The organism is Pseudomonas sp. Colony2 (genome assembly GCF_019382755.1).
Taxonomy (GTDB): domain Bacteria; phylum Pseudomonadota; class Gammaproteobacteria; order Pseudomonadales; family Pseudomonadaceae; genus Aquipseudomonas.
The window spans coordinates 7,070,016-7,123,020 of the sequence record NZ_CP080030.1; the positions used below are offsets into that span (position 1 = coordinate 7,070,016).

Sequence of the window (53,005 nt, forward strand, 5' to 3'; positions counted from 1 at the left end):
TCAGTGACTGACACTCCGCATTCGCGAGCAAGCCCGCTCCCACAATTGGTCCGCGTACAAACTATCAGTCGTCGAGGGCTTTTACGGACTTGGGTGACAACCGAAGGCTGCGCAAGCTGCGCTTCACGCTCTTGAGGTGGTTGACCAGGCTCGGGCCGCGCGCCATGGCCACGCCCATGGCCAGCACGTCGATCACCACCAGGTGGGCGATACGCGAGGTCAGCGGCGTGTAGATCTCGGTGTCCTCGTGCACATCGATCGCCAGGTTGACGGTCGACAGCTCTGCCAATGGCGTCTGGCTCGGGCACAGGGTAATCAGGGTCGCGCCGCTTTCACGCACCAGGTTGGCGGTGATCAGCAAATCCTTGGAGCGGCCGGACTGGGAAATGCAGATCGCCACGTCGCTGGGCTTCAACGTCACCGCCGACATCGCCTGCATGTGCGGGTCGCTGTAGGCCGCCGCCGTCAGCAGCAAACGGAAGAACTTGTGCTGGGCATCCGCCGCCACCGCGCCGGACGCGCCGAAACCATAGAACTCCACGCGCTGGGCCTGGGACATGGCGGTCACGGCTTTTTGCAGCTCCACCGGGTCGAGCTTTTCGCGCACTTCCATCAGGGTGTGCAGGGTGGTGTCGAAGATTTTCAGGCTGTAGTCGGCGACGGAATCGTCTTCGTGGATCGCGAACTGGCCAAAGCTCGCACCGGCCGCCAGGCTCTGGGCCAGCTTGAGCTTCAAGTCCTGGAAACCGGAGCAACCGATGGCGCGGCAGAAGCGCACGATGGTCGGCTCGCTGATGCCCACGCTGTGGGCCAGGTCGGCCATGGAACTGTGCATCACGGCCGCAGGGTCAAGCAGCACGTGATCGGCAACCTTGAGTTCCGATTTGCGTAACAGGTGGCGCGACTGGGCGATATGTTGCAACAGGTTCAAAGGGCTGGACTCTTGTTATTGGCAGACGCCAGGGATGTAGCAAGCTTGTAGTTATACTACAAGAATTAACGATTTGCCCGTTCGATGCATCACTTAATCACGCTGCTGCCCGCTGATTCAGCGGGCAGGCTCGATGTAGCCCCGCGTGCGGCTTGGGCTCAACTATGGAAAATCGGCATTTTTTCGTAACAAATCCGCCAAGCCATCCGCTTCCACCGGCCGACTGATCAAATAGCCCTGCACCTCGTCGCACTGCTCATCCCGCAAAAAGTCCAGCTGCTGCTGATCTTCCACACCCTCGGCCACCACCTTGAGCGACAGCCCGTGGGCCATGGCAATGATTGCGCGGGTGATCGAGGCATCTTCGCGTCCCTGGCCCAGGCCGCGAATGAACGTCTGGTCGATCTTCACGTAGTCCACGGGGATGCGCTTGAGGTAACTGAGGGATGAGTAACCGGTGCCAAAATCATCAATCGCCAGCTTCACCCCCAGGTCGCGCAGTTGCTGGAAGGTCGAGATGATGTGCTCGACGCTGTCGAGCAGCTGGCTTTCGGTCAGTTCCAGCTCCAGGTATTGCGGATCAAGCCCGGTTTCTTCCAGCACCTGGCGCACCAGGCTGATCAGCTTGCCCTGGCGCAGTTGGTGCACCGACAGGTTGACCGACACCCGAATCGGCGCCAGCCCCTGGCGTTGCCATTCACAAGCCTGCCAGCACGCCTGGCGCAACACGAACTCCCCCAGCGGCACGATCAGGCCGGTTTCTTCGGCCAGCCCGATAAAGTCGCCGGGCGGCACCATGCCCCACTGCGGATGTTCCCAACGAATCAATGCTTCGGCCGCATTCAGCTTGCCACTGGCCAGGCACAGTTTGGGTTGGTAGAACACCGTAAGCTGGCGCTCATCAATCGCCTTGCGCAGCTGGTTTTCCAGCTGCAAACGTTCCAGGGTGCTGGCCTGCAGGCTGTCGGTGTAGAACTGGAAGTTATTACCGCCCAGGTGCTTGGCGTGCTGCATGGCCATGTTCGACTGGCTGACCAGCGCGGATATTTCCCGCGCATTGTCGGGCAACAGGCTGACGCCCATTGAGGCACTGACCACCAGCTCGTGCCCTTCCACCGTCACCGGCACCCGCAACTTGGCCAGCAACCGCGTGGCCACCCGCGCCAGGCTCGACAGGTTGCCGTAGGCGTCGAACAGCACGGCGAATTCATCGCCAGAGAGCCGCGCTATGGTGTCGGCTTCGGGCAAGGCGTTGATCAAGCGGCGGGCCATTTTCTGCAACAACTGGTCGGCCACTTCATGCCCGAGGCTGTCGTTGAGCAGCTTGAAACGGTCCAGGTTGATATGCAGTAAAGCCAGGCTGCGGCCACCCTGGCGCACCCGCTGATGGGCTTCGCGCAACCGCTCGCGGAACAGCGAGCGGTTGGCCAGCCCGGTCAATTCGTCGTAGTGCGTGAGGTACCGCATGCGCTCCTCGGATTCGCGCCGCGCGGACAGATCAGCGAAGAAACCCACGATATGGCTGACATTTCCCCGAATATCCCGGACTACATTCAGTTGTAGCCATTGCGGGTAGAGTTCGCCGTTCTTGCGGGTTTCCACGAGCTCGCCCTGCCAGGTGCCGTGGCTGAGCAACGCCTGGCGGATCACCGGGAAGTGGCGCCGTGCGTCGCGGCTGCTGGGCAGCTCCACGACATTGCGCCCGATCATGTCGTCAATGTCGAAGCCGGTAACGCGGCTGAATGCCTGGTTGACGGCTATCAGCACGTAGTCCGGATCGAGGATCACAATGCCTTCGCTGGCCGCCTCAAACACCGTCGATGCCAGGCGCTGCTGTTCTTCCAGGACCTTGCCGGCGCTGATGTCGCGGCGGGTACCGAGCATCCGCGTGACGCGCCCGCCTGCCGAGCGCTCCACGGCGCGGCCACGGTCCTGGATCCATACCCAATGGCCATCGCCATGGCGCACCCGGTATTCCACCAGGTAGTCCTCGCTGCGGCCTTTAAGGTGCTCCACCAGCGCGCGCTTGAGCAGCGGCAAGTCGTCCGGATGCAGGCGTGGCTTGAGGTGGCTGAGCATCGCCGTGACGTATTCCGGCTCCAGGCCGAACAACTCCTTGAGCTGGGTATGGTGGACCTCATCGGTTTGCAGGTTCCAGTCCCACAGCCCCAGTTCGCTGGCCTGCAGCGCCATGGCCAGACGCGCCTCGCTTTTGCTCAGGGCCAGGCTGGCCGCGTCCAGTTCCTGACTGCGCTGATCGACGCGTTGCTGCAGGCCGATCTGTGCTTCGCGCAACTCTTGTTCGACCTGGCGCCGCTGCTCCACCTCACGCACCAGTTCCTGGTTCAGTTGCTCGCTGCGTTGCTGCGCTTGCTGCAGGTGCTCGATCAACGCCTGGTTCTGGAAGCGCCTGAGCAGCCCGCGCTGGATCAGGCGATTGACCTGCCATGCCACCAGGCTCAGGGATGCCAGCAGAATCAGGCCCAGGCAACCCCAGCCTTGCTGTTGCGGGTCGCCGCTCCAGAATAAATAGAGGATGGCCGGCACCAGGCAGGGCGCGGCAAACGACAGGAAAGCCGGCAGGCTGACGGCATAGGCCACACTGGCGGACAAGGTCGCCGCGCCGAGCAGGCCGAACACCCAGGCCTGCTGCGCAAAGCTGTCCACCGGTACCAGGGCGATGGCAGCACTGGCCAGCGTCAAGCCGCTGACGGCCGAGCCCAGCAGGAACATGCGTCGCCAGATCGGTTGCGCCTGGCGGCTGGGCATGGCGGAATCGAACGCCGCCACCTGAATTACCCGCAAGGCCACCAGCGCCAGCAGCCATACCAGCCAAATGCTGTCCAGCAGATAGCGCTGCGGGCTCCAGAGCAACCAGGCGCAGACCAGTCCATTCACCAGCATTAATAAAGTAGGCAGCAGGGAGCCTTGGTAAAGCAGGCGCGTGCGCTCCACCGCCATCTCCATGGCGTAGTGCTTGCGGATAACCTGCGCCGGCGCCACGGAGGGTCCCGCCAGGTCAATGCTAAGGGTCATAGGCAGTGTTCTTATAATGGTGAGCCCGAAACGTCGACGGAGCATACACAAGCAAACGCTCGGGCCAAACTGCCCCAAGTCATAAAAACAGCGCGACAATCAGGCGCAAACCTTGGAGCCAGACAGCTTGAGTGAGACAGGGCGCGGGCTGTGGGCGATGACCGACCGGTCATCACCGTGAATAGATTGTTGCCTTATCCCGTGTCGACGCAGAAGTTTTCCCGTGACCACCCGGCATTGGGATTTGCCCGACTCCCCCGGGCACCCTAGAATGCGCCGATGCGCGATGATCTCTCTCTTTTGCTGAACTCCCTCAACGATGCCCAACGCCAGGCCGTAGCGGCCCCCGTTGGCCGTCAGTTGGTCCTGGCCGGTGCTGGCTCCGGTAAAACCCGAGTGCTGGTGCACCGTATCGCCTGGTTGATCCAGGTCGAGAACGCCTCACCGCATTCCATCCTGTCGGTGACCTTCACCAACAAGGCCGCTGCCGAGATGCGTCATCGCATCGAGCAGTTGATGGGCATCAGCCCGGCCGGCATGTGGGTGGGCACCTTCCACGGCCTGGCGCACCGCCTGTTGCGGGCGCATTGGCAGGAAGCCGGCCTGAGCCAGACCTTCCAGATTCTCGACAGCGACGACCAGCAACGCCTGGTCAAGCGGGTGATCCGCGAGCTGGGCCTGGATGAACAACGCTGGCCGGTCCGTCAGACCCAGTGGTTCATCAATGGCCAGAAAGATGAAGGCCTGCGCCCGCAACATATCCAGGCCAGCGGCGACCTGTTCCTGGCCACCATGCGCAGCATTTATGAAGCCTATGAAGTGGCCTGCCAGCGCGCCGGCGTCATCGACTTCTCCGAACTGCTGCTGCGCGCCCTCGACTTGTGGCGCGACAACCCGGGCTTGCTGGCGCACTACCAGAAACGCTTCCGCCACATCCTGGTGGACGAGTTCCAGGATACCAACGCCGTGCAGTACGCCTGGTTGCGCCTGCTGGCCAAGGGCGGCGACAGCCTGATGGTGGTGGGCGACGACGACCAGTCGATCTACGGCTGGCGTGGCGCGAAAATCGAGAACATCTACCAGTACAGCGACGACTTCCCGGACGCCGAAACCATCCGCCTGGAACAGAACTACCGCTCCACCGCCGGGATCCTCAAGGCCGCCAACGCCTTGATCGCCAACAACACCGGGCGCCTGGGCAAAGAGCTGTGGACCGACGGCGGCGAAGGCGAAGCGATCAACCTGTACGCCGCCTTCAACGAACACGATGAAGCGCGCTACGTGGTGGAAACCATCGAAAGCGCCCTGAAAACCGGCCTGGCCCGCAGCGATATCGCGATTCTCTACCGCTCCAACGCCCAATCACGGGTATTGGAAGAGGCCCTGCTGCGCGAGCGCATTCCGTATCGCATCTATGGTGGCCAGCGCTTCTTCGAACGTGCCGAAATCAAGAACGCCATGGCCTACCTGCGCTTGCTGGAAGGTCGCGGCAACGATGCGGCGCTGGAACGGGTGATCAACATTCCGGCCCGTGGCATCGGCGAGAAGACCGTCGAGGCGATTCGCGACCACGCACGCCACAGCGATGTGTCGATGTGGGAAGCGATGCGCCTGCTGATCGCCAACAAGGGCCTGACCGGCCGTGCGGCCGGTGCCTTGAGCGTGTTTGTCGAGCTGATCGAGAACCTGGCCGCCAAGTGCATGGAAATGCCCCTGCACCTGATGACCCAGACCGTGATCGAGCAGTCCGGCCTGATCGCCTACCACGAAGCGGAAAAAGGCGAGAAAGGCCAGGCCCGGGTAGAAAACCTTGAGGAACTGGTCAGCGCCGCCCGCGCGTTCGAAAACACCGAAGAAGACGAAGACCTGACGCCACTGGCGGCATTCCTCGGCCACGCTTCCCTGGAAGCCGGCGACACCCAGGCTGATGAGCATGAAGACAGCATTCAGCTGATGACCTTGCACAGTGCCAAGGGCCTGGAATTCCCCTACGTGTTCCTGGTGGGCATGGAAGAAGGCCTGTTCCCCCACAAGATGAGCCTGGAAGAACCCGGCCGCCTTGAGGAGGAACGCCGCCTGGCCTACGTGGGCATCACCCGGGCGATGCAGAACCTGGTGATGACCTACGCCGAAACCCGACGCCTGTACGGCAGCGAGACCTACAACAAGGTGTCGCGCTTCGTACGCGAGGTGCCGAAAGGGCTGATTCAGGAAGTGCGCTTGTCCAACAGCGTCAGCCGACCGTTCGGCGGCGGCCAGCAGCAGAACTCCAGCAGCATGTTCGCTGGTTCGGAAATCCCCGAGACGCCGTTCAGCCTTGGCCAACAGGTCAAGCACGCGATCTTCGGCGAAGGCGTGATCCTCAACTTCGAAGGCGCTGGTGCCCAGGCCAGGGTGCAGGTGAACTTCGCCGAAGGCAGCAAGTGGCTGATGATGGGCTACGCCAAGCTCGAAGCAATCTGAAACAACTGTAGAACATGAAGGATGTTGCCCCACCCTTGTATTTGGCAGCGGTGGGGCCAATATCTGTAATAAGTCCTACAGACGATTCGGTATTGGCCCTACGCAAAAGCCCGAAACACTATGCCGCTAGCCACTGACATCACACCTGTGCAACATGGCGCGCGTGCAATCCACAAATGGGAATTCCCTTTATGAAACGTTTTCTTAGCATCGCCATGGCGTTGTGCATCGGCCTGACGATGAGCCTCGACGCCAACGCCAAGCGCTTCGGTGGCGGCAAATCCATGGGCTCGGCGCCGAGCCACCAGACCAGCCAAATGGCCCCATCCGGCGGCGGCATGGGCGGCGCAGCTGCGACCGCTGGCGCTGCCGGTGCCGCAGGCGCTGCTGCCAAGGCTGGCGGTGCTTCGCGCTGGCTGGGCCCTCTGGCCGGTATCGCGGCCGGCGGCCTGCTCGCCTCCATGTTCATGGGCGGCGGCTTCCAGGGCATGCAGATCTTCGACATCCTGATCATGGCGGTCATCGCCTTCCTGATCTTCCGTTTTATCGCCGCCCGTCGCCGCAAGCAACAGGAGCACATGGCTCCAGCCGGCGCGCCGATGCAGCGTGAAGTGTTCGAGCAAAAGCCTGCTGCCATGGGTTCGATCTTCGGCGGTTCGGCTGCTCCTGCTGCCGCTCGTCCGGTGATCAACGCACCCGCCTGGTTCAACGAAGAGCGCTTCGTCGAAGCGGCCCGCAGCCACTTCCAGTCCCTGCAGCAACACTGGGACGCCAACGAAATGGACAAGATCGCCGAGTTCGTGACCCCGCAACTCCTGGAGTTCCTCAAGCGCGAACGTGCCGATCTGGGCGACGGCTTCCAGTCGACCTACATCGACGACCTGAAAGTGCAGCTTGAAGGTGTAGATGACCGCGCCGACAAGACCATCGCCACCCTGACCTTCAGCGGTGTGTCGAAGACCTCGCGTTTCGACCAGGGCGAAGTGTTCAGCGAAAGCTGGAACATGGAGCGCCCAGAAGGCGAAAACCAGCCTTGGCTGGTCGCCGGTATCCGCCAGAACGGCTGATCCCTGCCCGCTTTGAGTACGCAGTAACAAAAACCCCGGACTTGTCCGGGGTTTTCTATTTCACGGTTGCACTTATAGCGAGCTACTGTATAAAACGCCCCTATAAACCGCGCCATCTAGCAAGAGGATCCCGGCCGTGGAAGAAGTTATCGAACAATTGCGTGAAGCCAACGAACCGGTACCGGTTCCTCTGGAGCTGCCTGACGAAGATCAACTGGTGGAAATCGAGGAACAACTGTTCATCGATATTCCGTTCGTCTTCCGTGAATTTCTGCTGACCGTCAGCGATGTGGTCTACGGCAGCCTGGAGCCGGTGACCGTCACCGACCCACAGTCCCACACCTACCTGCCGGACGTTGCCGCCAACGCCTGGGATGCCGGTGTTGACCGCAGCATGATCCCGATCTGCCAGGACGGCGACGACTACTACTGCGTCGAGGAAGACGGCACCGTGGTGCTGTGGTCCGGCGAAGAAGAACTCGTCACCGAAGAAACCTGGGAATCGGTGTGGCACTGGGCACGGGACGTCTGGCTGGAAAGCTGAGACCCCTGTGTGCCGAGGGCGCTTGTTGTGGCGAGCGAGCTTGCTCGCGCTGGGCTGCGAAGCAGCCCTCTGCGACCCACTCAGTGCTCCGGCGTATCCTTATGGTTATCCAGGGTCTCCAGCAAGGCGACCTGCATCCGCGTATGCACGCGGATGAACCAGCGCCACAGCACGGCGGCCACCGCGGCCGTCACCACGGCGATCAGCACCAGCAACTTGTTGGTCGGCAGGATACTGGCCGACAAGGCTGCCAATAGCAGGAAAATCACCAGCAGCGAAAGAATCGGGATCACTTCGGCGATCACCCGGCGCACGCGCTGAGTGTGGCGCCCGGCCATTTCCGGCTTCACGCTCATCTCCGCCAGCAGCATCGACAGCGCCTTGAGCTTGCGGTACGCCGCAATCAAAAACGGCAGCGACAGCAGCAACGCCCCACCCCAGATCAATGCCTTCTGCCAGCTCGGATCGCTGACCCAGCCTTCCAGGTAGCTGCCAATACGCGCCGCGAAAAAGCTGCCGGCAAAGAAGATTGCCACCACCAGCGCCAGGTTCACCCCCACCTGCAGAATGATCTTGCGGATCATCGACGCCAGCATCGCACCCTCGCCCTGGGGCTGAATGCTGCGCAGCCACTCGCCATACATCCCGAACACCCGGCTCATGCGCTTGGGCATCACTGCGGCAATCTTCAGCGACAGCGGGTCTGCGCCACGGATCAGATAGGGTGTGAGCAGTGTGGTAATCGCAGAAACAGCCACCGCCACCGGATACAGGAAGTCGCTGGTGACCTGCAATGTCATGCCCAGCGCGGCGATGATGAATGAAAATTCGCCGATCTGTGACAGCCCCATCCCCACTCGCAATGAAGTGCGGCCATCGTTACCCGCAATGAACGCCCCCAACCCACAGGACAACATCTTGCCCAGCACCACGGCCACGGTAATCACCGCAATCGGCCAGGCGTATTGCAGGAGGATCTGCGGGTCGATCATCAAGCCAATGGCGACAAAGAAGATCGCGCTGAACATGTCGCGAACCGGTTCGATCAGGCGCTCAATCTTCAGCAATTGCCGGGATTCAGCCATGATCGCGCCGATCAGGAATGCCCCCAGCACCATGCTGTATTCCAGCTTGACCACCAGCAGACAGAAACCGAAACACAGGCCCAGCACGGTGATCAGCAGCATCTCGTTGCTTTCGAATTTGGCCACGTACTCCAGCAGGCGTGGCACCAGCAAAATCCCGATCACCAGCGCGACAATCATGAACAGCGAGAGCTTGCCGACGGTGGAGAACACCTCGCCGGAGCTGACCGTGCCGCTGACAGCAATGCTCGACAGCAAGGCGATGATGCCGATGCCGAGGATGTCTTCGACGATCAGCACGCCAAAAATCAGCTGGGCAAAGCGCTGGTTTTTCATCTTCAGGTCATTGAGCGCCTTGACGATGATGGTGGTCGAGGAAATCGCCAGGATCGCGCCCAGGAACAGCGAGTCCATGGTGTTCCAGTCGAACCAGCGGCCGATTTCGTAGCCGATCCAGATCATCAGGATGATTTCGAGGAACGCCGCGATAAATGCGGTGGCGCCAACCTTGAACAGCTTGCGCAGGCTGAACTCAAGGCCCAGGCAGAACATCAGGAAGATCACCCCAAGCTCGGCCAGGGTCTTGATCGTGTCTTCGTCGTGGATCAGGCCAAACGGTGGGGTGTGCGGGCCGATGATGAAGCCGGCGACGATATACCCCAACACCACCGGCTGCTTGAGCCGATGGAACAGGATCGTCACCACCCCGGCCACCAGCATGATCACGGCCAGGTCCTGGATAAAGCTGATGGCGTGCATGGCGAGGGGCTCCTTGAGGGGTACTGGCGCTTTTCCCATTTCCACGCATGCACCCCGAAAGGTCGCAATGAACGGAAAGAAAAGTCTGCCTTGATCGTAAGAATTGCCTTTGAGACGGGCTTTTGAAGGGTAACACCGCGACTTGCGGCAGAAAGCCGGTGCAATATATGGAAACAGATCGCCCCGGGCGTGACGGCAAGCCGGGGGCCAGCGTCCCGTTATGAATGGCTCTGCAAAGATTCCAGCACCCGCAGAGGTGCCTCCCCACCCAATGCCTACAACCCGTGAGTGTGCTATGGAACCCGGAAACGCCCAGCTGTCGATGACAGTATTGATGACCCCTGACATGGCCAACTTCTCTGGCAATGTGCACGGCGGCACGCTGCTCAAGTACCTCGACGAAGTGGCCTACGCCTGCGCCAGCCGTTATGCCGGGCGCTATGTGGTGACGTTGTCGGTGGACCAGGTGATTTTTCGCGAGCCGATCCATGTCGGCGAGCTGGTGACCTTCCTGGCCTCGGTCAACTACACCGGCAACACGTCGATGGAAGTGGGGATCAAGGTGGTCACCGAGAACATCCGTGAGCGTTCGGTACGCCACACCAATAGCTGCTTCTTCACGATGGTCGCGGTGGATGACCAGCGCAAACCGGCCGCCGTGCCGCCGCTGCAACCGCAGAACAGCGAAGACAAGCGACGGTTTGTGCAGGCTCAACAGCGCCGGCAGATTCGCCAGGAGCTGGAAAAGCGCTATCAGGAAATCAAGGCAGACGGCCCGTAAGAGCCCGCCAGGTTTCTGGATGACCGCTTAGTAACGCGAGCACTTGTCAAAGTGCGCACACACATCAAAGCGCTGGTCCAACTGGGCCATGCGCTCCATATGGTGATTGACCACCTCCATCGTCACGCTCTTTCGGGTATTCACGTAGTACTGCACCATAAGCTTGTCGTTCTCCGCTACGCGCGATTTGATCGCACTGTCCGTAGGCTGCATCCATTGCTCCAGGACGGCATCCTCAGTTCCCCGCAGGCGCTGGCGGTACACCTCAGTGTAAAACCCCAGAGCCCGGGCCAGACGACCGGCAGACTCTTGATTCGACAGTTCGTAGTTCTGCCGAAACTGGTTCCAATAATCCGGCGGCAAGGTATACGAGCCCATCAACGCCTTGCGCTTGCTGATCAACTCATCAAGCTCTTGAGGCGAGGTTTGCATTCGGTCGACTTTATTCTCTGACACGATGGCCGTGATCGACTGCGCACGCTCGTCAAGAATGCGATCAATCAACACCATTCGCTGCGGAGTATCCGGTAACAACTTGCCGAATATCGGACCTTTGCCCTCGCAAGACGGCATGCCGGTCTCGAACAGCGGCTGCGGGATCCGCACGTCCTTGCCGTCCAATCGCGTAAGACGCTGGAGCAGCGTGCTGCATTGGCGGCCCTGCAATTCGAAGGTCACTTCATACTCTTCACCCGCCTTGGGCGTTAGATTGAACGCTTTGCCACAGACATAGGAGCTGCCGTTGGTGTTGATCATCAACATAGTGTCCTTTCCGGGCGCCAGCTTGATCTCCAGCAGCCCACGAGCCGTGGGCGGTGGCGGCACAAGCATGTCTACCCGCCGCTTGGTGTCCACCAGGAACATGTTGTTGAGAATGCCTGTGGTCTCACCCATGCAGTGCTGTGCGTCATAGACAAAAAGGGTGCTGTTGGTGGTGTTGGAGATGAACCGCAGCTTCGCCGCATCGGGCTCGGTTGCGTCAGGATAGGTACCGTGGACGCTGCAACCACTGAGCAGCGTAACCAGGGCCAATGCGATAAATGCCCGTGGCGAATGGAGCAGGGATAACGACATGATCTTCCTTGATGAACGCAGAGGGCAAAAAGACGGCCGATAGTAACGGACGCCCTTTGCGTCGCTCAATCAGGAATATTCCTACAGCCCGATTGGGGTTGCCTCGAAGCGAACTCGCGGATGGGCAATCCGGTCCTGGGCACGCACCAGTTCCAGCTCATAGCTGGCGCACGCCTGGGTTTCCAGCAGTACTTCATGCACCGCTGCAGCAGTGAACTCAAAGGCCGCCACCAGGCTATCGCCCAACAACACCCGCGCCAGGAACAGGCCCGACGTCAGGTCGCCCACGCCCACCGGCTGACGCGGGAATGCCAGCAGTGGCCGACGCAGATGCCAGCTGCCTTCAGCCGTCACCAACAGCATTTCGAAGCCGTCCGGCAGCTTGCCGGGATAATCCAGGTGCTTGACCAACACCGCTTTCGGCCCGCGGGCCAGTAACGCACGGGCCATCCCCAGGCAATCGAACAGCGACTGCGGCTTGCGCCCGGCAAAGCTGTCCAGCTCCAGCTGGTTGGGGCACAGAAAGTCGGCCATCGCCGCCGCTTCCTCCAGCAGGAAGTCGCTGACCTCCTGGGGGACGATGCAGCCTTTTTCCGGATGCCCCATCACCGGGTCACACAGGTAAAGAGCCTTGGGGTTGATCGCCTTGATCCGCGCCACGCCGGTGAGGATCGCCCGGCCCTGGGCCGCACTGCCCAGGTAGCCCGACAGCACTGCATCACAGTTGCCCAGCTCGCCAATCGCCGCGATGCCTTCCACCAGCGCAGGAATTTGCTGCGGCGCCAACACTTCTCCCGCCCACTGACCATACTGAGTGTGGTTGGAGAACTGCACCGTATTGAGCGGCCACACGTTCACCCCGACCCGTTGCATGGGGAACACGGCGGCGCTGTTTCCGGCGTGGCCGAAGACCACATGAGACTGGATCGCAAGCAGATGGGGCGTACGTTTCATGCAGGGGATTTCCGTAAAGCCGTTGATATTCTGGCTGCGCAGTATGCGACTAAACGCGGCCTGTACGACAGACCGGAGACGCAGTTAAGCTGGCCCTACTTTGTTGGAGTTCATCGAATGCTGACCCTCGGAAATATCTTCGTGCTGATGCTGCTGGCGACCGGTGCCGCCTGGCTGTGGCACAACCACGGCCTGCGCGAGCGGGCGCTGGAACGGGTCAAGCAGCACTGCGCCAAGCTCGACATCGAGCTGCTCGATGGCGCCGTGGCGTTGAAGCGCATCGGTTTTGTGAAAGATGCCAGCGGGCGGCGGCGCCTGGCACGGATCTACAACTTCGAATTCACCGTGACCGGCGAAACGCGGCACCCGGGGACCATCACCCAATTCGGCGCCCACAGCGCGCAAATCGAGTTGGCGCCCTACCCGTTCGAGATCAAGACGCCATTGCCCAGCGCCGAGATCATTGAGCTAAGCCAGTGGCGCCAGGAGCATGGCAACAGCAAGACCCGTCACTGACGGCAAGCGGTTAACCCACCCTGTAACTGCGCAACGTCCTGCACTTCGCTGAAGATCAATTCGATACGCGAATCCCGCCGCCATTCGCTGGGCTGCCACGCCAACGCGGCGTTATCCACAGCGTTGGCCGATACCCAGCCATCCAGGCTGTGGATAACCAGTTTTGCCCGTCGCCAGTCCAACGATTCCAGCCATAGCTGAATGCGCCGCGCGTCGAATCGCTGACTCGGATGCCAGCGCCAGCCAATGCTCCAGCCATCCTCCTGGCCCTGGCTGAGGCAGATCGGCGATGCCGGATCCGTCCAGATGGCCGGCATTTGCCCCAGGCCTTTGGGCAACTCGAAGTTATCCACAGCCGCTGCCGCTTGAGCATTCACACCCGGTAACCGGGCCAAGGGCAGTTGCGCCTGCTGCGTCCAATAGATCGGCCGGTCGGGCAGTTGTCCTTGAATCAACAGGCGCTGCGCATCACTTAAGGCTTCATTCTTGTTCAATACCAACAGCCCGGCGCTGGCTAATGCCTCCCGTTGGGCATTGGGTAAAGGTTTACCCGCCGCCAACGTCTGGGCGTCCAGTACGAGTACGCACGGCTGCACCGCCAGTACCTGCTGCCAGGGTGCTTCCCGCAGCTGCTTGAGCAATTGAGCCGGGTGCCCAAGCCCGGACGGCTCGATAAACAGCCGGTCGGGCCTGGCCTTACGCAACAAACGCCCCAGTCCTACCTGAAACGGCGCCCCGTTGACGCAACACAGGCAGCCACCCGCCACTTCACCGAGGGCAATCCCGTCGTCATCACGGGTGAGCAACGCGGCATCCAGGCCAATCTGCCCGAACTCATTGATCAACACCGCCCAACGCTCGTTGGCCGGGCGCTGGGCCAGCAGGTGCTTGATCAGGCTGGTCTTGCCGGCGCCCAGGGGCCCGGCAATCACGTGGGTGGGAATGTTCTGCAGCATGGTGGACATCATTCAGACCGTGTAGAGAGGTTCGATCCTACCCGGTTACGCCAACCAATCCAGCGTCAGAATCAACCGTCGTTGATCCGCTTGCAGCGGCGGCGAGCGGTGGATCAGGCCAAAGCCTTCGTTGCCGTGCCATTTTTCGCCCTTGAGCAACGCCACTTCGCCGCAGTGGATTTGCTCAATGCGTTCTTCCGGCTCAGCACTCGCCTGGCTCAGGTGTCGCCGCTCCATAACCCCCTCGCGCAACCACTGGCTGCCGATGCCGGCGTAGGTCGTGATCAGCCGCACCGGCACATGATCCACATGAAAACGCGGGCACATGGCCTTGTCCAATAGCCGCAAACGCACGCCGATACGCTTGGCTCCCAGCAAACAGGCAAAAGCGCTGACCAGCCACGACACATCGGCGATAAAGCCTTCGTAGCCTTCAAGATCACGGCAACCTGATGCAAATTCCTGCAGGTTTGGCTCGGCGTCTTCGCTGTTCAGTTCAACCACCAGCGACTCGGCCAATGGCTCATTGAGTGCCACCAGTAATGCGCCGAACTCGGCGATGTGCAGGGGCAACTGACGCTGCCACACCGCTAGGTTCACGCCGTCCTCAAGGATATCGGTGAGCACGGCCGGGGTTTCGCCGTGGGTCTGGCGTACCACCGGGCGCAGTTTCAGGGTCGGTGCCAGCATCAGGCAGCCTCTTCGAACCAAGGGCCAAAGGGATCGGCCAACAAGCGCCAGCCTTCGACACCCGTGGCCATTTCATCGTCGGTCAGCAAACAAGCGTCCAGCTCGGCGGTCATCTGGGCGAAGTCGATGTTCTGGCCGATAAACACCAGCTCCTGCCGGCAATCGCCGGTGCTCAGTTGCCAGTTTTTCATGATTGCGGCGATGCCTTCCTCGTCCTGGGGCCACTGGGTTTTCGGCACGAAACGCCACCAGCGCCCGGCAAACCCATGGCGCATCAGGCCGCCAGCCTGGGACCAGCTACCGGCGTCCTGGTGTTTGCTGGCCAGCCAGAAAAAGCCCTTGGAGCGCAGCAGTTTTCCATTCACCCAAGGCCGGTCGATAAAGTCGAAAAACCGCTGCGGGTGGAACGGGCGGCGGGCGCGATAGGCGGTGGAGGCGATGCCGTACTCTTCGGTTTCCGGCAGGTGTTCGCCACGCAGTTCCTGCAACCAGCCCGGCGCCTGGGAAGCACGCTCGAAGTCGAAACGGCCGGTGTTGAGGATCTTCGCCAACGGCACTTCGCCCATGACCATCGGGATGATTTCAGCCTGGGAGTTCAAGCGCTCCAGGATCGCCATCAACTCCTCGCGCTCACTGCTGCTGATCAGGTCGATCTTGCTGATGAGGATCACATCCGCAAATTCGATCTGCTCGATCAGCAGGTCGGTGATCGAGCGCTCGTCCTCTTCACCGAGGGTTTCGCCCCGGGACGCCAGGCTTTCGGCAGCCTGGTAGTCGAGCAGGAAGTTCATGCCGTCGACCACGGTAACCATGGTGTCGAGCCGGGCAATGTCCGCCAGGCTCTGGCCGTCTTCGTCGCGAAACGTGAAGGTTTCGGCCACCGGCAACGGCTCGGAGATCCCAGTGGACTCGATCAACAGGTAATCGAACCGACCTTCCTTGGCGAGCTTTCCGACTTCTTCCAGCAAGTCTTCGCGCAAGGTGCAGCAGATGCAGCCGTTGCTCATCTCCACCAGTTTTTCTTCGGAGCGATTGAGGGTGACGTCGCGCTGGACCTCACTGCCATCGATGTTGATTTCGCTCATGTCGTTGACGATCACCGCCACCCGCAGGTTTTCGCGGTTGCGCAGGACGTAGTTGAGCAGCGTGCTTTTGCCGGCGCCGAGGAATCCGGACAGCACAGTAACGGGGAGACGATTGGGCATCAGGTATTCCTCATCAGGGTTGGCCGGTCAAATCGCCCGTTGATGGCGTTCGCGCAGCTCTTCACGTTCTTTGGCTTCGATACACAGGGTGGCCGTGGGGCGCAGCAGCAGGCGCTTGAGGCCGATGGGTTCGCAGGTTTCACGGCACCAGCCGTATTCACCGCGGGCCAGGCGTTCCAGGGCTTCGTCGATCTTGTCCAACAGCTTTTTTTCGCGCTCCAGCAGGCGCAGTTGCCATTGGCGCTGTTCTTCGGCGCTGCCGACATCGGCGGGATCGCTGTTGGGCTCCTGTTCGCGCAGCACCATGAATTCAGCGTCGATACGCGCTTGCAGCTCGTTGCGCTGGGCCAGCAGCAGCTCGCGGAAGAAACCTTGCTGGGCTTCATTCATGTAGTCGGCGCAGGGTTGGGCGAGAAGGTCTTGTTCGGTCATCGGAGGTGGTTCACGGGTCAGGCTGTTTTTTAATGTTATAGTATAACAATGCAAATAAGCCAATCCCCCTTGCTCGTGACGACGAAGGGCGCAATGCTGGCAGCCGAATAACGCCCCGAGAGCCTCTATGAAATACCTGCTGTGTGCTGTGTTGCTGATGCTGGCGAGCCTGGCCAACGCCCAGGTGCCCAGCCTGCTGGCCAACTGCACCCGCAGCGCCAACCTGCTGGCGTGCGTCGACGCCCAGGGCAATGCCTACAGCGTCGCGACGGCAGGCAGCACTACGTATTTGCGGGGCTTTGAAGTGATCGGAAAACGCTATTGGGCACAAACCAGCAGCCGCTACGGGCAACTGACGTTCTTTACCGGGTTGGCTTCCGATGGTGAGGCGTGGGTGGGCTACACGCGGCGAGTGGGCTGGACCACCCTCAACCGGTTTTCCAGTTCCGGTGGTGCCAGCGCCAAGTTCACCTGTAGTCGAATCACCGGCTGTTAGACCTGGCCGGTTTTCTGTTCCTGAACCCAGGCCATGTAGCTGTTCATCGGCGGGTTCTTCTGGAAGTAGTTCTTCAACCCTTCAAATAAACCGTCTGCCACCGCCTGTTGATGGCGTGCGGTGACCAGTCGCTGGGCGTCCTGGGTGTTGGAGATAAACCCGGTTTCCACCAGGATCGACGGCACGTCCGGCGACTTGAGCACCGCAAAGCCGGCCTGTTCCACGCGTTTTTGATGCAGCGTGGTGATGCTTTGCAGGCTGCCCAGTACCGAGCTGCCCAGTTGCAGGCTGGAGGCGATGGTGGCGTTCATCGACATGTCGAGAATCACCCCGGCCAGCATCGGGTCCTTGTCCTTGAGATTGAGCAAGGTGGTGGCGCCCAAGAGGTCGGCGCCGTTTTCCCGCTGCGCCATGAACCGTGCGGTGGCGGAGGTGGCGCCGCCTTCAGACAGCGCATAGACAGAGGCGCCGGACGCCGTAAGCCGTGGCGCGGCATCGGCGTGTACCGAGATAAACATGTCGGCTTTGTGCTGACGGGCGATGTCCACACGTTTACGCAGCGGCACGAAGAAGTCGTCGTTGCGCACCAGCTTCACATCGAAGCCCTTCTCGCGCTTCAGACGCTTGGCCAGCAACTGGGCGATGGACAGCACCACGTCTTTTTCGCGCTGGCCCTTTGAGCCAATCGCGCCGGGATCCTTGCCGCCGTGCCCAGGGTCGACCACCACGATGATGTCGCGTTTTGGATGAGCCCTGTCCACCGGCGCCGGCACGGGTGCAGCCAACGCGGCCGGTGCCGCAGCGATTTGCATAGGCGCATGAGTGGCGCTTGTCAGGTCCAGCACGAGGCGGTGGCCCTGGCCATCCTGCGGCGGCAGGAGAAAGCTGTTGAGCTGCATCGGCGCCTTCAAATCCAGCACGATCCGCGTATCGCCCTGCCCGAAATGCCCCGAGCGAATCGAGGTAATGCCGCTGTTGGTCAGGGCCAGTTGGCTGAAATCACCGGTCAGCTTCGCGCCGCTCAAATCGATGATCAACCGCTCCGGCGCGGTCAGGGTGAAGGTCTTGTATTGCACCGGGCCGCTGAGGTCCAGCACCAGCCGCAGCTTGTTATCCGACCGCCACAGCCGTGCATTGCGGATCTGCGCGGCAGACACGCCCAAGGGCAAGGTGAACACCGCACTGGCCAGCAGCAGGTTGAGGAGTTGACGTCTGTGCATGACTTACACCGCAAATAAAGGAGCTTCCGTACTCGACATGACTGAATAAAAGACAGAACAGAAAAACTTTCGTCGTTTCAATTGTAATAATATAACATGTCTTTTTATTTCCAACGATGGACCTGCTCATGAACGCGCTGACTCTGCCCGATATCGCCGCGCAGGCTTCACGCCAAGCCTTGCCGCTCGATTGGGTGGGCATGTGCGGCATTGCCCTGCCCATTCTGATCGACGGCCAAAGCCTTAGCGCCACGGCTGATGCCGGCGTCAGCCTGGACGACGGCGAGGCCCGTGGCATTCATATGTCACGGCTTTACTTGGCGCTGGAAATGCTTGAACAGCAACCACTTACGCCAGCACTGCTGCGCAGTGTATTGCAACGTTTTCTCGACAGTCATGAAGGTTTATCCACAAATGCCTACCTGCGAATTCATGCAGGTCTGCTGCTGAAACGTCCGGCGCTGGTCAGCCCGTTGGCCGGCTGGAAAAGCTACCCGGTGAGCATCGAGGCGCGCCTGGAAAACCAGATGTTCCACGTGGAACTAAAAATTGACGTTACTTACTCTTCAACCTGCCCTTGCTCCGCTGCCCTCGCCAGGCAATTGATTCAGCAGCAATTTATCGAGGACTTTGCCGGCACACCGCTGCAGCACGAAGACGTACTGACCTGGCTCGGCAGCGCAAACGGCATCGTCGCCACGCCCCACAGCCAGCGCAGCAGCGCGCTGTTGCAGGTCCGGCTTCAGGACGATCAGCCAACACTGCCGCTGACCCAGTTGATCGACGAAACCGAAGCCGCCCTCGGCACTGCCGTGCAGACCGCCGTAAAGCGTGCAGACGAACAAGCCTTCGCCCTGGCCAACGGGCAGAACCTGATGTTCTGCGAAGACGCCGCCCGCCGCCTGAACCTCGCCTTGAAACGCTCGGATGCGGTCAATGCCTTCCACTTGAAAGTGATCCACGCCGAAAGCCTTCACGCGCACGATGCCGTGGCCGAAAGCCGCTGGACGAGACCTTCCGAATGATCACCTGCACCGCTTTGCGCTGGGGCGCCCCCGGCCAACCACTGACCCCCGCCGTGGATTTCACCCTGGAAAAAGGCAGCCTTACCGGCATCATCGGCGCCAACGGCACCGGCAAAAGCAGCCTGTTGAAAGTTATCGCCGGATTGCAGAAGCCACTGGCGGGGAAAGTGACGATCGATGTTCCACGCCGAGGTGGCCTGTCGTTTTTGCCCCAGCAACAGAACCTCGATCGCCAGTTTCCTATCAGCCTCGAAGAATTGGTGGCCGCCGGTTTTTGGGGCAGCAAGCAAACCCCGCAACAACGTACCGAACGCCTGAGCGCCGTGCTCGAAGACTGGTGCCTCAGTGGCCTGGAGCATCGGCCGTTGATGGCCTTGTCGGGCGGCGAACTGCAACGCGCCCTGCTCGCACGCATGAGTTTGGCCGAGTCGCCGATACTGCTCCTGGACGAACCCCACGCCGCCCTCGACGAAGACGGCCAGGCGCTGTGCTGGAAACACATCCACGCCTGGCACGACGCAGGCCGCACGGTGGTCGTGGTGTGCCATGACCTCGGCTCCGTACGCCAACACACCCAGCAAGTGGTGCAGATCAAAAGCAGTGGCTGCGTGTTCGGCTCCAGCAAAGAACTGATCCGCCCGCAGCCGCAAATGCAGGTGGCCTGATGCACTTCGCCGCCCACCTGTGGATGCCGTTTCTCGATTTCGTTTTCATGCGCCGCGCGCTCGTCGGCGGTCTGGTATTGGCATGCAGCACGGCGCCGCTCGGGGTGTTCCTGATCCTGCGCCGCATGAGCCTGATCGGTGACGCGGTGTCCCACGGCATCCTGCCCGGCGCCGCACTGGGCTTCTGGTTTGCCGGACTGAGTTTGCCCGCGCTGACCATCGGCGGCCTGGGCGCCGGCCTGAGCATGGCCGGCCTCGCCGCCTGGATTACCCGTCGCACCGGGCTGAAGGAAGACGCCAGCCTCGCCGCCATCTACCCGATCTCCCTGGCCAGCGGCGTGCTGATCCTTGGCCTCGCCGGCAAACGCCTGGACCTGCTGCACCTGCTGTTCGGCTCGGCCCTGGCGGTAGACGGCCCGACCCTCACCGGCATGCTCTGGGTCTCGGGCTTCAGCCTGATCGCCATGGTGGTGATCTACAAACCGCTGCTGCTGGACACCCTCGACCCGCTGTTCCTGCAAACCGTCAGCCGCCTCGGCCCGCTGGCCCACGGCCTGTTCCTGACCCTGGTGGTGCTGAACCTGGTGATCGGTTTCCAGGCCATCGGCGCGTTGATGGTCGTCGGCCTGATGATGTTGCCGGCGATTGCTTCACGTTTCTGGAGCCGGCGCCTGCCGGTGTTGATCGCCATATCAGCGGTGCTGGGATGCCTGTCGGTATGGCTTGGCTTGTTGCTGTCGTTCTACTACTCGCTGCCCAGCGGCCCGGCAATTGTGCTGGTGGCTGGCGGCTGGTACCTGCTGTCCGTGGTCTTCGGTCCGGTGCACGGCTTGCTGCGCCGCCCGCCTTTGCTTACATCCCAATGAGGTGTTTCCCGATGCGCGCTCTACTCGTGCTGTTCAGTGTGTTGCTGCCGCTGTCGTTCGCGACGGCCCAGGCTGCCGACAAGCTTCAGGTGGTTACCAGCTTCAGTATTCTTGACGACATGACCCACCAGGTCGGTGGCGATCATATCCAGATCAGCAACATGGTCGGCCCCGACGCCGACGCCCACACCTACGAACCAACACCGGACGATGCCAAGGCCCTGCTCAAGGCCAAGGTGATCATCAAGAACGGCCTGGGCTTCGAGCCGTGGCTGGATCGCCTGATCACCAGCACCGAGACCAAGGCCACTGTGGTCACTGCGAGCAAAGGCGTGCTCTCCCACACTATGGAAGAGGACGGCGAAACCATCCCCGACCCGCACGCCTGGCACAACCTGGCCAACACCGTTATCTACGTGAACAACATCACCAAGGCGCTGATCGCTGCCGACCCGGCCAACAAGGCCGACTACGAGCACAACAGCCAGGTGTACCTGAAAGAAATCTACCGACTGCTGGCTGAAGCCAAGGCCAAGTTTGGCGCGCTGCCACCGGGTAACCGTCGCATCGTCACCTCTCATGACGCCTTCGGCTACCTGGGCCAGGCCTACGGTATCGAGTTCCTGTCGCCTCAAGGCCTGTCCACCGAACGTGAACCGTCGGCCGCCGAAGTCGCCACGCTGATCACCCAGATCCGCAAGGACAAGGTCAAGGCCGTGTTCATGGAAAACATCAAGGACTCGCGTCTGCTCCAGCAGATCGCTGACGAGAGCGGCGCGCAGATCGGCGGCACGCTGTATTCGGACGCCCTGGCTGCAGAAGGTCCGGCCAGCACCTTTACCGGCCTGTTCGAATACAACCTCAACACCCTGTGCGCGGCCCTGAGCAAGCCATGAGCCTGAGCATGCTTGACCTGGAAGAGGCTGCCATCGGCAGCCGCTTTCCACTCGATAGCGTGCTCGACGCCCTGCCGTGGAACAGCGATGGCCTGATCGCCGCCATCGCCCAGCAACACGGCAGCGGCGAAGTGTTGATGCTGGCCTGGATGAACCGCCAGGCCCTCGACGAAACCCTGGCCACCGGGCACGTCTGCTACTGGTCCCGCTCGCGCCAGCAACTGTGGCGCAAGGGCGAAACCTCCGGCCACTGGCAACTGCTGGTGGAGGCCCGCCTGGATTGCGACGGCGACGCGGTATTGCTGATCGTCGACCAGCAAGGCCCGGCCTGCCACACCGGCCGGCCCACCTGTTTCTACAACGCCATCGACGGCCATCACGTCAACATCATCACCGCGCCTCTCAAGGAACCTGACCCATGATCCGCAAGAACCCTTCCGGCGATCTGCCCGTGATTGCCGAATCGGCCTACGTCGACAAAACCGCAATCATCTGCGGCAAGGTGGTCATCGGCGAAAACGTATTTGTCGGCCCTTACGCGGTGATCCGCGCCGACGAAGTCGACGCCAACGGTGACATGGACCCGATCACCATTGGGGCCAATTCGAATATCCAGGACGGCGTGGTGATCCACTCCAAATCCGGCGCCGCCGTAACCATCGGCGAGTTCACCTCCATCGCCCACCGCTCCATCGTCCACGGGCCCTGCACCGTTGGTGACCGGGTGTTCATCGGCTTCAACAGCGTGCTGTTCAATTGCGTCGTCGGCGATGGCTGCGTGGTGCGGCACAACTCTGTAGTCGACGGCCGCGATTTGCCCGACGCGTTCTACGTGCCCTCCACCACCCGCATCGGCCCCAACACCGACCTGTCCCAGTTCCCGCCGGTGAGTGTCAGCGCTTCGGAGTTTTCCGAAGACGTGGCGCGCACCAACGTCGACCTGGTACTGGGTTACAAAGCCCTGCAAAACGAGTTCTGACCATGAGCCGCCTGCTTATCCGCAACGCCCGCCTGGTGAACGAAGGCGAGGAATTCGAGGCTGACCTGCTGGTCGCCAATGGCCGTATCGAGAAGATCGCCGGCAGCATCGACAACGCCAACGCCACCGTGGAAATCGACGCCCAAGGCCAGTGGCTGCTGCCGGGAATGATCGACGACCAGGTGCATTTCCGAGAACCCGGCGCGCCGGACAAAGGCAGCTTCTACAGCGAGTCCCGCGCGGCGGTGGCGGGTGGAATCACCAGTTTCATGGACATGCCCAACACCAACCCGGCGACCCTGAACCTGGATGCCCTGGCCGACAAGAAGCGCCGCGCGGCGCTGCATTCGGTGGCCAACTATGGCTTTCACTTCGGAGTGAGCAACGACAACCTCGACACCGTCGCCGCGCTGGACCCGCGGGAAGTCGCCGGGGTCAAAGTGTTCATGGGTGCGTCTACCGGCAATATGCTGGTGGATGATCCGAAGATCCTCGAGCGTCTGTTCGCCGAGGTGCCGACCATTCTCCTGGCCCACTGCGAGCACACCCCCAGCATCCTGGCCCGCGAGCAAAGGATGCGCGAGCGTTTCGGTGAGCACATTCTTGCCGTGGCGCACCCGCTGATCCGCGATGCCGAGGCCTGCTATCGCTCCTCGTCCCTGGCGGTGGAACTGGCCAAGCGGCACGGCACGCGCCTGCATGTGCTGCACATCACCAGCGCACGGGAGTTGGTGCTGTTCGAAGACAAACCCCTGGCGCAAAAACACATCACGGCGGAAGTCTGCCTGCATCACCTCTTGTTCGATGACCGCGACTACGCCCGCCTCGGCCACCAGATCAAATGCAACCCGGCGATCAAGACACGCGCCGACCGCAACGCCTTGCGCCTGGCATTGTTGAGTGATCGTCTGGATGTAATTGGCAGTGACCATGCGCCGCACACCTGGGCGCAAAAACAACTGCCGTATCGCGAGGCGCCGTCAGGCTTGCCGCTGGTGCAACACGCCCTGCCGGCGCTGCTGGAGTTGGTCGCCGACGGACTGCTGCCGCTGACCACGCTGGTGGCGAAAACCAGCCATCGGGTCGCGGACCTGTTTGCGATCCCCGACCGTGGCTACCTGCGCGAAGGCTATTGGGCCGACCTGGTGCTGATCCAACCCGAGCCTCACGGCAAACCCGTCAGCAGCCAGCCGATCCTGGCCCGCTGCGGCTGGACGCCCTTTGCCGGGCGCAGCTTCCGGCACAGCGTCAGCACCACGCTTGTGTCCGGCCACCTGGCCTGGCACGACGGGCGCGTGCACGACAGTTGCCAGGGGCTGCCGCTGCATTTCCAGCGTTGAAGAGACTCTGTACCTGGCAATCCAATCAAATGTGGGAGCGGGCTTGCTCGCGAATGCGGTGGGTCAGCCAATACACCTGTGACTGATTCACCGCATTCGCGAGCAAGCCCGCTCCCACATTTTGATCGGGGTATGTCTTAGGTTAAGCGCGGGGTTTGACCGTGCCGCAGTTGCTGCCCAACCACTGCGCATGGGTGTCCAGGCTGCCCTTCTGCTGTACGCCGGTGGCGTTGAAGGTACCGTTAACCGTAGTGGTGAATTCCTGCTGGCTCTGGAACGTCGCCACGCCAGTGCCCTGGGCTTTCGGGCAACTGAAGCGGAATTTCCATTGGTTGCCGGTCTTGTCCGTCACTTCCTGCTTGCAGCCCGATTGCGGATCGGTCAGCGGGATGGAATCGGACGCCACCTGGGCCGGAGTCAGGCACACCTGCACGCCTTTGCCGGCCATGGTGATGCCTTGCTTCTCAAGCATCGCGCGTTGTTCCGGGGTCATCTGTTGCTTGAGCTGACCGAGGATCAGCGACAAGTCCGGCAGGTCCTGGTTATCGACCTTCATGTTGCTGGTGGTCAACTCCCACAAGCCCGGCGCCAACATCTGCGCTTGCGCCGCCACAGGCAGCGTCAAACCAACAACCATGGCCAAACCAAGCAGACGAGCATTCATCGGGTAACTCCTGGGCAATTGTCGGCGTTAGACGCCGCAAAAGCGCCAGTGTTGCACAGCAAATAAAATAGCGACATTCGTGGCCGAACATGGTCTGTTAGGCACTTGTTCGTCAGGAGTACCGTTGTCCATGGATTTCTTTGGCCCGCACCTGCTCGCCTATTTCATTGCCACCCTGCATTTTCTGGGCACCCTCGCCGCCATCCATGCGGTGCTGACCGTCAGGACCGCCCAAGGCTCGATTGCCTGGGCATTGTCGCTGATGTTCATCCCCTACCTGACGCTGATTCCCTACCTGATCTTTGGCCGGAGCACTTTCGACGCCTACATTCAGGCGCGGCGCCAGGCCAACCAGGAAATGCACAAGGCGATCACCGAGCTGAACTGGCGCCCATGGGTTGAAGAGGCATTGGCCGCGCGCAACTCCCAGGCCTACGCTTCGCTGCGGGCCATGCCCAAGCTGGGGCGCATGCCGTGCCTGGCGAATAATCAGGTGCGTTTGCTGATCAATGGCGAGGCTACGTTCAGCGCGATTTTCGAGGCGATTCGCTCGGCAAAGACCGCCGTGCTGTTCCAGTTCTTCATCATTCATGACGACGAACTTGGCCGCCAACTGCACACCTTGCTCAAGGAAAAAGCCGCCGAAGGCGTAGCCATTTTCGTGCTGTACGACCGTATCGGCAGCCATGCCCTGCCCCATCGTTATGTGCAGTCACTGCGGGACGCCGGAGTGCAGGTCAAGGCCTTCGCCACCCGCAGTGGCTGGCTCAACCGCTTCCAGGTCAACTTCCGCAACCACCGCAAGATCGTGGTGGTGGATGGCATTACCGGGTTCGTCGGTGGGCATAACGTCGGCGATGAGTACCTGGGCAAGAAACCGCCGCTGGCGCCATGGCGTGACACCCATGTGCAAGTCAGCGGCCCAGTGGTGGCGTGCTTGCAGGAGTCGTTTGCCGAGGACTGGTTCTGGGCCGCGCGGGAGTTGCCGCCGCTGCTGCTGCCGGATACCTACCCGGACGACGGCGTGCTCTGCCAGTTGCTGGCCAGCGGCCCGGCGGACCCTTATGAAACCTGCTCGCTGTTTTTCGTCGAGGCCATTCATGCGGCCACCGAGCGGGTATGGATCACCAGCCCGTATTTCATTCCCGATGAGGCGGTGTTTGCGGCTTTGAGGTTGGCGGTATTGCGCGGTGTCGACGTGCGCCTGCTGCTGCCGTCACGGCCGGATCACCGCATCGTCTACGCCGCTTCCAGCCTGTATGCGATCGAAGCCGTGCGCGCCGGGGTGCGGGTATTCCGCTATACGCCAGGATTCCTGCATCAGAAAGTGGTGTTGGTCGACCGTGAAATCAGCGCCATCGGCAGTGCGAACCTGGATAACCGCTCGTTCCGGCTGAATTTCGAAGTGATGTTGCTGACGGTAGATGACACCTTCGCCAGCCAGGTGGAGCACATGCTGCTGGAAGACTTCGCCCTGGCCCATGAAATCAGCCAGGAAGAAAACCGCCAGACCCACCGCCTGCAACAATTGGGCATGCGGATCGCGCGGCTGATTTCTCCAATCTTGTAAGGCTTGCACCGAACCCAATGTGGGAGCGGGCTTGCTCGCGAAAGCGGAGTGTCAGTCACTGAATGTGTTTCTGATCCAACGCCTTCGCGAGCAAGCCCGCTCCCACACAAGCCCGCTCCCACATTCAGATCACCGGTACCATTGCTTACTGGTACAGGTCATCCCGCGTCCAAGGCAGCTCATGGCTACCATCGGCATGGGGTTTCACCGCCAGAATCTGATGCAGGTTGATCCAGCCCCGGGCAAACGCATACGCACAGCCGGCCAGGTACAGGCGCCAGATGCGCAAGGCTTGCTCCGGCACCATCTTGCCCGCCGCTTCCAGGTTGTCTTCGAGGCGCTCGCTCCAGTGATCCAGCGTGCGCGCGTAATGCAGGCGCAAGCTTTCGACGTCGACGACTTCCAGGCCCACGTCGCTGATCTCGGCGGTCATCATCGACAGATGCGGCAACTCGCCGTTGGGGAACACATAACGCTCGATAAAATCCCCCGCGCCACGGCCCACGGGCCGGCCATCAATGTGCTTGGCGGTAATCCCGTGGTTCATCACCAGGCCGCCCTCACGCACCGCGCCGTAGAGAATCTTGCAGTACTCCGCCAGGTTGGCGTGGCCAACGTGTTCAAACATCCCCACGCTCACCACCTTGTCGAACCGGCCATCCTGAGGCAAGTCGCGGTAGTCGAGCAGCGTCAGCTCTACCTGGTCTTCCAGGCCTTCGGCCTTCACCCGCTCCTGGGCCAGCGCCAGCTGTTCCTTGCTCAGGGTGATACCGAACACCTTGACCCCGAATTCCCGCGCGGCATACCGCGCTAGCCCACCCCAACCGCAGCCCACGTCGAGCAAGTACTCCCCCGGCTGCAGCCGCAATTTGCGGCACAGGTGGCGGAATTTGTCTTGTTGGGCTTGATCAAGGGATTCGCTGCCGGTTTCGAAATACCCGCAGGAATAGGCCATGTCGCGGTCCAGCCACAGCTGGTAGAACTCGTTGGACAGGTCGTAATGGTAGGAAATAGCCGCTGCGTCGGTGGCCTTGTCGTGGATCGAGCGCACCGGACGACTCCCCTCGTCGTCATCAACCAGGGCATGACTCAACTCGTCAACGACCCTGATCACTTCGGAAATGGAGCCTTCCAGCTCCAGTTTGCCCTCGACGAAAGCTTCGCCCAGTGAGTCCAGCGTCGGATGGCTGAGCGTTGAAACCATCATGGGGTCCTTGACCACAATGGTGACGCTGGGATCCGGGCCCAGGTTGAATTCATGGCCGTCCCAGAGTCGAAGACGCAGCGGTAGCTTGAGATTCTGTAAGGCCGGTGGAAGTTGCGCGAGCATGAGTAGTCCCCCCTTGTTTCAGACGTCTGAAATGAGGGTAGACCATCCACGGAAAAATTAGCAGGCTATCGAAACAATAGCGCCTTTCTATGGTGCCCGCCGCTGGAGCAAACCCTCCTGGACCCACTGTTTCAGCCAGGTAACCGCTTGCAATGGCGCGCCCTCCTGGTAAGTGACTGCCAACTCGGCACACAGTTCGGAAAAACTCCAACCGTTGGCGACCATGCCTGTCAGCGCGCTGGCTTGCGCCGGTTCAACGCTGCGGTATTGGCAGACATTCTGATGGCGCCAGACCAGGCACACCTGCGCCAACGGCAGGGCTTCGCTGCCGGGAAAGTCCCACTCGCCCTTGCTCGCACGCCAGATGCCCAGGCTGTTGAAATCACACAGCACCTGCTGCACCGACGGCACCAACTGCACCTGCAGCCCTGGCCAGTCTTCGGGCGGCAGCGTTGCCATGTCTTGCAGGGTCAACGGCTCGCCCTGCGGTGCATCAAAGGCCAGGGTGAATGCCCATTCGAGCCGCGCCAGCTCGGCAGGCGCCAAACCTTGCTCGCCATAATGCTCAACGATAAACCCGGGGAACCGCTCGCCAAACCAGCGCAAGCTGTAATGGGCCGAGGGATAACGGCGGGTATAGGCCGAACCCAACGCTGCAAACTCCTCGTCCCCCAGCCAATACCAGACGGCGCTGAAGTCATCGCGCAGCACCTCCTGCAATCGGGCGTGATAAGCGTTGTGGTAAATCGCCAGGCCCGTCTCGACATCCAGGGTCGGACCGCCGATCAAGGTGGCGCTGAAGCTGTTGCTGGCAGTGGAAGACTCGGCCAGCAAATGCCGCTCAAAGGCCAATTGCCAATCGATCAGGCGCATAACGCTCTCCTGTCCAGCGCGCTCGCGCCCAGTTCGCGGGCCTTGTTCAACTCGTCGAGCAGCTCCTGGAAAGGCGGGAAATGGTCATCGCGTTCGAGCAAGGTCGAGACTGGCCCGAGGTGCTCCAGGGTCCGCTGATACAGCGCCCACACCGGATCGCATACCGGATGGTCATGGGTGTCGATCACGTAGTCGCCGTAATCCATATGCCCGGCCAGGTGCAGTTGGCGGATGCTTTCGGGCGGCAGGTTGCGGATAAATTCCCAGGCGTCGAACCCGTGATTGCGCGAGCTGACGTAGACGTTATTCACGTCCAGCAGCAACTGGCAGCCGGTGAGATGGGTCAGGGCGTTGAGAAATTCCCACTCGGTAAACTCATCCGCCTTGGAGCGCACGTAGCTGGAGACGTTTTCCAGCACGAACGGGCGCTGCAACACATCCTGCACCTGCCGCACGCGAGCGGCGACGTGGTACAGGCTTTCTTCGGTGTAGGGCAGCGGCAGCAAGTCATGCAACTGGTGCGCGTTGCCACGGCTCCAGCACAGGTGATCGGAAATCCACGCCGGCCGGATGCGCTCGGAGAGCTGCTTGAGTTGTTTCAGGTAATCGGTATCGAGGGCATGGGGCCCGCCGATTGAAAGGGACACACCGTGCATCACCAGGGGATAACGCTCGGCTATCGCATCCAGGTAGTACAAAGCCTTGCCGCCCTGCACCAGATAATTCTCGGAGATCACTTCGAACCAATCCACGGCCGGCGATTGTTCAAGGATCTGCTGGTAGTACTCGCTGCGTAAACCCAGGCCGTAACCCAGACTCGGAAGGGAAGCGGACATAAAAACACTCCTGGGGAAAGTGTCCGCAGCGGAGGGGGGCCCGCTGCGGTTGCACTCGGTTGTCGGTTATTCGCCGACTTTGCCGCCTTTCTGATCGCACATCGCCTTGCTCATCGACAGGAAGCCCTGGCCTTTGCAAGAACCCATGCCTTTGCAGGCGTGGTCTTTGGTTTTGCAGTCGTTCTGGCCTTTGCAGGCGTTGACGCCATAGCAATGGACCTGGGCGTCTGCTGCCTGTACCTGAGTGGCAACACCGGCAAACATGCCAGCAGCGGCGATAGCGAGGGCGGCACCAGCAGCAGCGGATTTGATGTTCATTGTGTATTCCTCATGATCGGTAGTGGAGCCGGTCTGAACGGATTGTTCAGTCTCGACATAGCACTAGAGTGAGGTACCCCCATGGCGTTACAGCACGACTGAAAAATTTATTCCTCGAGTTTCAATAACGGCTCCTGGAACCGCAACAAGCGCCCCGCATTCCCCAGCACCAGCAGCGTACTGAGGTTGTGCAGCACCGCCGCAATCATCGCGCCCGCCGCGCCCAGCCAGCCAAATGCGGCGAACACCACGATCGCCAGCGTCCAGCCCAGACCGATGATCACGTTGACCTGCAACGTGTGCCGGCACTGGCGACTCAAGCGCACACAGGTGCCCAGCCGCCGCAGGTCGCTGCCGATCAGCACCACGTCCGCCGATGCCAGCGCGATATCCGCCCCGCCCGCGCCCATCGCCACACCGACCACACCCGCCTTGAGCGCCAACGAATCGTTGATCCCGTCGCCCACCACCATCGGCCGGAAACCGCTGCCGATTTCCCCCAGCACGCGATTGAGTTTGTCCTCCGGCAAAGCCTGGGCTTCGACGTCGCTGATGCCCACTTCCAACGCCAGGCTGTCGGCCACGCTCTGGCGGTCGCCGGTCAGTAGCAGTTGGCGCCCCAGGCCCAATTCACGCAGCTCTTTCATCGCCTGGCGCGCTTCAGGTTTCACGCTGTCCGCCAGCAACAGCCAGGCAAGGAACTGCCCGTTCAACGCAAGCCCGGCAATCGGGCCGTCGTGATTGGGGACCGCCGTGGTCGTGATGCCCAGTTGCTCAAACAATTCCGGCCGGCCGAGGGCGGCTTCGCCCTGCCCGGTCTGCGCGACCACACCGAGGCCCTGGCGCTCGCGAATATCCGACAGCACCAGCATTTGTTCCTGAGTCGCCAGCCCCGCCAATGCCCGGCTGACCGGGTGGCTGCTGGCCGAGCCGAGGCTGGCCGCCAGGTTGAGCAGCACTTGCCGATCCGGCTCGCGGGTGTCGATGGACTGCAAACGCAGGGTGCCAAACGTCAGGGTGCCGGTCTTGTCGACCACCAGGGACGTCAGGTCCGCCAGCTCTTCGAGAAACGCCGAGCTGCGAATCAGAATGCCGTGACGCGCCGCCACCGCAATGCCCGCAATCGCCGTGGCCGGCGCCGACAACACCAAAGCACACGGGCACGCCGCCACCAGCACCGCGAGCATCGCCTGGGCGTCATTGGTGACAAACCAGGTGACCGCCGCCAGCAACAGCACCAGCACCATGTAGCTGCCGGCGTAGCGCTCCAGCAATCGGGTGATCGGCGGCTTCGAACGTTCGGCGCTCTGCATCAGGGCGATGACTTTGCCCAGCGTCGACTCATTGCCGGTGCGGGTCACTTCCAGGCGCAGCAAACCGTCGAGGTTGATCGCGCCACCAAACACCTGCACGCCGATACTCGCTTCCAGCGGCACCGATTCACCGGTAATCGGCGCGGTGTCCAGGCTGGCCTGGCCCGACAGCACCACGCCGTCGGCGGGCACGCGGTCACCGGCACGCACTTCGACGATATCGCCGGTCTTCAGGATGCCGTTGTCCACTTCCAGGATCGTCCCGTCCGCCTGCACCAACCGTGCGTGGCTACGGGTCAGCTTGCCCAGGGCATGAATCGCTTCCTGGGAGCCGATGACGCTGCGCTCTTCCAGCACATGGCCGAAGATCATGATGATCGGCAGCAGCGCGGCGGTCAGCAGGTCACCGGTAGCCCAGGCGCCGAGCATCGCCAGCGCAATGAGTTGGTCGGTGATGCCATGCAAACTTGGATACCGCAGGCTGTACCAGGCCGAGCGCATCACGGGCACGGCCACCAGCAATGAGGCGACGCCCAACAGCAGTTGGCTCACGCCGGTCTGGTCCGGCGCCAGCCAGCGCCATACCAGGCCCAGGCTGAGCAGGCCCAGGGCGAGCATCGCCAGGGTCAGTTGCCGGGCGGCGCTGCGTTGTTCGGCCGACGAGAGCATCGGGGCGGCGTGGGCGGTCATTGTTCGGCTCCCTGAATGATCAGGCGGGAATCGTCTTTAGGGTCAACCGTGGTCACGGAGCCGGCCTGCCCGAGAATCTTCGGCAGGCGTTCGCGGTACAGGCGCAGCAACAGGCCTGGGTCTTGGACCTGGGCCAGGCTGGCGACGGTAGCGGTTTGCGCCTGGGCGTTGGACAGCCGTTCGCTGGCCTGGGCGTGAGCCACTTGCACGGCGCGGTCGGCGTCCTGGTTGGCGGTCTGGGTAAGTTTTTCGGCGTCGGTGCGCGCATTGGCCACCGCCTTGTCGGCTTGCTGGCTGGCGGTCAGCACTGCGTTGAAGGCATTGACCGCCGGGCCCGGCAAGCTCGATTGCACGTCGACCCGGGTGACTTCGATGCCCAGGCCAAGGCCGGTGGACGCCAGGTCAGCCAGGCGTTGATTGATGCCGCGCACCAGGTCGCCACGCAGCCGTTCGCGGCGTTCGGCGGCCTGGTTGTCGGCGCCGATCAACTCGGGGCGCGCCACCAGAATCGTGTCCAGATCCCGCGCCGCAGTCAGCACCACAGCGCTGCGAGTGACCAGTCGATCCAGCGCCGGCAGCACGTGATCGCCCTGCAAAACAAACGCATAGGGTTCGGTGACCTTGTAGAAGACCCGCACATCCAGTTGCACCACGCCGGCATCGCCGGTCAGCAGGTAGCCGGAGCCGGCCAGGGCATCGCTCAGCGGCGTGGCAAAACTGGCCACGCGATCGGCTTGGGTGGCCGCATCGGAACGCAGCAGGTTTTCCACCCGGCGCTCGATCACCCGGTCCGCGGCGGGCAACAGCACCACTTGTTCAAACGGACGCGGCCAGGCCAGCAGCAGCCCGGCATTCTGGATCCGGTCCAGCGCGCCGAAGTGCAACACCACGGCACGGTTCTGCGGGTCGATCTGGCGCACGTTGGAAAACGCCCACGCCAGCGCGGCCAATACCGTCACCGCATACAGCGCCAGGAACGTCAGCCGTCCAGCCTGGATCCACGGGCTGTCGAGGCTTTCCCGCTCACTCATGGCTGGACATCCTTCGGCCCATCCACCAGCGCGCGGAAAGGCGCGGCGTCGGTGCGCAGGATGATCTTGGTGCCCGGCGTGACCACTGTGCCAAGGGTGTCAAGGGAACGCAGCAGGTTATACAGCTGCGGATTGCCGGCGTAGGCACGGCCATAAATCTGCGCGGCTTCGACCCGGGATTGCGCTTCGATGTCGGCGGCTTTCACCGTGGCGTCGGCCTGGACGATCCGCGCATCACGCTCGGCGGCCGAACGAATCTGCGCCGCTTCACGCTTGCCCACGGCGGTGCGTTCCGTGGCGATGGTCTCGCGCTCGGCGCGCATGCGGTCGACGGTGGCGGCCAGGGTCACCGACGGCAAGGTCAGCCGTTCAACGCCCACCTGCACCACACGCACGCCATAGGTGGTGAGCAATTGTTGATCAATCTGCTGGCGCAGCTGCGCTTCAAAATCGGCAATGCGCACCTGGCTGGCATCGGTGTTCACCAGGTTGGCCAGGTCGAAACTGGCGGCAGTGGTTTCCAGCGCCGAGCCGACAAAGGTGCGAATCTGCCGCGCCGCTTCATCCGGCTGGTTCTGCACCGCGCGCATAAAGCGCTGCACATTGTCGGGGTCGCCCTGCACCTGCCAGGCCACGTAGGCCTGCACGATGATCCGCAGGCCATCGCGGGTGCCCACATCCTGCAAACCGCTGGAGGTGGTGCGCAGGCGCAGGTCCACCGGAATCGCCGCCTCGAACGGCGCCGGCCAGCGCCATCCCAGGCCCGGCTCCAGCAATACCCGCGACGGGTTGCCGAAGCGAGTAATCACCGTGGCTTCACCGGAACGCACCTGCACCAGGCTCGCCGCGGCGACCGCGAACAGCACCAGCAACACCGCCCAGCCCATACGCCGCCAGGGGAACGGGCCGGCTTCGTGCTCATCGCCATGATGGTGATGATGGTGGCCGTGGTGGTGACCATGGCCTGCGTGATCGTGAGAATGAGCGCTCAACAGATGAACTCCTTATTGAACGGCTTTACGCGGCACCGCAGGGTCGGCCGGTAAGGTAAAGGAACGCAGATCGATGGTCGGTGCGCCACTGGCGCCCAGGCGATGATCAAGAATGAGTAACTTGGCGTGAGCCAGGCCCTGGCTCAGTTGGCTCAGGTACTGCTCCAGCACGAACGCCTGGCCGGCTTGTTGATAGGCCTTTTGTTCGGCGCTGAAGCGCAGGTCCGCCGCTTGGGCGCCGGCGCTGACTTCATGGGCCGTGGCCTGGGCCTGGTCACGGGCGGTACTGGCTTGCAGCAACGCCTGGTTGGTCTGCTCACTGGCAGCGCCGCGCTCTCGGGAAATCAGCGCCTGGGCGCCGATCTGCGCAGCTTGCACCGCGTGGTAGGCATTCGCCGCACCGGAGGGCGGGTGAATGGCTTCCACCACGGTGGCGAGAATTTCCACGCCGCTGTCGAGTTTCTTCAGGTCCGCTTGCACCGCCTGGCCAATTTCATCGGCGAGGCTGTTGCGTTCCTCACCCAGCAATTCATCAAGGGTTCGCGAGGCAAACTCGTGGACGAGGATGCGGCTGGCGGTGCTGCGGATCAGCGTGGGCACATCGGCGCTGTTATAGGTGGCGGCGAGTGCGGCCTGGTCGGTCAAGCCGATGCGGTACACAAAGCGCACGTCCATATTGACGATCTGGAAGCTCTGCTTGTCGCCGCTGCTGCTGGCGATCACCTGGGATTTGTCATTCACATGGCTGGCGTCCCACAGGCGGTTGGCGATCAGCGGCGCCGGGCCCTCGGCCGGAGCGACGTCGGTGTTTGCCGCTTCGCCAACGCTGGTGGCCAGCTCATGGACCACGCCGTTCTCCACGTTCAGCACGCGGCCCAGCGGCCACGGCAAACCGGCATGCAGGCCAGGCCCGAAGACCTCCACCGGCTTGCCAAAGCGTTCATAAATCCCACGGCTTTGCAGGGCGACTTCATGCACGCCGGTCAGCAACCAGCCTACGGCCAGCACCACCACCAGCACTGGCAGGAATGCCCGGCGCATGTAGGTGAAGGCCCAGATCTGCCGCAGGTCGATGCCGAAACGGTTGTGCAGTTCGTGCTGCAAGGCGAGCAACGGTTGCGGCGGCCAGCGCAGCATCCCGGCGATAAAACTTTGCGCCATCAGGCGCGGTTCAAGCCGCCCCTGGCGCGGGCTGAACAGCGACAGCAGGCCTCTTAGTAGAAACTCCAGCGCCACCAGGGCCGGCAACAGGCCGATCAACACGGCCAGGCGCAGAGGCCACACGGACTCTTCACCGGCAAACAGCAGACAAATCGCACTGATCACCAGGCAGATAATCGCCACCCGGCTCAGTTGCGCCAGTTGCACCGCTTCCGGCCATTGGGCGGTGCTTTCCTGGGCCATGCGCCGTTCAAACACCAGCAAGCCGAACGCCAGTGCCAAGGCAATGGCGGCGCCCACACTGGCAGCCTGGCCCAGCGCCGCGGCGGGCAAGGTCAAGCTCCAGAATTCCAGAACGCTGAAGAATGCCAGCAACGACCAGCCGCACAGCCAGAACACCGGTGCGCCAATCTGCACCAGCAAGCCGTTACCGACGCGACCGAACTGCCGGTTTAGCCAGCCAGGTTCTTCTTGTGGCAGCGGCGGTTCGATCAGCCGTGCAGCCGGCTCCTCCAGCGCCATGGCTCGCCAATCCGCGACCCACCACGCCGATTGCAAGCCAGCCACCAGCACCAGCAACGCCGAGGCGCAGTTGATCAGCACCACCGGCCAGATCGACAGCGGGGCGAACAGCGCCACAAACAGCGCCAGCATCCAACCGCCGACCGCCAGCACCGTCAGGCCAATGCCGGCCTGCCTTAACCGGCGGGCATGAAACAACCCCTGCTGAAAACGCGGCAGCCCTTCAATGGCCACGTCATCAGCATCTAGATCCACTCGCATCCCCAAACGCCCACCCAGAAACAATTGGTTACCCTATAACGCGGGGCGTGAAATTTTTGTTTGGTTTCACACAGATAGTGACGAAAGCCCCAGAAACACGAGCCATCACTGGTTTCAGCGGTGATAAATCGGCACACTCCCCAGAGTTTTTCGCGGGCTTACGGACAAGGAAGCGTCACTCCCCATGATTTCGATCTATCAGCTTAAACCGCGTTTTCAGAACCTGCTGCGCCCGCTGGTGCAGCGCCTCTACGACAACGGCACCACCGCCAACCAGATCACCGTGCTGGCCGGGGTGGTTTCCCTGCTGGTGGGATTGCTGATTGCCGGCTTCGCACAACATGTGTGGCTGTTTGCGCTGATCCCGCTGTGGATGATCCTGCGCATGGCCCTCAATGCCATCGACGGCATGCTCGCCCGGGAGTTCGGCCAGCAATCGCGACTCGGCGCCTACCTCAATGAACTGTGCGACGTGATCGCCGACAGCGCACTGATCCTGCCGTTTGCGCTGATCCCCGAGGTCAGCCTGGCGCCGGTATTGCTGGTGACGCTGCTGGCGGTGTTCAGCGAATACGCCGGCGTGCTCGGGCCGATGGTCGGGGCTTCCCGGCGTTACGACGGCCCGATGGGCAAGAGCGATCGGGCATTTGTGCTCGGGGTGCTGGCCACCGGCGTAGCGCTGGGCTGGCTGGGTGCCGGTTGGGTCGAAGCGGTGATGTGGCTGGTCGCGGCGTTGCTGGCCTACACCCTGGTCAACCGCGTGCGCCAAGGCTTGAAAGAAGAAACGAACACCTCCCCTTCTGCATAAGGATTTTGCGATGCGTGAACAGCAAGAGCACACCTTCAGCACCCATGACGGGGTGGAGCTTTTCTACCGTCATTGGCCCGCCACCGCACCCGCGGGCTTTGCGCCGCGCAAGGCGATCTTGCTGTTCCATCGCGGCCACGAGCATTCCGGTCGTATCGCCCACCTGGTGGACGAGCTGAACCTGCCGGAGTTCGACTTCTTCGCCTGGGACGCCCGTGGCCACGGCCAATCCCCCGGCGCGCGCGGCGACAGCCCGAGCTTCGCCACCAGTGCGCGGGACGTGCAGACTTTCGTTGACCATATCCGCAGCGCCTACAACATCGAGGAAGAACACCTCGCAGTGATCGCCCAAAGTGTCGGCGCGGTGATCGCGGCCACCTGGGTGCACGACTACGCGCCGAAGATTCGCTCGCTGGTACTCGCCTCCCCCGCATTCAAGGTCAAACTTTACGTGCCCTTCGCCCGGCCGGGCCTGGCGTTGATGCGCAAGTTTCGCGGCAACTTTTTCGTCAACAGCTACGTCAAGGCCAAGTTCCTGAGCCATGACCCGGAGCGCGTGGCGTCCTACGACAGTGATCCGCTGATCACCAAAGCCATTTCCGTGAATGTGCTGCTGGGCCTGTACGAAGCGGCCGACCGGGTTGTAGCCGATGCCCAGGCAATTCAGGTACCGACCCAACTGCTGATCTCCGGCTCGGACTTTGTGGTGCACCGCAAACCCCAGCAGCAGTTTTTCGACCGCCTCGGCAGCTTGAAGAAAGAGCTGCACATCCTCCCCGGCTTCTTCCACGACACCCTCGGTGAACGTGATCGTGCCGTGGCCTTGAGCAGCGCCCGGCGCTTTATCCTGCAGAACTTCGAACACCCGCTGGACCGCGCCTCCTTGCTGGATGCCGACAGGATTGGCCTGACCTGCGCCGAATCCGAGTCCCTCGCCGCGCCGTTGCCACGCAACTCCCTGCGCGACCTGTACTGGCGCATGACCCGCGCCAGCATGGGCCTGGGCAGCAAACTGTCGGATGGCGTGAAGCTCGGTTTCGACACCGGCTTCGACTCCGGCAGCACCCTGGACTACGTATACCGCAACAAACCCACCGGCAAAGGCGGGCTGGGGCGGATGATCGACACCAACTACCTGAACTCCATCGGCTGGCGCGGTATTCGTCAGCGCAAGTTGAACGTGGAAGAACTGCTGCGCCTGGCGATGGCCAAGCTGCGGGACGAGCAGCGGGAAGTGCGCATCGTCGACATCGCCGCCGGGCATGGTCGGTACATTCTGGAAGCCTTGCAGGGCGTTTCGCCGTTGCCGGAATCGATCCTGCTGCGGGACTACAGCGATATCAACGTGCGCGACGGTGGCGCGCTGATTCGTGAAAAAGGGCTGGGGGATATCGCCCAGTTCGTCAAAGGCGATGCGTTTGACCGGGCGGACCTTGCGGCGCTGGAACCCAAGCCGACGCTGGCGGTGGTGTCCGGGCTATATGAACTGTTCGCGGATAACGCGATGGTCGGTGGCTCGCTCGCCGGCTTGGCCGAAGCCGTGGAGCCAGGTGGTTATCTGGTGTACACCGGCCAACCGTGGCACCCGCAACTGGAACTGATCGCCCGCGCCCTCACCAGCCACCGCCAGGGCCAGGCCTGGGTAATGCGCCGGCGCAGCCAGGCGGAAATGGATCAACTGGTGGCAGCCGCCGGTTTCCGCAAGATCACCCAGCGTGTGGATGAGTGGGGGATTTTCAGCGTGTCCCTGGCACAGCGAGCCTGACCCATGCGTGAACCGGGCCTGTTGAAACCGGCGGTGCTGTGGCTGCTGCTGTTGGCGCCGCTGTTTTTCAGCACCTACGGCTTTGCCACGTGGGTCACCAGCCAGCGCAGCGACGTGGGCACGATGGTGTTCGGCTGGGAAACCCATATCCCGTTCTGGGCCTGGACCATCGTGCCCTACTGGTCGATCGACCTGCTCTACGGTTTCTCCCTGTTACTGCCAAGCACCCGCCATGAACTGAAACAACATGCCTTGCGCCTGCTGACGGCCCAAGTGATTGCCGTCACCTGCTTCCTGATCTGGCCCTTGCGTTTCACCTTCGAAAGACCGGAGCTGGACGGCGTGTTTGGCTGGCTGTTTGCGGTACTCGCCGGGTTCGACAAGCCGTTCAACCAGGCGCCGTCATTGCACATCGCGCTGCTGGTGGTGCTGTGGATAATGTATCAGCGGCATAGCCAGGGCCTGTGGCGCTGGCTGGTGCATGGCTGGTTCGCGTTGATCGGCCTTTCGGTGCTGACCACTTATCAACATCACTTTATTGACTTACCCACAGGCGCCCTTGCCGGCTGGATGTGCGTGTGGCTGTGGCCGCTGGAACATCCGAGCCCGCTGCTGAATGCCCAGCTGACCAGGGACCGCCAGCGTTGGCGGCTGGGGTTGCGCTATGGCTTCGGGTCGCTGGTGTGTTTGATCCTGGCGTTTTCCCTTGGCGGCGGCTGGTTGTGGCTGCTTTGGCCGGCGGTATCCCTTGGCTTGATGAAGGCGAATTACCTGGTACTGGGCGTTGCGGGATTTCAGAAACGCGCCGACGGACGACTCACTCCGGCGGCGCGCTGGTTGTTGGCGCCTTATCTGGTGGCCGCCTGGATCAATTCCCGCCTGTGGACACGTAGACATCCACAGCCCGATCAGGTTGTGGATAACGTTTGGCTGGGGCGAATTCCCACCAGCGGTGAGCTGGGATCATTCAAGGCGGTGGTCGATCTGTGCGCCGAATTGCCGATTAATCCACAGGGTCGCGCCTACTACAGCCTGCCAGTGCTCGACCTGACGGCGCCCACTGCAGCGCAATGCGTGGAAGCCGCCCAAGCGATAGAGCGGCTACGCTCAGCCGGACCCTTGCTGGTGTGCTGCGCCCTCAGTTACTCACGCAGCGCCACCGCCGTGGCTGCATGGCTGCTACATACCGGGCGCGCAGGCAATGTCGACGAGGCGGTGGCTATTATTCGTACAGCACGCCCACGTGTGGTCCTGCATTCCGCGCACCGTGAAGCCCTGGAGGGTTTAGCCCATGCCCGCTGATATGGAATTACAGGTCGTCGCCAGCCTGCTGCGGCGGGGCCGTTCCCTGGATCAGTTATCCACAGGCCTGACCTTGCTCGGCGTACTGTTCGGCCTCGCTCAACTGCTGATGGCCAGCATCACGCCGGTCTGCCTGATCCTCAGCCTGTGGATGATTGTGCTCGGGCTGCTGGAAAAATATTGGGCGCTGCGGGTGGCCTTCGACGCCGACCTGTTCGCCCTGCTCGCCCGCGACACCGACCGCACGCCCGACTTCGACCAGGCCATGCAAACCCTTGGCCTGCAATCCGCCAAACGCGCAGGCCGCCCCTGGACCGAGCGCCGTCGCGGCGCCCTGAAACTGTTGCGCAAGCAAGCCTACCTGCTGGCGGCGCAAGTGCTGCTGACCGTGGCCGTCATCCTGGCCAGCCCCTGGCTGCCCTTCGCCGGATAAGGAATCCTCATGTTCGAACCCGTGGTCGCCACCCTGATTACCTCCATGGCCCGCACCGTCACCGGCGCCCGCAGCCTGTGGCTTGGCTGCGCGCCGGTGCCGGTGCAACGCATCTACTACGCCAACCACAGCAGCCACGGCGATTTCGTGCTGCTGTGGGCCTCGTTGCCGCAGAACCTGCGTAAATTCACCCGCCCGGTGGCCGGCAGCGACTACTGGAACACCAGCGCCCTGCGCCGCTACATCATCAACCGGGTGTTCAACGGCGTGCTGATCGACCGCGAGCGCAAGGACCCTGTGGATAACCCTCTGGCGCCGATGCTTCAGGCCTTGGAAAACGGCGACTCGCTGATCATCTTTCCCGAGGGCACGCGCAACCTGGAAGACGGCCTGTTGCCGTTCAAAAGCGGGCTGTATCACCTGGCCAAGAGTTATCCACAAGCCGAATTGATCCCGGTGTGGATCGCCAACCTCAACCGGGTCATGCCCAAGGGCCGTGTGCTGCCGCTGCCCTTACTGTGCACCACCAGCTTCGGCGCACCGCTGCAACTGGAGGACGGCGAAGACAAGGCGCTGTTCCTCGCCCGCACCCGCGACGCCTTGCTCGCCCTTGCCCCGGAGCATTCCTGAGATGGATAGCCAAACCCTGATGTTGTTCGGCGGGATCGGCGCGATCCTCGTGCTCGCCTCGCTGATCGGCCTGATCCTCAAACTGCGCACCCGTGGCACACCCAACGCGGTGATCGACAACCTCAACGCCCGCATCAATGCGTGGTGGGTGATGGTGGTGGTGATTGGCATTGCGTTCTGGCTCGGCACCGGCGCGGTGATCCTGCTGTTTTACGCCGTGTCGTTCTATGCGCTGCGGGAATTCCTCACGCTCACACCCACCCGGCGAAGCGATTACCCGGCGCTGGTGGCGGCCTTCTACCTGGCGCTGCCACTGCAATACCTGCTGATCTACTTCGACTGGTACGGGCTGTTCTCGATCTTCATCCCGGTGTACGTGTTCCTGCTGTTGCCGATCCTCGCGTCATTGGGCGGCGACAGCACGCACTTCCTGGAACGGGCATCGAAAGTGCAATGGGGGCTGATGATCGCGGTGTTCTGTGTGTCCTTCGTGCCGGCGCTGCTGACCCTGGATATCGTGGGCTACGAAGGCCGCAACCTGCTGCTGATTGCCTACCTGGTGATCGTGGTGCAACTGTCGGACGTGTTGCAGTACGTGTGCGGGAAGCTGTTCGGCAAACACAAGATCGCGCCCAACTTGTCGCCATCGAAAACCGTGGAAGGGTTTGTCGGCGGGATCCTGCTGTCATCCCTGATCGGCGCGGCGCTGTGGTGGACCACGCCGTTCAATCCCTGGCAGTCGTTCCTGATTGCGCTGTTGATCAACCTGCTGGGGTTTGCGGGCGGGATTGTGATGTCGGCGATCAAGCGCGACCGGGGCGTGAAGGATTGGGGGCACATGATCGAAGGGCACGGCGGGATGCTGGATCGGCTGGATTCGGTGTGTTTTGCCGCGCCGATCTTCTTTCATCTCGTGCGCTACTGGTGGACCTGACGACCACCTCCCTCCCCAAATCCACACAACCCCAGTGGCGAGGGAGCTTGCTCCCGCTGGAGTGCGCAGCGCTCCCAGGATTTTGGGGCCGCTACGCAGCCCAGCGGGAGCAAGCTCCCGCGCCACAACAAGCGTCMTTATCTGATCGTTCCCACGCTCTGCGTGGCAATGCATCCGGTGACGCTCCGCGTCACGACTTTAGAGCGGACGCGGAGCGTCCAGGGCGGCATTCCCACGCGGAGCATAGGAACGATCTAGCCGGGAAGGTGACTCAGCGGCAATGCCCCGGGCGTCTTCACCGTCTGAATCGCGAAGTTGCTGCGGATATCACTCACCCCCGGCAACTTCAACAAGCTCCCGGTCAGGAACCGTTCATACCCGCGCAAGTCCGGCACCACCACTTGCAGCAGAAAATCCGACTCCCCCGACACCAGAAACGCCGAAATCACCTGGGGCAGCGCCGTCACCGCCAACCGAAACGCCTCCGCCTGTTCGTCGTTATGCCGCTCCACTTTCACCCCGACAAACACCGTCAGCCCCAACCCGACTTCATCCCGGTCCAGGCTTGCCTGATAACCACGAATCACCCCGGCCTCTTCCAGCAGCCGCACACGCCGCAAGCAGGGCGAGGCCGACAGGCCAATCTCGTCCGCCAGTTGCACGTTGCTCAGCCGGCCATCCCGTTGCAGGGCTTCAAGAATCTTGCGGTCAAATGCGTCCAGCTTCAGATTTGGCATAAGTGAAATGTTTCGCCCGAAAAAAGTGGCAGATTGTGCCAAGACTAGACGCTTTTCCATCTGACTACGCAAGCACCTGCCCCGGCCTTCGCCCCTAAAATTGCCCTACGAATCACCTACCGCAAGGGGCAGGCACATGGCAGAACTCTGGTTGTTTTTAGTCGCGTTGGCAGTGGTGTACCTGCTGCCCGGCCCGGACATGATCCTGCTGCTGCAAACCGGCGCCCGCCAGGGCAAGGCGATGGCACTGGCAACCGCAGGCGGCTTGGGCCTGGCGCGAGCCTGCCACGTGGCGCTGGCGGGGATGGGCCTGGCGACCCTGTTCAAGGTCGCACCCTGGACCTTCGATGTGGTGCGCCTGGGCGGTGCGGCGTATCTGCTGTGGATCGGCGTGCAGTGCCTGCGCTCAAACCTGCTGCCCAACCTGAACGCCGAGCACAGCACGGCGCCGGCGCATGCCTGGCGCGAAGCCTTCCAGCGGGGTTTGCTGACCAACCTGCTCAACCCCAAGGCGCTGCTGTTCTGCTCCGTGCTGCTGCCGCAATTCATTGATCCACATGGCGCATCGGTGACTGCGCAGTTTGCGCTGTTGGGGGCGATTCTGGTGGCGGTCGGCCTGGGATTCGACAGTTGCTATGGATTGGCCGGCGCAAGAATCGGCCGCTGGCTGGAACGCAGCCCGTCCGCCCAGCGCCTTCAGCAATGGCTGTTTGGCAGTCTTTTGATCGGTTTTGCGATACGCCTCACCTTCGTACAGCAAGCCTGAGCTTTGCGGCGCATTTGCCGTCATCTTTTGTATCAAAGAGACGTGTAAGATACGCGACACATTGCCAGGGATGCTCACCATGTTTGATTCGTTAAAAGCGACCAGCCGCCGTTTTTTCGGGGCCTTGATCTCAGTGGTGAGTGTTCTGTTCAGCGCCGTTCGATGGCTGGCGCGCAGCCTGTTCGGCCAGTGGCAGCCGCCGCGCTGGCTGCAAGCCACAGGCAACGGCCTGGTCAACGTCGGCCACAAGGCCCGGGCTTATCCGCGCCAGGCTGCGGGCGGCGCGCTGGCCCTGGTACTCGTGCTGGCCGCGGGCTTTTACGGCTGGCACTGGTATTCCCACCTGCCACAGCCCCACACCGTGGGTTATTCGCTGCACAAGCCCAACCTGACGGATTACACCCAGCCGCAACCGGTTGTGGATAACTTGCAGGTACGCTTCGCCGAATCCGTGGCCCCGCTGGCGGCCATCGGCAAGCCGGTCACCGAAGGCATCACCCTCAAGCCTGCCATCGCCGGCGCCTGGCGCTGGGCGGATGACCGCAGCCTGGTGTTCACCCCGGAAAAAGACTGGCCCGTCGACGCCCACTACACCATCGACCTGGCCAAGAAAACCCTGTTGGCCGACGGCGTACTGCTCAGCCAATACACCAGCCAATTCTCCACCCAGCCGTTCCGCGCCACCTTGACGCAAAACGAGCTGTACCAGGACCCGAGCAACCCGACGCAAAAACAGCTGGTAGCGACCTTCCACTTTTCCCACCCGGTAGACGAAGACAGCGTACGCAAACGTGCCTCGGTCGCCCTCGGCAAAGGCTTGGCCTACCGCGATGCGCAACTGCCCAATCGCCCGGAAATCACCTTCGACGAACACAAGCTCAACGCCTTTGTGCGCTCTGCCGCCCTGGCCACCCCACTGGAAAGCACCCCGGTCAGCGCCAAGCTCGATGAAGGCCTCAAGGCCCGTGATGGCGGCAATCCCAGCTCGGCGCCGCTGGTGGCCGAAGTCACCGTGCCCGGCCGCTATCGCCTGACCTTTACCGGCGCCGAAGTCAGCTTTGTCGACAACGAGCGCGGCGAACCCGAGCCGGTGTTGATGTTCAGCAGTTCCAGCGCCGTGGCCGACGAGACCATCGCCAACAAGGTGCAGGCCTGGATGCTGCCGGAAAAAGCCGAGGACGATACCCGCCCCTGGAACCTGCAAGACATCGACGACAAACTGCTGGCCAGCAGCACCAAGGTCAAGCTGACCCACGTGCCGAGCGTCGAACCGCTGAATACCCTGCACGCCTTCAAGTTCAAGGCCCCGCCGGGCCGCGCCCTGTATGTGCGGGTGCCGGCCAACCTGGAAGCCATCGGCGGCTACCTGGCGAAAAATCCGACAGCCTCTCTCGTGAGCATGCCGGCTTATCCACGCACGCTGCAGTTCCTGTCCGACGGCGCCCTGCTCAGCCTCACCGGCGAAAAACGCCTGGGCTTCATGGCCCGTGGCGTACCCGGCGCCCATGTGGAAATCGCGCGCCTGCTGCCCAACCAGTTGCAACACCTGGTGGACCAGAGCAGCGGCAGCTTTGCCCGACCGAATTTTGCCAATGACTACTTCGACCGGATGGTGGAGCGTCAGAGCCTGGACATTCCGCTGTCGGCTGGCGACCCGTCGAAAACCGTCTACGACAATGTCGACCTGAGCAGCTACCTGACGGCCAACGGCGGCCGCCGGGGGATTTTTGTGCTCAAGCTGAGCCCGCAGGACGACCCGGCTGATCGCACCTTCGACTACTCGCGCAACACCACCAGCGACCTGCGTTTCATCGTGGTCACCGACTTGGGCATCATCGCCAAGCGCTCCAGTGATGGCAGCCACGATGTGTACGTGCAGTCCATCGGCAACGGCTCGCCGGTGTCCGACGCCCAGGTCGATATCATCGGCCGCAACGGTTTGCCGGTCGCCAGCGGCCATACCGACGCCGAAGGTCACGCGCACTTCGCCAAGCTGGATGAATTGCGCCGTGAGAAAACGCCGTTGATGTATGTGGTCAGTCGCGGCAATGACCAATCCTTCCTGCCGATTGCCCGTCAGTCGCAACAGCTGGATTTGTCACGCTTTGATGTAGGCGGCCTGGAAGAGGACGGTGCGATCAATCGCCTCAGCGCCTACCTGTTTACCGATCGCGGCCTGTACCGGCCCGGCGAGACCGCGCACCTGGGCATGATCGTGCGCAGCGGCGACTGGAAAGGCGCCCTGCAAGGCCTGCCGGTTGAGTTGCAGATCACCGACCCCCGTGGCCTTGAGGTGATTCGCCAGCCGTTGAAACTGTCGGCCAGCGGTTTTGAAACCTTCGATTTCCCAAGCAGCGAAGTAGCGCCATCCGGCGATTACACCGCGACCCTGCAACTGATCGGTGAGAAGCAGCGTCGTACCGATCTGGGCAGCGTCAGCTTCAAGGTCCGCGACTTTGAACCGGACCGGATGAAAGTCAGCCTGAGCCTGCACGATACACCGGTGCTGGGCTGGATCCCGCCGGACCAGGTGGTGGCCAAGGTCACCGCGATGCACTTGTTCGGCGCTCCGGCGGCGGGTCGCCGCGTCACGGCGAAAATGTCCCTGAGCCCGACGCTCGCGGCCTTTGATCGCTACCCGGATTACCGCTTCCGCCTGAATGACTCGCTGGAAGAAGCCAGCTCCGAAGACCTGGCCGAAACCACCGTCGACGACAGTGGCCAGGCGGTGCTGGACCTGAACCTGCAACGCTTCGCCAACAGCACCTACCGCCTGCAAGTGATGACCCAGGTGTACGAAGCCGAAGGCGGTCGCAACGTCGCCGCACAAAGCGCATTGCTGGTGTCGGCGGCGCCGTACCTGGTGGGTGTGAAGAGCAAGGATTCGCTGTCTTTCGTCGCCAAGGACGCTCCGCGTGAAGTGCAATGGCTGGCCGTGGCGCCAGACCTCACGCCAGTCGCAGTCGACGGCCTGACCAGTGAAGTGGTCGAGCACCGCTACGTCTCGGTGCTGGTGAAGCAATCCAACGGCACCTACAAATACGAGTCGCGCATCAAGAACATCAGCCAGCCGGCCTCGCCGCTGGTGATAACCAAGGACGGCGCCAAGCAAACCCTGAACACCGGCACCCCGGGCGATTTCACCCTGCAACTCAAGGACGCCAACGGCAACCTGCTGAACCAGATCGACTACAGCGTCGCCGGCCGGGGCAACACCTCGCGCTCCCTGGAGCGCAACGCCGAACTGCAACTGCGCCTGGATAAACGCAGCTACGCCACCGGTGATGAGATCGCCATCAGCATTCGCGCGCCTTACACCGGCGCCGGGTTGATCACCATCGAGCGGGACAAGGTCTACACCCAGCAGTGGTTCAAGGCCGACAGCACCAACAGCGTGCAACACATCCGCGTTCCTGCGGGGCTTGAGGGCAATGCCTACGTCAACGTGCAGTTCGTACGGGACATTGGTTCGTCCGAGGTCTACATGAGTCCGCTGTCCTACGGCGTAGTGCCGTTCAGTATCAACCTCGACGCGCGGCGCATGGCGCTGAAAGTCGAAGGCCCGGCGAAGATCGAGCCGGGGCAGACCCTGGATATCAAGGTCAACGCCGACCGCCCTGGCCGCGCAGTGGTCTACGCGGTGGACGAAGGCATCCTGCAAGTGGCGCGCTACCAGACGCCGGACCCGTTGGGCTTCTTCTTCCAGAAGCGGGCGCTGGAGGTCGGTACCAGTCAGATTCTTGACCTGATTCTGCCGGAATTCAGCCGCCTGCTCAGTGGGGCAGCGCCGGGTGGCGATACGGAAGGCGCCCTGGCCAACCACCTCAACCCGTTCAAGCGTAAACATCAGCCGCCTGTGGCCTGGTGGTCTGGCCTGGTGGACTTGCCGGCCGGTGAAACCGTGCTGCACTACCAGGTTCCGGACAGCTTCAATGGCAAGCTGCACCTGTTTGCGGTGGCCGTGGACAGCGACAGCGTGGGCGTCAGCGAGGCCAACACCGAAGTGCGCGGGCCGCTGGTGATCACGCCGAACGTGCCGGCCTTTGTCGCACCGGGGGATGTGTTCAGCGTCAGCGCCGGGGTGTTCAGCAACCTGGACGCGGCGGCGGACGTGAAGTTTGAAGTGCAGACCAGCGATGGCCTGCAGGTGCAAGGCGACAAGGCCAGCACCCTGGCCCTGCAACCGCGCAAGGAAGGTGTTGCCGAGTTCAAGATCAAGGTTGGGGAAACCCTAGGCTCGGCCGACTTGCGCTTCGTCGCGGTGCTGCCGGATGGCAAGCGTATCCAGGTGGCGGAAACCACGTCGATCCGACCCTTGAGCGAGCATCGGGTGGCCCTGAGCCTGGGCCGTTTCGACAGCGCCAGCAAAGAGCTGAAACCGACCCGCGAGCTGTTCAGCCAGTTGCGCGATGTGCAGTTGGGCGTCGCCGCTTCGCCGCTGGTATGGGCCAACGGCCTCAAGCATTACCTGGATGACTATGGCTACGCCTGCACCGAGCAATTGGTGTCCAAGGCCATGCCGGCGTTGATCTGGGGTGGTAACGCGCCGGAGGCCGAGCAGGCTTTCAGCGGTGCGGTGCGCATGCTGCGTCAACGGCAGAACCAGGCCGGCGGTTTCGGCTTGTGGGCGGCCAACCCGGATGTGGCGCCGTATGCCAGCCTGTACGCCACCGACTTCCTGATCGAAGCCAGGGAGCGCGGGCTGCCGGTGCCGGAAGACCTGCTGCAACGTTCCAACGCGTACCTCACCGACCTGGCCAACGGCCCGAGCGAAGGCCTGTCGGAATTGCGCAACCGCGCCTACGCCAGTTACCTCCTGAGCCGTCAGGGGATTCTGGTGAGCGGCGCCTTGAGCGATATCCGCGAGCGCTACGAAAGCTACTTCAAGGACACCTGGCAGAACGACATTGGCGCGGCGTACCTGGCCGCCAGCTACAAGCTGCTCAAGCAGGATCGTCAGGCCGATACCTTGTTCCGCAAGGTGCCGTGGCTTTCCCTGTCGGATAAATGGAACAGCGACGGCCTGTATTACGACCCGCTGGTGCACGACGCCGAGCACCTGCATTTGCTCGCGCGGCACTTCCCGGAAATGCTCGACGATGTGCCGACAAGCCTGCTGGATAAACTCGGCAAGCGTCTCAACGAGCAACGCTACAACTCGCTGTCGGCGGCACTGTTGCTGCGGGCCCTGGACAATTACGGCCAGCGCGCCCAAAGCGACATGACCCTCAAGGCCACCGCATGGCTCAGCGACAAGCAGCAACAGTTGTTGCAGATGGCCGGCCAGCCGCCACGTGCGGCGGTGCCTGCCGCTACGCAAAAACTGCAGATGGAAAAATCCGACGGCCCGGCGGCGTTCTACATGCTGAGCGAAGCGGGCTATGACAAGGGCGCCAACCTCAAGCCGATCAACAGCGGCCTGGAAATCATCCACGAATACCTCGACCTCAAAGGCAATCCAGTCAGCAAGGTCGCGGTAGGCGATGAGTTCCTGGTGCGCCTGCGCTTGCGCGCCACCGACCGTGATCAGGTGCAACAAGTGGCGGTGGTCGACCTGCTGCCGGGTGGTGTCGAGCCTGTGTATAACTTGCCGCCGGAGCCGGAAGCGGCCAGCACCGAGGAAAGCGAAGGCGACGATTCGGAGTACGTTGAAACCGGCGAAGACACCGAAGAAGCCGACGCCTGGCAGGCGCCGATTGGCGAGACCGACTTGAGCAACTGGCAACCGGACTACGTCGACGTGCGTGATGACCGAGTGGTGTTGTACGGCACCGCGCTGCGGGATGTAGGCACCTTCGTGTACCGCGTGCGCGCCACCAACGCCGGTACCTTCAATACGCCACCGGCCTACGCCGAGGGCATGTACGAAACCACCCTGCAAGGACGCGGCAAAGTAGGCCAGCTTGAAATTACCAAGCCTTAAAAGCCTGACGCCGCTGCTGGCAGCGGCGTTGATTCTGGCGGGGCTACGGTTGTGGCCCCACGCGCCGCTGGAACAGGCAGCCACCTCCTCACGGGTGGTGCTGGCCGATGACGGTTCGCTGCTGCGCATGACCCTGGCGGCTGACGGGCAATATCGCCTGTGGCTTCCCCTGGAACGGATTTCTCCGTCACTGGTGGAGGCGTTGCTGCTCAAGGAAGACCGCAATTTCTACTGGCACCCGGGGATCAATCCCCCGGCGTTGCTGCGGGCGGCCATGGCCACCTATAGCGGCGGCCAGCGCCAAGGCGGCTCGACCTTGAGCATGCAGTTGGCCAGGCGCCTGTGGGATCTCAATACCCGCCAGGTACCCGGCAAGCTGCAGCAGATGGCCCTGGCACTGTGGCTGGAGGCGCGTTACAGCAAGCACGACATCCTTGAGGCCTACCTCAACCTGGCACCCATGGGCGGCAATATCGAAGGTGCCGAAGCGGCCAGCCGGATCTATTTTGGCAAGTCAGCGGCGCAGTTGTCCTTGTCTGAAGCCCTCGCGCTGGCCGTGATTCCCCAGCAACCGGGTCGTCGGGCGCGCTTTGGGCCTTCCCTGCAAACCGCCCGGCAACGGCTGATGGCCGACTGGCGGGAAACTTATCCACAGGACCCGCGTAACGACAGTTTGCTGGACCTGCCGCTGGAAGCCCGCAACCGCCAGCAGATCCCGTTTCTCGCGCCGCACCTGAGCGAACAGTTGCTGGCCTCGCAAACCGGCAATGAGTTGAACAGCACCCTCAACCTGGCGCTGCAACAATTGCTGGAACGGCTGATCACCGGCTTCATCGCCGAGCGCCGCAGCAGCGGTGTGGAAAACGCCACGGCGATCCTGATCGACAGCCGCGACCAGAGCGTAAAAGCCCTGGTGGGCTCGGCAGACTACTTATCCACAAGCATCCACGGCCAGGTCAACGGCGTGTTGTCGCGGCGCTCGCCGGGCTCCACCCTCAAGCCATTCCTGTATGGGCTGGCGCTGGACCAAGGGGTGATCCACCCCATGAGCATCCTCAAGGACATGCCGAGTAACTTCGGCTACTTCCAGCCGGAAAATTTCGACGGCAGTTTTGTCGGTCCGGTGACAGCCCGCGACGCGCTGATTCGCAGCCGCAATATTCCGGCTGTCTGGCTGGCCAGCCAAACCCGCTCGCCGTCACTCTACGGATTGCTGCAACGGGCCGGGATCAAGGGCCTGCGCGGCGAAAGCCATTACGGCTTGGCGCTGGCCTTGGGCGGCGGCGAGATGACGCCCGAAGAGTTGGCGCGGCTGTATGTGATGCTGGCTGGTGACGGGCATTTGCGGCCGCTGCGCTATTTGCAGGAACAGCCGCAAACCACTGGCGCCCAGCTGCTCACGCCGCAGGCCGCGTTTATGGTGCGCGACATGCTGCGGCGCAACCCGCGCCCGGACGGGCTGCCGGGGCGCCACTGGCGTACGGCCTGGAAGACCGGCACGTCATGGGGTTTTCATGATGCATGGAGCGCCGGCCTCGTAGGCCCGTACGTGCTGGTGGTGTGGGTGGGCAACTTCGATGGCCGTCCGAATCCTGAGTTTATCGGTGCGAAAACTGCGGCACCGTTGTTCTTCCGTATCGCCGACGCCCTGCCGCTGGCCTTGCCCAATGTGGTGATCAAACCCGACAAGCCGCCCGCCGGGCTGATCCGCATCGACGTCTGCGCGGCCTCTGGTGACTTGCCCAACCGTTGGTGCCCACGTACCCGCAAGACCTGGTACATCCCCGGAGTGTCACCGATTCGGGTGTCCAACCTGCACCGCCCGGTGCTGATCGACACCCGCACCGGCAAGGCCGCGTGCCCGCCGTTCGACCCGCAGTACACCCGTGAAGAAGTCTTCGAGTTCTGGCCCAGCGATGTGCAGCGGCTGTTCCGCGCCGCCGGGCTGCCCCGGCGTACGCCGCCCAATGTGCAGAAAAGCTGCCAACCCAACCGTGTCGGCGATCAAAGCGAAGCGCCACAGATTCGCTCGCCGCTGACCCAGGTCAGCTACCACCTGCGCCTGTCCCAGCCCCAGGAAAGCATCCCGCTGAACGCCAACGCGGCCAGTGATGCACTGACGCTGTATTGGTTCGCCGACCAGACCCTGATCGGCCAGGGCCCGCCGCAAACCACGCTGAACTGGCGGCCGGGTAAGTCGGGGGAGTACCGGTTGCGGGTGACTGACGATCAGGGCCGCAGCGCCAGCCGAGGCTTGAAGGTTGAGTTTGTACCCTGATCAGGCGTCCTCGTCGCCTAAACCGGCAGTGCCGGCATCTTTTGCGAAATGCTTGTACGCCACCCCTAGCTTGCGTTGCTCAAAGATCGAAAACACCAGGGTGCCCAGCAGAATCATCATCCACACCAGGAACACCTTCATGGTGTCCACCTGGGCCACCACCAGCAGCAAGGTCACTACGCCGCCAATCACCATGCCCAGGCCCATCCAGGCGCCCAGCACGCGGCCTACCGCCAGGCGCATGCCCGTGGGCAGCAAGAGCCGCAGCGCGAGCAACACCACAAACATCGTCAGCAAGAAGCCAAACGCGGCCATGAAAGGAATCACGAAGCCATTGTCACGGTACAACCAGGCCAGAAACCGATAGGCGGGATTCAGCTCTGCCATTTGCTGGTAGGTGGCAGGGCCCGGCAAATGCAGTTGGGCAAAATGTTCCGGCGTCATGGCCATGATGCCGACGCCGATCAAACCCACCACCACCGCGTAGAAACCACCGGCGCGCCACAGCGGCGCCAGCACACGGCGGTTTTCCACATCCTTGGTCTCGGCCAGGCCGAACACCGCGTCAGGTTGCCGGCCCTGGGCAATCACCGTCTTGCCCGCACGCTCGCAGGCGTCGCCAATCAGCATCACCTGCATATCCTGGGTGAGGAGCAGTTCGCCCTGGCGGCGGGAGCTGCTGATCCATTCATGGTCGTCAGGGCGCTTCTTGCCGAACAGGTCGATACCCTCGGCAATCACTGTCACTTCACCGGTGGCGTCCTGCAGGCGGAAGTCATTGCAGCGAGCCTCGGCCGAGACCTGGCTCCAGCTCCAATCGCCATCCTTGTCTTTGGTGCCTTCTTCGATGACCCACACGTAACCCGCGCAAGGCTTGCCGTGGACCGGGGAGATCAGCGGCGAGTCGACGATCACCTTGCCGTTCACCTCCACCAGCCCCATGGCCAATGAGCGTATCTGGCTGGTGGCCAGGCGCTGTTCGGTGCGATAGAAATTGGGGCCGAAGCTGGCCAGCAGCCCGATCAGGATGCACACAGGAAAAAACAGCGCCACCAGGATCGTCGGGGCGTAGACCATCAGGCCAATAAAGCCGGCGAGAAAGACCAGTGCCACCAGGGTTTTCCACACTGGTTTTTTTGTGACAACCCCTGCCTGGGTGGTTTTCATGCCCCCGGCACCTCAAGCTTCACGCCGTCGTAGCGGGTTTCTTCGGCGCTGATGGCCAGCAGCGGAATGCGCTGATAGCCGAGCATCTTGGCGAAGAACAGATCAGGAAAAATCGCGATGGCGATGTTGTAGAGGTTGACCGACTCATTGAAGAACTCGCGACGGTCGGCGATGCGTTCCTCCACCGCCGAGATCGCCTGCTGCAACTCGACCATGTTGGGGCCGGAGATCAGCGTCGGATAATTCTCGGCCACTGCAATCACCGACTTGAGCGCCGTATTGAGCTGGTTGGAGGCATCGACTTTATCGGTGAGGCTGCTGGCGTTGAGGTACGCGGTGCGGGCGTCGCTGAGGCGGGTGAACAGCGCGTTCTCATGGTTCATGGCGGTTTGCACCACGCGCATCAGGTCGGGAATCTGGTCTGCCCGCTGCTTGAGCAGCACGTCGATGTTGGCGAAGGCTTTATCCACATCGTTGCGGCGCATCACCAGGCCGTTGTAGACCCCCACCAGCCAGCCGACCAGGCCGACGACAATGATCAGCACGACGATACCGGCGATCAGCAGTTCGATGTTCATGGCGGCGGCATTCCCTGGCTAGTTATCCACAGGGCGCATTCTAGGGGTAAAGCAGGGGAATACTCCCGGAATTAGTCCACAGAAACGGCAAGACCCGATATCCGGTAGCCTGAAAAAGCAAACCCCCCGAAGAACGGGGGTTG

The 53,005-nt window shown here is 62.2% G+C and carries 45 protein-coding genes; 23 read left to right on the plus strand and 22 right to left on the minus strand.

The window, feature by feature from the left end; translation table 11 throughout:
* Nucleotides 1–64 precede the first annotated feature (64 nt).
* Complete coding sequence (gene hexR, locus JV201_RS29135) at nt 65–931, minus strand: transcriptional regulator HexR (RefSeq protein WP_003213447.1); 867 nt, start codon at nt 929–931, stop codon at nt 65–67.
* A 162-nt stretch (nt 932–1,093) separates the two neighbouring features.
* Nucleotides 1,094–3,967 (minus strand): GGDEF domain-containing phosphodiesterase, encoded by a 2,874-nt coding sequence (locus JV201_RS29140; protein WP_177122422.1) that lies wholly within the window; start codon nt 3,965–3,967, stop codon nt 1,094–1,096.
* A gap of 279 nt (nt 3,968–4,246) precedes the next feature.
* Here JV201_RS29140 and uvrD point away from each other — a divergent pair, with 279 nt between their 5' ends.
* The 3 genes from uvrD (at nt 4,247) to JV201_RS29155 (ending at nt 8,041) form a co-directional block, all read left to right on the plus strand.
* Nucleotides 4,247–6,430 (plus strand): DNA helicase II, encoded by a 2,184-nt coding sequence (uvrD, locus tag JV201_RS29145; RefSeq protein ID WP_219406328.1) that lies wholly within the window; start codon nt 4,247–4,249, stop codon nt 6,428–6,430.
* A gap of 191 nt (nt 6,431–6,621) precedes the next feature.
* A complete protein-coding gene (locus JV201_RS29150; protein ID WP_219406329.1) occupies nt 6,622–7,497 on the plus strand; it encodes a Tim44 domain-containing protein in 876 nt (291 codons plus the stop codon).
* A 136-nt stretch (nt 7,498–7,633) separates the two neighbouring features.
* Nucleotides 7,634–8,041, plus strand: a complete 408-nt coding sequence (locus JV201_RS29155) for an SMI1/KNR4 family protein (protein ID WP_003213456.1) — start codon at nt 7,634–7,636, stop codon at nt 8,039–8,041.
* 80 nt (nt 8,042–8,121) lie between these two features.
* On the opposite strand, the gene JV201_RS29160 is transcribed toward JV201_RS29155, so the two are convergent.
* Complete coding sequence (locus JV201_RS29160; RefSeq protein ID WP_003213459.1) at nt 8,122–9,885, minus strand: cation:proton antiporter; 1,764 nt, start codon at nt 9,883–9,885, stop codon at nt 8,122–8,124.
* Between the two features lie 295 nt (nt 9,886–10,180).
* On the opposite strand from JV201_RS29160, the gene JV201_RS29165 reads away from it, so the two are divergent.
* The gene (locus JV201_RS29165; protein ID WP_003213461.1) at nt 10,181–10,666 is read left to right on the plus strand and encodes an acyl-CoA thioesterase; all 486 of its coding nucleotides are present in this window, start codon (nt 10,181–10,183) and stop codon (nt 10,664–10,666) included.
* 27 nt (nt 10,667–10,693) lie between these two features.
* Here JV201_RS29165 and JV201_RS29170 read toward each other — a convergent pair whose 3' ends face one another.
* Both JV201_RS29170 and pdxY read right to left on the minus strand, forming a co-directional pair.
* Complete coding sequence (locus JV201_RS29170; RefSeq protein ID WP_177050695.1) at nt 10,694–11,740, minus strand: hypothetical protein; 1,047 nt, start codon at nt 11,738–11,740, stop codon at nt 10,694–10,696.
* Nucleotides 11,741–11,821: 81 nt separating this feature from the next.
* Nucleotides 11,822–12,694, minus strand: a complete 873-nt coding sequence (gene pdxY, locus JV201_RS29175) for a pyridoxal kinase PdxY (RefSeq protein WP_003213465.1) — start codon at nt 12,692–12,694, stop codon at nt 11,822–11,824.
* A gap of 117 nt (nt 12,695–12,811) precedes the next feature.
* Between pdxY and JV201_RS29180 the strand changes: the two genes are divergently transcribed.
* On the plus strand, nt 12,812–13,210 hold the full coding sequence (locus JV201_RS29180; RefSeq protein WP_003213466.1) for a DUF3301 domain-containing protein: 399 nt from the start codon (nt 12,812–12,814) through the stop codon (nt 13,208–13,210).
* On the opposite strand, the gene JV201_RS29185 is transcribed toward JV201_RS29180, so the two are convergent.
* The 4 genes from JV201_RS29185 to dksA are packed head-to-tail and all read right to left on the minus strand — an operon-like array spanning nt 13,204 to nt 16,493.
* Nucleotides 13,204–14,166 carry a GTP-binding protein gene (locus tag JV201_RS29185; RefSeq protein WP_219406330.1) on the minus strand — a complete coding sequence of 321 codons (963 nt, stop codon included), beginning with the start codon at nt 14,164–14,166 and terminating at the stop codon, nt 13,204–13,206. The two genes, JV201_RS29180 and JV201_RS29185, sit on opposite strands and share 7 nt — an antisense overlap.
* 45 nt (nt 14,167–14,211) lie before the next feature.
* On the minus strand, nt 14,212–14,856 hold the full coding sequence (locus tag JV201_RS29190) for a DUF1826 domain-containing protein (RefSeq protein ID WP_008439501.1): 645 nt from the start codon (nt 14,854–14,856) through the stop codon (nt 14,212–14,214).
* A complete protein-coding gene (gene zigA / locus JV201_RS29195) occupies nt 14,856–16,061 on the minus strand; it encodes a zinc metallochaperone GTPase ZigA (protein ID WP_177020318.1) in 1,206 nt (401 codons plus the stop codon). Before zigA ends, JV201_RS29190 begins: the two co-directional genes overlap by 1 nt.
* Nucleotides 16,062–16,088: 27 nt before the next feature.
* The gene (dksA, locus tag JV201_RS29200; RefSeq protein ID WP_003213474.1) at nt 16,089–16,493 is read right to left on the minus strand and encodes an RNA polymerase-binding protein DksA; all 405 of its coding nucleotides are present in this window, start codon (nt 16,491–16,493) and stop codon (nt 16,089–16,091) included.
* A 127-nt stretch (nt 16,494–16,620) separates the two neighbouring features.
* On the opposite strand from dksA, the gene JV201_RS29205 reads away from it, so the two are divergent.
* The gene (locus tag JV201_RS29205) at nt 16,621–16,989 is read left to right on the plus strand and encodes a hypothetical protein (protein WP_003213476.1); all 369 of its coding nucleotides are present in this window, start codon (nt 16,621–16,623) and stop codon (nt 16,987–16,989) included.
* Here JV201_RS29205 and JV201_RS29210 read toward each other — a convergent pair.
* The gene (locus JV201_RS29210; RefSeq protein ID WP_003213478.1) at nt 16,986–18,209 is read right to left on the minus strand and encodes an N-acetylmuramoyl-L-alanine amidase; all 1,224 of its coding nucleotides are present in this window, start codon (nt 18,207–18,209) and stop codon (nt 16,986–16,988) included. The two genes, JV201_RS29205 and JV201_RS29210, sit on opposite strands and share 4 nt — an antisense overlap.
* A gap of 128 nt (nt 18,210–18,337) precedes the next feature.
* Here JV201_RS29210 and folE2 point away from each other — a divergent pair, with 128 nt between their 5' ends.
* From folE2 to JV201_RS29245, 7 genes are read left to right on the plus strand one after another with little or no spacing between them, the layout of a single operon-like run.
* Nucleotides 18,338–19,234 (plus strand): GTP cyclohydrolase FolE2, encoded by an 897-nt coding sequence (folE2, locus tag JV201_RS29215; RefSeq protein WP_219406331.1) that lies wholly within the window; start codon nt 18,338–18,340, stop codon nt 19,232–19,234.
* Nucleotides 19,231–19,899, plus strand: a complete 669-nt coding sequence (locus JV201_RS29220) for a metal ABC transporter ATP-binding protein (RefSeq protein ID WP_177048288.1) — start codon at nt 19,231–19,233, stop codon at nt 19,897–19,899. The genes folE2 and JV201_RS29220 overlap by 4 nt, the downstream gene beginning before the upstream one ends.
* Nucleotides 19,899–20,765, plus strand: coding sequence for a metal ABC transporter permease (locus tag JV201_RS29225; RefSeq protein WP_003213483.1), 867 nt, complete (start codon nt 19,899–19,901; stop codon nt 20,763–20,765). Before JV201_RS29220 ends, JV201_RS29225 begins: the two co-directional genes overlap by 1 nt.
* An 11-nt stretch (nt 20,766–20,776) precedes the next feature.
* Nucleotides 20,777–21,661 (plus strand): metal ABC transporter substrate-binding protein, encoded by an 885-nt coding sequence (locus JV201_RS29230; protein ID WP_102604031.1) that lies wholly within the window; start codon nt 20,777–20,779, stop codon nt 21,659–21,661.
* A complete protein-coding gene (gene hisI / locus JV201_RS29235; protein ID WP_008439510.1) occupies nt 21,658–22,083 on the plus strand; it encodes a phosphoribosyl-AMP cyclohydrolase in 426 nt (141 codons plus the stop codon). Before JV201_RS29230 ends, hisI begins: the two co-directional genes overlap by 4 nt.
* Nucleotides 22,080–22,640 (plus strand): DapH/DapD/GlmU-related protein, encoded by a 561-nt coding sequence (locus JV201_RS29240; RefSeq protein WP_003213490.1) that lies wholly within the window; start codon nt 22,080–22,082, stop codon nt 22,638–22,640. The genes hisI and JV201_RS29240 overlap by 4 nt, the downstream gene beginning before the upstream one ends.
* A gap of 2 nt (nt 22,641–22,642) precedes the next feature.
* A complete protein-coding gene (locus tag JV201_RS29245; RefSeq protein WP_219406332.1) occupies nt 22,643–23,980 on the plus strand; it encodes a dihydroorotase in 1,338 nt (445 codons plus the stop codon).
* Between the two features lie 142 nt (nt 23,981–24,122).
* On the opposite strand, the gene JV201_RS29250 is transcribed toward JV201_RS29245, so the two are convergent.
* Nucleotides 24,123–24,644 (minus strand): DUF3617 domain-containing protein, encoded by a 522-nt coding sequence (locus tag JV201_RS29250; protein WP_003213494.1) that lies wholly within the window; start codon nt 24,642–24,644, stop codon nt 24,123–24,125.
* Nucleotides 24,645–24,774: 130 nt separating this feature from the next.
* On the opposite strand from JV201_RS29250, the gene cls reads away from it, so the two are divergent.
* Complete coding sequence (gene cls, locus JV201_RS29255; RefSeq protein WP_134327562.1) at nt 24,775–26,214, plus strand: cardiolipin synthase; 1,440 nt, start codon at nt 24,775–24,777, stop codon at nt 26,212–26,214.
* Between the two features lie 145 nt (nt 26,215–26,359).
* On the opposite strand, the gene cfaB is transcribed toward cls, so the two are convergent.
* The 8 genes from cfaB to hflK (JV201_RS29295) all read right to left on the minus strand — a co-directional run bounded on the left by cfaB (nt 26,360) and on the right by hflK (JV201_RS29295) (nt 35,541).
* Nucleotides 26,360–27,544, minus strand: a complete 1,185-nt coding sequence (gene cfaB / locus JV201_RS29260; protein ID WP_003213498.1) for a C17 cyclopropane fatty acid synthase CfaB — start codon at nt 27,542–27,544, stop codon at nt 26,360–26,362.
* 87 nt (nt 27,545–27,631) lie between these two features.
* Nucleotides 27,632–28,417, minus strand: a complete 786-nt coding sequence (locus tag JV201_RS29265) for a DNA-binding domain-containing protein (RefSeq protein WP_177009032.1) — start codon at nt 28,415–28,417, stop codon at nt 27,632–27,634.
* A complete protein-coding gene (locus JV201_RS29270; RefSeq protein WP_003213501.1) occupies nt 28,408–29,253 on the minus strand; it encodes a DUF692 domain-containing protein in 846 nt (281 codons plus the stop codon). The genes JV201_RS29265 and JV201_RS29270 overlap by 10 nt, the downstream gene beginning before the upstream one ends.
* A gap of 66 nt (nt 29,254–29,319) precedes the next feature.
* On the minus strand, nt 29,320–29,571 hold the full coding sequence (locus JV201_RS29275; RefSeq protein ID WP_003213503.1) for a hypothetical protein: 252 nt from the start codon (nt 29,569–29,571) through the stop codon (nt 29,320–29,322).
* A gap of 107 nt (nt 29,572–29,678) precedes the next feature.
* Nucleotides 29,679–31,574: a cation-translocating P-type ATPase gene (locus tag JV201_RS29280; RefSeq protein ID WP_177009030.1), complete on the minus strand. Its 1,896-nt coding sequence runs from the start codon at nt 31,572–31,574 to the stop codon at nt 29,679–29,681.
* Nucleotides 31,571–32,605: a protease modulator HflK gene (gene hflK, locus JV201_RS29285; protein ID WP_003213508.1), complete on the minus strand. Its 1,035-nt coding sequence runs from the start codon at nt 32,603–32,605 to the stop codon at nt 31,571–31,573. Before hflK (JV201_RS29285) ends, JV201_RS29280 begins: the two co-directional genes overlap by 4 nt.
* Complete coding sequence (hflC, locus tag JV201_RS29290) at nt 32,602–33,600, minus strand: protease modulator HflC (protein ID WP_161635746.1); 999 nt, start codon at nt 33,598–33,600, stop codon at nt 32,602–32,604. The genes hflK (JV201_RS29285) and hflC overlap by 4 nt, the downstream gene beginning before the upstream one ends.
* Nucleotides 33,601–33,609: 9 nt before the next feature.
* Nucleotides 33,610–35,541: a protease modulator HflK gene (gene hflK, locus JV201_RS29295; RefSeq protein WP_134327564.1), complete on the minus strand. Its 1,932-nt coding sequence runs from the start codon at nt 35,539–35,541 to the stop codon at nt 33,610–33,612.
* 184 nt (nt 35,542–35,725) lie between these two features.
* On the opposite strand from hflK (JV201_RS29295), the gene JV201_RS29300 reads away from it, so the two are divergent.
* The 6 genes from JV201_RS29300 to JV201_RS29325 are packed head-to-tail and all read left to right on the plus strand — an operon-like array spanning nt 35,726 to nt 41,413.
* A complete protein-coding gene (locus tag JV201_RS29300; protein WP_003213515.1) occupies nt 35,726–36,349 on the plus strand; it encodes a CDP-alcohol phosphatidyltransferase family protein in 624 nt (207 codons plus the stop codon).
* A 10-nt stretch (nt 36,350–36,359) separates the two neighbouring features.
* Nucleotides 36,360–38,114 carry a bifunctional alpha/beta hydrolase/class I SAM-dependent methyltransferase gene (locus JV201_RS29305; RefSeq protein ID WP_003213517.1) on the plus strand — a complete coding sequence of 585 codons (1,755 nt, stop codon included), beginning with the start codon at nt 36,360–36,362 and terminating at the stop codon, nt 38,112–38,114.
* A gap of 3 nt (nt 38,115–38,117) precedes the next feature.
* Nucleotides 38,118–39,416 carry a phosphatase PAP2/dual specificity phosphatase family protein gene (locus JV201_RS29310; protein ID WP_219406333.1) on the plus strand — a complete coding sequence of 433 codons (1,299 nt, stop codon included), beginning with the start codon at nt 38,118–38,120 and terminating at the stop codon, nt 39,414–39,416.
* Nucleotides 39,406–39,849: a hypothetical protein gene (locus JV201_RS29315; protein ID WP_003213520.1), complete on the plus strand. Its 444-nt coding sequence runs from the start codon at nt 39,406–39,408 to the stop codon at nt 39,847–39,849. The genes JV201_RS29310 and JV201_RS29315 overlap by 11 nt, the downstream gene beginning before the upstream one ends.
* A 9-nt stretch (nt 39,850–39,858) precedes the next feature.
* Complete coding sequence (locus JV201_RS29320) at nt 39,859–40,479, plus strand: 1-acyl-sn-glycerol-3-phosphate acyltransferase (RefSeq protein ID WP_003213522.1); 621 nt, start codon at nt 39,859–39,861, stop codon at nt 40,477–40,479.
* Nucleotide 40,480: 1 nt separating this feature from the next.
* A complete protein-coding gene (locus JV201_RS29325; RefSeq protein WP_003213523.1) occupies nt 40,481–41,413 on the plus strand; it encodes a phosphatidate cytidylyltransferase in 933 nt (310 codons plus the stop codon).
* A 254-nt stretch (nt 41,414–41,667) separates the two neighbouring features.
* Here JV201_RS29325 and JV201_RS29330 read toward each other — a convergent pair whose 3' ends face one another.
* Entirely contained in the window at nt 41,668–42,141 is a 474-nt protein-coding gene (locus tag JV201_RS29330; protein ID WP_032899927.1) for an Lrp/AsnC family transcriptional regulator, read from the minus strand.
* 145 nt (nt 42,142–42,286) lie between these two features.
* Between JV201_RS29330 and JV201_RS29335 the strand changes: the two genes are divergently transcribed.
* The 3 genes from JV201_RS29335 (at nt 42,287) to pbpC (ending at nt 51,117) form a co-directional block, all read left to right on the plus strand.
* Complete coding sequence (locus JV201_RS29335) at nt 42,287–42,916, plus strand: LysE family translocator (protein ID WP_177009026.1); 630 nt, start codon at nt 42,287–42,289, stop codon at nt 42,914–42,916.
* 79 nt (nt 42,917–42,995) lie between these two features.
* The gene (locus JV201_RS29340) at nt 42,996–48,839 is read left to right on the plus strand and encodes an alpha-2-macroglobulin (protein ID WP_219406334.1); all 5,844 of its coding nucleotides are present in this window, start codon (nt 42,996–42,998) and stop codon (nt 48,837–48,839) included.
* A complete protein-coding gene (gene pbpC, locus JV201_RS29345) occupies nt 48,820–51,117 on the plus strand; it encodes a penicillin-binding protein 1C (protein WP_032899911.1) in 2,298 nt (765 codons plus the stop codon). Before JV201_RS29340 ends, pbpC begins: the two co-directional genes overlap by 20 nt.
* Here the strand turns inward: pbpC and JV201_RS29350 are convergent, their stop codons facing one another.
* Both JV201_RS29350 and JV201_RS29355 read right to left on the minus strand, forming a co-directional pair.
* Nucleotides 51,118–52,284, minus strand: coding sequence for a hypothetical protein (locus JV201_RS29350; protein WP_219406335.1), 1,167 nt, complete (start codon nt 52,282–52,284; stop codon nt 51,118–51,120).
* Nucleotides 52,281–52,862 carry a LemA family protein gene (locus tag JV201_RS29355; protein ID WP_003213535.1) on the minus strand — a complete coding sequence of 194 codons (582 nt, stop codon included), beginning with the start codon at nt 52,860–52,862 and terminating at the stop codon, nt 52,281–52,283. The genes JV201_RS29350 and JV201_RS29355 overlap by 4 nt, the downstream gene beginning before the upstream one ends.
* Nucleotides 52,863–53,005: the final 143 nt, after the last annotated feature.

Excerpts from the sequence above, each read along its gene's own strand:
- JV201_RS29355 (WP_003213535.1), bottom strand. The coding sequence starts at position 52,862 with ATGAACATCGAACTGCTGATCGCCGGTATCGTCGTGCTGATCATTGTC.
- JV201_RS29205 (WP_003213476.1), top strand. The coding sequence starts at position 16,621 with ATGAAATACCTGCTGTGTGCTGTGTTGCTGATGCTGGCGAGCCTGGCC.
- JV201_RS29250 (WP_003213494.1), bottom strand. The coding sequence starts at position 24,644 with ATGAATGCTCGTCTGCTTGGTTTGGCCATGGTTGTTGGTTTGACGCTG.
- JV201_RS29185 (WP_219406330.1), bottom strand. The coding sequence starts at position 14,166 with ATGCTGCAGAACATTCCCACCCACGTGATTGCCGGGCCCCTGGGCGCC.
- hisI (WP_008439510.1), top strand. The coding sequence starts at position 21,658 with ATGAGCCTGAGCATGCTTGACCTGGAAGAGGCTGCCATCGGCAGCCGC.
- folE2 (WP_219406331.1), top strand. The coding sequence starts at position 18,338 with ATGAACGCGCTGACTCTGCCCGATATCGCCGCGCAGGCTTCACGCCAA.
- hflK (WP_003213508.1), bottom strand. The coding sequence starts at position 32,605 with ATGAGTGAGCGGGAAAGCCTCGACAGCCCGTGGATCCAGGCTGGACGG.
- JV201_RS29335 (WP_177009026.1), top strand. The coding sequence starts at position 42,287 with ATGGCAGAACTCTGGTTGTTTTTAGTCGCGTTGGCAGTGGTGTACCTG.
- zigA (WP_177020318.1), bottom strand. The coding sequence starts at position 16,061 with ATGCCCAATCGTCTCCCCGTTACTGTGCTGTCCGGATTCCTCGGCGCC.
- JV201_RS29225 (WP_003213483.1), top strand. The coding sequence starts at position 19,899 with ATGCACTTCGCCGCCCACCTGTGGATGCCGTTTCTCGATTTCGTTTTC.
- JV201_RS29320 (WP_003213522.1), top strand. The coding sequence starts at position 39,859 with ATGTTCGAACCCGTGGTCGCCACCCTGATTACCTCCATGGCCCGCACC.
- uvrD (WP_219406328.1), top strand. The coding sequence starts at position 4,247 with ATGCGCGATGATCTCTCTCTTTTGCTGAACTCCCTCAACGATGCCCAA.
- pdxY (WP_003213465.1), bottom strand. The coding sequence starts at position 12,694 with ATGAAACGTACGCCCCATCTGCTTGCGATCCAGTCTCATGTGGTCTTC.
- JV201_RS29165 (WP_003213461.1), top strand. The coding sequence starts at position 10,181 with ATGGAACCCGGAAACGCCCAGCTGTCGATGACAGTATTGATGACCCCT.
- cls (WP_134327562.1), top strand. The coding sequence starts at position 24,775 with ATGGATTTCTTTGGCCCGCACCTGCTCGCCTATTTCATTGCCACCCTG.
- JV201_RS29340 (WP_219406334.1), top strand. The coding sequence starts at position 42,996 with ATGTTTGATTCGTTAAAAGCGACCAGCCGCCGTTTTTTCGGGGCCTTG.
- JV201_RS29310 (WP_219406333.1), top strand. The coding sequence starts at position 38,118 with ATGCGTGAACCGGGCCTGTTGAAACCGGCGGTGCTGTGGCTGCTGCTG.
- JV201_RS29210 (WP_003213478.1), bottom strand. The coding sequence starts at position 18,209 with ATGCACAGACGTCAACTCCTCAACCTGCTGCTGGCCAGTGCGGTGTTC.
- dksA (WP_003213474.1), bottom strand. The coding sequence starts at position 16,493 with ATGACCGAACAAGACCTTCTCGCCCAACCCTGCGCCGACTACATGAAT.
- JV201_RS29220 (WP_177048288.1), top strand. The coding sequence starts at position 19,231 with ATGATCACCTGCACCGCTTTGCGCTGGGGCGCCCCCGGCCAACCACTG.
- JV201_RS29300 (WP_003213515.1), top strand. The coding sequence starts at position 35,726 with ATGATTTCGATCTATCAGCTTAAACCGCGTTTTCAGAACCTGCTGCGC.
- JV201_RS29270 (WP_003213501.1), bottom strand. The coding sequence starts at position 29,253 with ATGTCCGCTTCCCTTCCGAGTCTGGGTTACGGCCTGGGTTTACGCAGC.
- JV201_RS29315 (WP_003213520.1), top strand. The coding sequence starts at position 39,406 with ATGCCCGCTGATATGGAATTACAGGTCGTCGCCAGCCTGCTGCGGCGG.
- JV201_RS29180 (WP_003213466.1), top strand. The coding sequence starts at position 12,812 with ATGCTGACCCTCGGAAATATCTTCGTGCTGATGCTGCTGGCGACCGGT.
- JV201_RS29325 (WP_003213523.1), top strand. The coding sequence starts at position 40,481 with ATGGATAGCCAAACCCTGATGTTGTTCGGCGGGATCGGCGCGATCCTC.
- hflK (WP_134327564.1), bottom strand. The coding sequence starts at position 35,541 with ATGCGAGTGGATCTAGATGCTGATGACGTGGCCATTGAAGGGCTGCCG.
- JV201_RS29140 (WP_177122422.1), bottom strand. The coding sequence starts at position 3,967 with ATGACCCTTAGCATTGACCTGGCGGGACCCTCCGTGGCGCCGGCGCAG.
- JV201_RS29275 (WP_003213503.1), bottom strand. The coding sequence starts at position 29,571 with ATGAACATCAAATCCGCTGCTGCTGGTGCCGCCCTCGCTATCGCCGCT.
- JV201_RS29265 (WP_177009032.1), bottom strand. The coding sequence starts at position 28,417 with ATGCGCCTGATCGATTGGCAATTGGCCTTTGAGCGGCATTTGCTGGCC.
- JV201_RS29150 (WP_219406329.1), top strand. The coding sequence starts at position 6,622 with ATGAAACGTTTTCTTAGCATCGCCATGGCGTTGTGCATCGGCCTGACG.
- JV201_RS29190 (WP_008439501.1), bottom strand. The coding sequence starts at position 14,856 with ATGCTGGCACCGACCCTGAAACTGCGCCCGGTGGTACGCCAGACCCAC.
- JV201_RS29230 (WP_102604031.1), top strand. The coding sequence starts at position 20,777 with ATGCGCGCTCTACTCGTGCTGTTCAGTGTGTTGCTGCCGCTGTCGTTC.
- JV201_RS29280 (WP_177009030.1), bottom strand. The coding sequence starts at position 31,574 with ATGACCGCCCACGCCGCCCCGATGCTCTCGTCGGCCGAACAACGCAGC.
- JV201_RS29305 (WP_003213517.1), top strand. The coding sequence starts at position 36,360 with ATGCGTGAACAGCAAGAGCACACCTTCAGCACCCATGACGGGGTGGAG.
- JV201_RS29160 (WP_003213459.1), bottom strand. The coding sequence starts at position 9,885 with ATGCACGCCATCAGCTTTATCCAGGACCTGGCCGTGATCATGCTGGTG.
- JV201_RS29240 (WP_003213490.1), top strand. The coding sequence starts at position 22,080 with ATGATCCGCAAGAACCCTTCCGGCGATCTGCCCGTGATTGCCGAATCG.
- JV201_RS29245 (WP_219406332.1), top strand. The coding sequence starts at position 22,643 with ATGAGCCGCCTGCTTATCCGCAACGCCCGCCTGGTGAACGAAGGCGAG.
- JV201_RS29350 (WP_219406335.1), bottom strand. The coding sequence starts at position 52,284 with ATGAAAACCACCCAGGCAGGGGTTGTCACAAAAAAACCAGTGTGGAAA.
- JV201_RS29170 (WP_177050695.1), bottom strand. The coding sequence starts at position 11,740 with ATGTCGTTATCCCTGCTCCATTCGCCACGGGCATTTATCGCATTGGCC.
- cfaB (WP_003213498.1), bottom strand. The coding sequence starts at position 27,544 with ATGCTCGCGCAACTTCCACCGGCCTTACAGAATCTCAAGCTACCGCTG.